Below are 42320 nucleotides of genomic sequence, written 5' to 3'. Positions count from 1 at the left end.
ACGCCTTCCGCAAGATGCGCAAATTTCTGATGACGACGAAGAAGCTGACCGAGGACGAAGCCATCTCGCTGATCTCGCTCGGCGTCGATTTCGGCGTCACCCAGGTGGTCGACGGCAATTGGGGCGTCCATGCGGTGATCCGCAAGGACATCTTCGCCGGCGGCGACAGCTGACCAAACGGCCTGGCGCGAAAGACAATCCGGAGCGCGATGATCCGCCGATCATTGCGCCCCGGCCAAGACGTTTCCAGCAAGCCTGCACTTGCAGGCTTGCAAGCCCGGATTGCCGCGCGGCAATCGCATCGCCTGCGACGCCGCTCCCACGCCACGCTAGACAGATGGCTTGGCTATGAGAGGCAACCCGAATGACCATCCAGCTCTACGGCTTCTGGCGCTCGAACGCGGCATTCCGCGTCCGGGTCGCGCTGGCGCTGAAGAACCTCGCTTTCGAGGAAATCGACATCGACATTCTCTCCGGACGCCAGTTCGATGCTGACTACGCCGAAGTGAACCCAGAGCATGTCGTGCCGACGCTGGTTCACGACGGCCGCCTCGTGTTCCAGTCCTTGGCGATCGTCGAATATCTCGATGAGATCAAGCCCGAGCCGCGGCTGTTGCCGGCCGGCGCCGCCGAGCGGGCCTATGCGCGGTCACTGGCCATGATCCTCGCTGCGGACGCGCATCCGCTGACCGTCCCGCGCGTCCGCAAATATCTCGGTCAGGCGCTCGACGCCGACAAGGCCGCCATCGAGTCCTGGTGCAGGCATTGGACCACCGAGGGGCTCTCGACCTACGAGCGCCTGCTGACGCGACGTCCGCCCGCCCCCTTCGCGCTTGGAACGACGCCGACAATCGCCGACATCAGCATCGCCGGCCAGGTGGCGCTGGCCGACGTCTACCGTATGGATCTCACAGCGTTTCCCGCGGTGGCGGCGCTCGCGAAGCGATGCTTCGCGGTGCCGGCCTTCGCCGATGCACATCCCTTTCAGCAACCGGGCTACAAGACTTCGGGCGAGGCTCGCTAGAGCGCAGCGCGATTGCGCGAGCGTCCTTCGAGCAACTGCCGACGCGCCGTCAGCCCCTGCCCCACGATATCGAAGAAGGCGCGGACGCGGGCGGTGTTGCGCAGATCGCGGTGGGTGATGAGCCAGAGTTCACGCGTGAGCGCGGCCTCCGGGACGGAGACGGTCTCGATGTCGGCTTCCTGATCGCCGAGATAGCAAGGCAGCAACGCCATCCCGATGCCAGCCTTCACCGCCATCATCTGGTTGATCAGGCTGCTGGAGCGATACACGATCTGATCGTTCGGCACGGTTTCGGTCAGCCAACTCGCCGCTGCCGCGACCGCCGAGCTGTCCCAGCCGATGAAGCTGTGGCCCTCGAACGGAACGCCACCCGGCTGGCCGCGATCAGCCAGATAACGCGGACTCGCGTAGAGCGCCCACGCCGTCTCCGCGATCTGCCGTCCGAACAAGTCGCTCTCAATCGGACGCGTTGCTCGGATCGCGATATCGGCCTCGCGTCGGAGCAGGTCGAGCTGGCGGTTGTCGACGAGCAGCTCGACCGTGATCCCCGCGTGCTTCGACCTGAACTCGGCCAGCAGATCGTTGAGGATGCGGTAGGCCAGGGATTCCGAGCAGGTGATCCGCAAATTGCCGGACAGCCGGGCATCCCGGCCGGCGACCTCGCGGTCGACCGCAAGCACTTCCGCCTCCATGCGCTCGGCGGCGAGCAACATCCGGTGTCCGGCGTCCGTCGGCGTATAGACGCCGCCATCCCGCTCGAAGAGCTGGACCTGAAACCTCGCCTCAAGCGCGTTCAGCCAGCGGAAAATCGTGGAGTGGTCGTTGCCGAGCTCCCGCGCAGCTCGCTTCAGCGAGCCGGCCCGGCTGATCGCAAGGATCAGCCGAAAGTCATTCCAGTCCATGCCGCGAATGCTCTCCGGAAGGCGTGGCGCATTTCGAGCGCACGCCTGCGCTGCCGGATATCGGGTGCGGGGGCCGGGGTCAACGCAATGACCCGCGTGGCAGGTATGATGGCATCAGCCGGTCGCCGGAGCGGCCTTCTCCGCGAGCCCATTCCACGGCCGGTCCGGCGAGGCGAGGCCGATCAGGCGACCCTGGATGAAGTCGCAGCCCCATTCGCGCAGCATCGCGGCGGCTTCCTCGTCCTGCACCCATTCGGCGACCGTCTTGATTTCAAGCCGGCGCGCGAGATCGATCAGGGTCTGCACGAAGGCGCGGTCGTCGGCCGAGCGCACGATGTTCTGCACGAAGGCGCCGTCGATCTTGACGATGTCGACGCCGAGCTTGCGCAAATTGCGGAACGAGGTGTAACCGGCACCGAAATCGTCGATCGCGATCCGGCTGCCGAAATTCTTCAGGCGCGTGACGAAGCCGCGGACGTCGTCGATATCCTGGATCGCGACCGTCTCGGTGATCTCGACGATCAAGCGCTCGCCGACGCCGGGATGCGCGCGCATCAGCGATTCGATGGTGGCCCACCAGTCCGGATCCATCGTGGTGTCGGGCGAGATGTTGAGGCTGAGCTGCACGCCGGGGGCGGCGGCGAGCTCGGCAATGGCAAGCTCCAGCACGCGATGATCGACCAGCCGGATCAGGCCGAGCCGCTCGGCGACCGGCACGATGTCGGGCGCCAGCAGCGCGCGGCCGTCGTCCTGCTCCATGCGGACCAGGCACTCGTAGAACGCAGGCTGCCGCAAGCGTGCATCGACCACCGGCTCGAAGCCGATCACGATGCGGCGCTCGTTCAGCGCGGTGACGATCTCGTCGGTGACGCGGATGTTGACGCGGCGCTGGGCATCGCGCTCGACATTCGGCTTCCACAGCGCGAACGATCCGGCGCGACGGTTCTTGGCAGCGTCCAGCGTCTCCTGGGCGCGATTGACCGCCTCCTCCGCCGACTTCGCATGGCGCGGGATAGTGACGGCGCCGATCGAGACCGTCACCGACACCGGGCCGGACTTGGTCGGCACCACCTCGTCGCGAACCGCGGCGAGGAAGCGCTCGGCAGCGACATTGGTATCGTCGACGGTGCAGTTGCGCAGGATCAGGCCGAACTTGTTGCCGGAGAAGCGGCCGAGCATGTCGCCGCTGCGCAGCCGCGCGCGAATCCGCTTCGCGACCTCGGCGATGACGGCATCGGCGACATCGAAGCCGAAGGCATCGTTGACGCGCGCCAGATGGTCGATGCCGATCAGCATGAAGGCGCAGGAGGAGCGGAAGCGCGCGCATTCCTCCATCGTCTCGGCGAGCGAGGCGACCAGATGGGTGCGGTTGAGCTCGTTGGTCAGCGGATCGTGCCGCGACAGTTTCAAGAGCTGCTCGTCGCGGGCGTGCCGCTCATTGTTGATGCGGACGACGCCCTGCACCAACGCCGGCCTGCCGTCGGCGCCGGCAAACCAGCAGCCGGTCTCCTCGATCCAGATCACTGGCGCCGAGGTGACGGCCCGCACGCCATATTCGATCCGGTAGGGAACGCCTTCGCCGCCCCGCGCCGTTCCGGTCTGGCCGAGCGCATCCGATCGAACCGAGCGCATCGGCTCGATCAGCTTGGCGAGCTCGGCGCCATTCGCCAGCGCAGCGGCCGGGATGTCAGGGAATACCGTCGCCGCATTTTCGCTCCAGGCAATCGCGTCGGTCGCCAGGTCCCAGGCGAATGTCGCTTGGCCGAGCGAGGCGAGGATGCTGGCAGCTGGCGGGACAGAGGGCATCGAACATGTCTCGATTTGGGACGGCGCCCGGTGATTCTACACGCTCTCAAGATAGTGGTTCCGGCGAATCCAACGCTAGGAGAAGTTGATAAATAATCTGGAAACCACGTTTTCGGGTGCCGTGGAACGAACTGGGGATGGCGGGCATGACCCTTGCCATGAGGGTGTTGCAGAGGGACGCGACGTCCCAAACTATGACGCTCCAACGGGTCGCAGGCGATGCGCGATATCGATCAATCGGAATTCGTGGACGGCGAGTTCACAGAGACCGCCGGGGTGACCAGCATGGCCCTGGTGCCGCTGGCCGTGACCACCCATTGGGCGCCCAAGATCCCGCTGCCCCATGCCGACCCGTCATTTATGGCCCATCTGATCGCCACCGCCGCCCATGAACCGCAGACGCGCGGGCTGTGGCGTGGGTCATTGGCCGATGCGCACAGCGCCTACGGCCCGCATGTCGACGAACGCCGCAGCGTGGCGCGACGGACCCGGCAAATCATCTAGACAGGATTAGTGGGCCTTGACCGGCCGGTTGCCGTGGCTGTCCTGCGGCACGCCGCGCCGCAACGACATGTGGGAGTGAATGCCGAGCCAGCGTCCGTCGGGCTGGCGCGCCAGGACGATCGTCGCACGCCCCGGCCGATCGAAGCGGCTGCCGTCCGGATTGAAGCCGGTACTGGTCCACGGCGTGATCACCGTCGCCGTGCCGCCGTCGGCACTGATCAGCACCTCCGTGTGCGCAAGATCGAACGCGAAATCCGCGGTGCGCGGCCAGACATTGTCCCATTGCATCTCGGTCCAGCGGGCGCGGCCGTGGATGAGTTCCTGATAGGTGCCGAACGAGATGATGTCCGAATGCCAGAACGGACGGGCGGCAGCATAATCGACCGCCCTGACGCAGGCGGCGAACCGCTCGAGCCAGTCAAAGATCGATTGCGTTGTCGTCGGATCGGCGATCGGAAGGGGCGTTTCTTCGCTCATGGCTCCCACCGAAAACGGCTCTAGCGCTGTGGCGTGTCCGGCGATGGCTGGCCGCCCGGCTGCAAATCGGGCGAGGCGACCGTGGGCTTTGGCGCGGACGGATCGAGCAGCACGGATTCCGCGACCGACGTCGCCGGCGGAACGGGTGCAGCCGGCGGCGGCGCAGCGGGCGCCGGTGCGGCGACAGGCGCGGGCTCGGGACGCGGCGCGGGCGCCACTGCCGGCGCGGGCTGCGGCGCCTCGGGCTGCGACTTGCCGACGCTCGGCGCAGGTGCCGCAACCACCGCACGGCGGCGGGTGCGCAGCGCAATTCCGGAAATGAAATCGACCAGCGCCAGCAGCGCGAGCAGGCAATAGGTCGAGTTGCCGAATTTCGGCCAGAGCACGAATTCGGCGGCGGCCGCGCCGAACACGATCAGCGACAGCAGATGATCGGTGAGGTATTTCGCGCCGGGGCGCGCGCCCTTGATGACCTCGAGCAGCAACAACAGCACGCCGGCGGCGAGCAGCATGTCGCTGAGCGTGATCTGCCACACTTCGCCCGACAGCAATGTCAGCCTGATCAGCGGGTCCGCGAAGGACACGCCGGGCATCAGGAAAGCGATGATGTTGTAGACCGCGAGCGGAACGAGCAGCAGCGGAAAACCAACCATCGGGGCTTGCGCCTTATTCAGGGAGAACCAGCAATGCGGCGATGCTCATTGGCTTCGCCGCGGACGCGCCCGTGTTGACCGCACTCGTTGGCCGAATTCAGGCGCAGTGCCATTTGATTGGCGCGGCAGCCCAAAGTCCGATCAGGACTCTTTCTTGGCCTTCAGGACCTGGCGGCCCTTGTACATGCCGGTCTTCAGGTCGAGGTGGTGCGGACGGCGCAGCTCGCCGGAGTCCTTGTCCTCGACGTAGGTCGGAGTCTTGATCGCATCGGCCGAACGGCGCATGCCACGGCGCGACGGCGAGGTTTTTCTTCTGGGAACGGCCATGACGGTGTCCTCTAGGGGTGTTGCGGAGGCATCGTCCGAAATGGGACGAGCGCACAGCGCTTCAAAGCGCCAGCTGCGATGCCGGTAAGGCCGCGCTTATAGAGGAAGGACCAGCGTAAAGCCAGAGCGTTTTCAAGCGAAGTGCGCACCGGTTCGCTTGAAGAAAACGCGTCAAATCAAAGAATCAAGAACTTCGGTTCTGATGGCATCAGAACCGAAGTTCGGGGGCCGGAGACAGCAAAATCCGCCCGAAACCGGCCTCAGGAGCCGCGATTTTCGCGCCAGCACCGCGTCACGGTGTTGGCTCGGGCCATATAGGTCCCGGACAGCCTGCGGACCCCCGGACCCGGGTTCCGGGCACTCCTTTTGACCGGATTCGGCAGGATCGCCGCCAAAAGCGCCGCCTCCCGGGGCGACAGCGCCCCGGCCGACCGGCCGAAGGCATATTGGGCGCCGGCCTCCGCGCCAAACTGCCCGGATGGGCCCATTTCCGCGATATTGAGGTAGATTTCCAGGATTCGCTGCTTCGGCAGCACGAAATCGATCCAGAGCGCCAGCGGCAGTTCCAGCCCCTTGCGGATCACGCTGCGGCCCGGCCACAGGAACAGGTTCTTGGCGACCTGCTGGGTGATGGTCGAGCCGCCGCGCGCCGCCTCGCCGTCTTCGGCATCGTTGACCGCCTCGCGCAGCGCCCCCCAATCAATGCCCCGGTGCTTGCAGAAATGGGCGTCTTCCGAGCCGACCACGGATCGCGGCAGATACGGGGACATGGCGTCGAAATCGATCCAGTGCCGCGTGACCGGGGCCCCCCGCAGGGTCCGCCACGCCATCAGGGCCGAAACGGGCTGGCCGGTGCGATAGAACGGCGTCACCAGATAGGGCAGCAACAGCAAGGCCAGCAAAAGCAGCAATAAAATTCGGACAATGCGCAAGACGGGGGTTTCCGGGGAGGGCGTCTCCAGAGAGGATTTGGGACCCGCCCGCCAGGATACGGCCGGCGCTACCCGACGTCTGCGGGATAATTCACGGTTTTTCCAGCACTTTTAAGGCGCGAATCCGTCGCCGGGTGGAATTGACGAAGCCGATGCCATCAACGATTGTCCGGCCGAAAATCGATCTGGAGCAATTCTTAATGACGACCGGTACTGCAGAGTTTTCCAAGCGGCTGGACCAGACCGCGGAGGATACCGAAGCCCTGCTCGCGAAACTGCTGTCGGATGCAACCGAAAGCGACGAGATCGTGCGCCCGAAGCGGCTGATCGAGGCGATGCGCTATTCGAGCCTCGGCGGCGGCAAGCGGTTGCGGCCGTTCCTCGCGGTCGAGAGCGCCGCGGTGTTCGGAATCTCGCGCGAATCCGCGCTGCTGGTGGGCGCCGCGCTAGAATGCATCCACTGCTACTCGCTGATCCACGACGATCTGCCGGCGATGGACAATTCCGATCTGCGCCGCGGCCGCCCGACCCTGCACAAGGCCTATGACGACGCCACCGCGATCCTCGCCGGCGACGCGCTGCTGACCATCGCCTTCGACATCATCACCCGCGATGCGATCCACAGGGATGCCCAGGTGCGCCTGCTGCTGACCCGTGCGCTGGCGCGCGCCTCCGGCATCGGCGGCATGGCCGGCGGCCAGATCCTCGACCTCGCCGGCGAAGGCCGCTTCGGGGACCGCGAGCCGGTCGACGTCGCGCGCGTGCAGCAGATGAAGACCGGCGCGCTGCTCCGCTTCGGCTGCATCGCCGGCGCGATCCTCGGCCAAGCATCGCAAAAGGAATACCAGGCGCTCGACGATTACGGCAAAGCGCTCGGCGAAGCCTTCCAGATCGCCGACGATCTGCTCGACGTCGAGGGTGACGCCGCTGCACTCGGCAAGCCGGCCGGCGCTGACGCCGCGCTCGGCAAGACCACCTTCGTCACCCAGCTCGGCATCGACGGCGCCAAGCAGCGCGTCCGTGATCTGCTGGCGCGCGCCGATGCCGCATTGTCGGTGTTCGGCGACCGCGGCGACGTGCTGCGCGCGGCGGCCCGCTTCGTCGCCGAGCGCAAGAACTAGCGGAAAGCAAAGCGCGAAATGAGCAAGGAGTTCGACGACCGCCTTGTTCGTTTCCGCAAGCTGCCGATGCCGGTCCGCGTCGTCGTGGGCCGGCCGCGCACCTTCACTTCGATCGTGGTCGGCATCATCGTTGCCCTGCTGGTGCCGGGCTCGCTACGCCTCGTCACGCGGCTGCTCGCCGGCTGGGACACCTTCGCCGCGCTCTATCTCGTGCTCGCCTATGTGATGATGCTGCGCTGTGGCGTCGCCCACATCAAGCGCAGCGCCATATTGCAGGACGATGGCCGCTTCCTGATCCTGCTGCTGACCGCGTTCGGCGCGCTGGCGAGCCTGCTCGCCATCGTATTCGAACTCGGCGCATCCAAGGGCAGCCCGGCAGGACTGGCGGTGGCCATCGTCACCATCACGCTGTCATGGGCCATGGTCCACACCGCGTTCGCGCTGCACTACGCCCACGAGTTCTACCGCGGCAAGACGCCCGGCGGGCTGCAATTTCCGAGCGGCGATGCACATGCCGACGCCGATTACTGGGACTTCGTCTACTTCTCGTTTGTGATCGGCATGACCGCGCAGGTCTCCGACGTCGGGATCACCGACAAGATCATCCGCCGCACCGCGACCGTGCACGGCATCATCTCGTTCGTGTTCAACACCGCGCTGCTGGCTTTGATGGTCAACATCGCGGCGAGCGCGATCTAGCCGCGCGATAGGACTGGGTCGCATAGCAGCCGCGATGGCGCTGCGCTCCCTCGCCCCGTTCTTACGGGGTCGAGACAAGCGAAGCTTGCTCTTGGAGGGTTGGAGTGAGGGGCTGTCTCCGCGTAACCAGTGACAGCTGCGCGGCGGAGAGCCCCCTCACCCGGATTGCATCTGGCGATGCAATCCGACCTCTCCCCGCGCGCGGGGCGAGGTGAAGGGGAGTCCGTCGCTTGCCTCGAGGCAAACGTAATGGCGCGCTAGTTGCAGACCTCGACGTTGCCGACATTGCCGCCGGGGCCGCCGCCGCCGCGGTATTCGAGGTGGCAGCCGTGCCTGACCGGACGGCACAGATAGGCATCGCACATGATCTGGCCGCTGCCGCCACCTTCCGCCCTCGCACGCTTCCGCGGGCGCGGAATTGCCGCTGATGGGACCTGCGGTTCGCCCTGCTCGCGCTCTGGACGGTACGCCCGCTCGCGCTCACGGCGCGACGGACGCTCGTCGCTGTCGCGCTTGGCAACCGGCTTCCGCTCGCGGCGCTTCTCGCATTCATTGTCGTCGTTGAGGAATGAGCCCTCGGCGCAGACGATCCTGGTGCAGCGATCGCCGTCGGCCTTGTAGCCGCGCTCGCAGACCAGCGGGCAGACCCGCGCCTGCTTCAGCTTGATCGCATCGAGCGTGTCGACGCTCGCGGTCTTGATCTCGAGCTTGGTGCCGGCGTAGCGGTTGAACAGCGACAGCGAGCGCTGCGAGGCCGCGTTCCAGTCGCCGTCGACGGCGCCGGTCAGGCAGCCGACACGGCGCAATTCGGTCTGCACCGATTTGACGACGTCGACCCCGGGCGACCCGGTCGCCAGCGCGGCCACGGCCGTGGTCTTGTCGGGCGGAGGCGCCGCTGGTTGCGTTGCCGTTTGATCGGCCGCCGGCTTGTCCGAAGCGGCCCGATCGGCGACCGCCGCATCCGCCTGCCGCTTCTGCTCGGCAGCCGCGGCCTGGTCCTGCGCGATCTGCTTGGCGCGTTCCGCGGCAAGACGCGCCGCTTCGGCAGCCTTGGCATCCGCCTCGGCCTTGGCCTGCTGGGCCTTCTGCGCGCCCTCGGCGGCAAGCCGCGCACGCTCCTGCTCGGCCAGACGCGCCTTCTCGGTCGCGACGACGCGCGCGTCCTCGGCGGTGAACTTCTCCAGCTGCAACCTGGCGAGGTTGGCGTAGTAGCCGCTCGGATATTGGGCGAGGAACGCGTTTATCGCGTTCCTGTTGCCGATCTGGAGCGCCAGCTCGTAGTCACGACGCGCCTCGGACTGCGGCGTCGGCGCCGGCGCCGTTGGCGCGGCCGCAGCCGCGGGCGCAGGCTTCTGCGGCGCCGGCACCAGCGGCACGTCCTCGCCGCCGAGCGAGCCATAGACGAACGGCTCCTGGCGATTGTTGGTGGTCTTCAGCACCTCGTCGCGGACATAGCCGAAGGCGCGGCGGACATCGAGGCCGGGCGTCGGCAGAAATTTCGACAGCGCAATCGTGAACGGGCTGTTCTTGCCGTCGCCGTCAGCCGCGGTGGAGCCGGCCTTCGCGGAGTAGGCGATCAGCACATTCGGATTGGTCGGCTCGACCTTGGCGAGCCCCTGCCCGATCCCCCGGGTCGCCAGCGTCCGCTTCATGGTCTTGGCAAACGGATTGTCGCGGCAGGCATCGAGGATCACCAGCCGCAGCTTCCGGGCCGGCTCGATCGCGACCAGGATGCGGTCGAGCGAAAACGCCTCGTCATAGACGTCGGTGTCACGCTCCAGCTTCGCATCGACCGGGATCAGGTAATTGGCGCCATCCACCTCGATGCCATGGCCGGCATAGTAGACCAGTGCGATATCGGCATCCCGGGCGAGGTCGGCGAATTCGCGCAGCGCGCGGCGGGTTTCCACCGCCGGCAGGTCCTTGCGGAAGTCGACGACGTCGAAGCCGGCGTTCTTCAGCGTTACGGCCATCACCGAGGCGTCGTTGACCGGGTTCGTCAGCGGCGCGGAGTTCCTGTAGGCGGAATTGCCGAGCACCAGCGCGACGCGCTTCTCGGCAAAGGCCGGCTGGCAAACGATCAGAAAGGCCGCGACGGCAAGCAGCAGTCGTTTCAGTTTCAAGAGCCCAGACCCGTTCATGGCGACACTCTGGCCATTTTCTAACACGCAGGCCCGATTACCAGAAGAAAGCGCCGCGCTTCATGAGATGCCTCACGATCCGCGCCGGCGTGGACCATGTCATCCTGACTGTTAGTCGAGGAAACCGACCGGTGGTTCGGATTTGGCGGGGCTCGAGATTTCGTGCACGATCGGGGCAACAAGAACAGAACCACGGAGGACGTCATGCAGGGCACCAGGGCACCGGTTCCATCCGCCCGATCCGGCACGACCGGCCGCTTGGCCCGAAACCTTCTCGCCCTCGCGCTGCTGGCCGGCTGCGCCGCGGGCTGCGGCCTGGTCGATGCCGTATTCGATGGTTTCAAGCACGCCAAGGCCGTGGAGAACGATCTCGTTGCGATGGTCGGGGTCAAACCGGCGGTCGCGTTCAACTGGCACAATGGCCGGCTCACGTCGGTCACCGTCACCTTCCCGAGCCTGCTGCAGGACAAGCCGTTGCAGGAACTGGCCGACGCCGCGCGCACGGCGGTCGGCAAGGAGTTCAAGCAGCGCGCCGACAACGTCGTGCTCGCCTTCTCGCTGGGGCCGTCCGAGACGTCAGCGGCGCAAGCGGACGAGACTCAGGGCAAGAACCTGCCCTGAGCGGACTTATTCCCCGCTTTGCGTCACATGCTCCTGACACTGCGGCAGGTCGTCCAGTATCTCGTGCCAGGGCGCCTTGGAGCCGACGAAGATATGCGCGGTCGGCCGGATCGTCGGCGCATCGCGCAGCGTGCCCATCGTGACATGGACATAGGCGCCGTTACGGAGGCGCGAATAGAGCAGCGACCCGCAGCGGCCGCAATGCGCGTCGTGGGTCGTGTCATCGCCGTAGACCAAAAGACCTTCGGCACCACTGGTAACCGTGAATTCTTCGCGCACGATTCCCGCAAACGGCTTGAACGCCGATCCCGTGGTGCGCCGGCAGTTCGAGCAGTGACAATTCAGCGCATAGCCAAACGCGTCGGCCACTTCGTAGCGCACATCGCGGCAGAAGCATTCACCGGTCAGGATACGATGCTTCGAGCTTGCGTGCGAATTTGCGTTGGAATTTTCGGATGCAGTCACAACTTGCTCCTCACGCGGAATTTTATCGCCGGCCATGGCGCAATCCGGCGGATCATGCCTAAATCCTAGCAGTCAAATCCTGCCGGGAGGACTAACCAATGAGCCAAGATCGATCCACCGTCGAAAACGTCGTGCAAACCTATTTCGACGGTCTCTATGAGAGCAATGCCGACAAGCTCGCCGAAGCCTTTCATCCGAGCGCCGATCTGCGCTGGGTGGAGAAGGGCGAGCTGAAGGTCCTGACTGTTCCTGATTGGCTCGCTTTGGTGCGCAAGCGCACGTCGGCGAAGGCCGAAGGCAAGCCGCGCGAGGACTTCATCGTCACCATCGACCGTTCCGACGACAACACCGCCTTCATCAAGGTGCGCTGCCAGCTGCCGCCGCGCTACTTCACCGACTATCTGGTGGCGATGAAGCTCGCCGATGGCTGGCAGATCGTCTCGAAATCCTACCGCTACGACCTCAAGGACTGACCCGCGGCCTCCCCGCTTCCCTGCGACGGCTTTGTGACACGCCTCCGCGGCCCGGCTCCGGCCGGACCGCATTGACTGGCGCTGGTTTCCGGGCGAATTGAGCCCATTATGGAAGCCAAATTTCAGATCTTTCTCACTTTGCTCGGCGTGCTGGCGGGAACCGCCCTGGTTGCACGGCGGACCGATATCGCGCCGGCGATCCTGCTGCTGCTGGTCGGCGTCGTGCTCGCCTTCGTGCCGGGCATGCCGTCGCTGGAACTGCCGCCCGAGCTCGTGCTCCTGGTGGTGCTGCCGCCGCTGATCTATTCGGCGAGCGTCGCGATGAGCTGGCGCGAGTTCAAGGCCAATCTGCGGCCGATCATCCTGCTCTCGGTCGGCTGCGTGATCTTCACCGCCTTCATGGTCGCGGCCGCGACCCACTACCTGATCGGCCTGCCCTGGAGCGTCGGCTTCCTGCTGGGCGCGATCGTGGCGCCGCCGGACGTGGTCGCGCCGCTGGCGATCGCGCGCAAGCTCGGCCTGCCCCGCCGCATCCTGGTGGTGCTCGAAGGCGAAGGGCTCGCCAATGACGCGACCGCACTGATCCTCTACCGCTTCGCCTTGGCTGCCATCACCACCGGCCTGTTCTCGCTGCCGAAGGCGACCGGCACCTTCTTCGTCATCGTCGCGGGCGAGATCGCGTTCGGCACCGCGGTGGGCTGGCTCAGCCTGCGCGCCCGCCGCCGCGCCAGGGATCCGCAGGTCGAGATCACGCTGTCGCTGATCACACCCTATCTCGCCTACTGGATCCCCGAGCATCTCGGCGGCAGCGGCGTGATCGCGACGGTCGCCTGCGGGCTCTATATGAGCTGGAACGGACCGCTGCTGATCTCGGCCGCGACCCGCTTGCAGGGCATCTTCTTCTGGGACCTGATCATCTATCTGATCGAGGGCCTGCTGTTCCTGCTGACCGGCTTCCAGATGCGCTCGCTGGTCGAGAAGTCGAAGTCGTTTCCTCTGCACGACATCCTCACCGCCACCGTGCTGGTCGCCGTCATCGTGATCGTCGCGCGCTTCCTCTGGGTGTTTCCCGGCACCTATCTGCCGCGCTGGATCAGCCGGCGCGTGCGCGACCGCGATCCCCTGCCGTCGTGGCGGGCGGTGTTCGTGGTGGCCTTCACCGGCGTGCGCGGTGCGGTCTCGCTCGCCGCAGCGCTTGCGCTGCCCCTGACGCTCCCGAGCGGGGACGCCTTCCCGTATCGCGACCTGATCCTGTTCGTCGCCTTCGGTGTGATCTTCGTGACGCTGGTCGGCCTCGGCCTCGGATTGCCGCCGGTGGTGCGCTGGCTCGGCCTCGCCCAGGACGGACGCAGCGAGCACATCGCCGAGCATGAGCAGGAAATTACGGCACGGCGCGAGGCGTTGAACGCCGCACTGAAATCGCTCGATGCCATCACCGACGACCGCGAGCTCTCCGACGAGGTCGTCAATCTGCTGCGGTCGCGGCACGAAATCCGCATCAACCAGCTGCCCGATACGCTCGACCCCGACCGACACGACGTCTCCGCCACCGGCACCGCGTTGACGCGGGAGCTGATCTCCTCCGAGCGCAAGTTCATCCACATGCTGCTGCGCGACGGCAAGATCACCGACGAGACGAGGCGCCGCATCGAGCGCGATCTTGACCTGGAGGAAGCGAGCCTTTCCAATCGCGAGTATCGCAGGATACCGTTGTAGCGCGGGATATCTCCACACGTCGTCCCGAGCAAGCGCAGCGCGACCCGGGACCCATAACCACTGATCGATGTTGTTGGATCAGGCTGTGGCCCCAGCGTGCTCCGACAATTTGCGCCGGTGGTTATGGGTCCCTGCTCCCGTGCGCAATTGCGCACTAGGCAGGGACGACGGCGGTGATCATTCCGCAGCCGCGTTCGCTCCCGGCCTACCGACGAACCCCACCGGATCGCCAAACCGCTCGATCATGACCGCGGTGAGGTCCTTGGTCTTGCTGGTGACGCAGGCGCCGGAGCGCACGGTGTAGCGATCCTGGTGCTGGGCATGCGGCGGCGCCTCGCCCTTTTGCAGTGCGAGGGCCGCCTCCATCACCAGCTTGCGGAAATGCATGATGCCGAGATCGGTCGGGCCGAGATGCTCGCGGGTGCGGTCGGCGATCGGGCCCTGGCTGTCCTGCACCGCGGCGTCCTGCTCGGAGACGCCCTTGATCCCGGTGTAGCTGTTGGTGCGCTGCAGCTTGCGGTCGATCAGGTAGTCGTTCGCCTTGTTGCGCAGCGGCACATAGTTCTCGTCGACCACGGCCATCACGCCATTGCCGTTGGCATAGCCGTCGCGCTCGGCGTCGGTGAGCGGCCGGTGTGGATTCCACGCATAGGTGTAGATCCAGCAATTGGTGTCGGTGACCGGTACGAAGGTCTGGCCGAACATGTTCTCGCCCGGCATCGAGCTCGGCGCGTAGCTGTGGAACGGCATCAGGAACTGGGCGATGCGCCAGTAGATGTTGTCAGAGCCGGTGAGCCGCCCGCCCGCCACCGTCAGCCCGGCCTCATGCGGATTGATCTTGATCACCGGCCGCGGATCCTCGGCGATCCAGCGCATGTGATCGGTCGCGACCCGCGTCAGCGGGTTGACGAAATGCTTCTTGATGTCGAGGATCTCGTTCTCCTCCTTGTCGAAGGAGAGATGGGCGAAGGTGAAATGCGCGGTGTCGATCGAGCCCTCCACCGCCTGCACCCAGTTGCAGTCCTGCCACTTCTTGGTGACGAAGCGATGCGAGGCCGGCAGCAGCGCCATCTCCAGCGCCGGCAATTCCGGCATCTGATCCGCGGGGCCCATATAGGCCCAGATCATCTCGCCCCATTCGCGCACCGGATAGGACTTGATGCGGATCAGGTCCTTGGCGTTGAGGTCGGGATAGGAGGTCGGCATGTCGACGCAGCGGCCGTCGATGTCGAACTTCCAGCCGTGATAGACGCAGCGGATGCCGCATTCCTCATTGCGGCCGAGCCAGAGATTGGCGCCGCGATGCGGGCAGTACTGGTCGATGACGCCGACCACGCCCCTGGAGTCGCGGAAGGCGAGCAGCTCCTCGCCCATGACAATGATCTTCTTCGGGTCGCCGTCCGGCTCCGGCAGCTCTTCGGACAGCAGCACCGGGATCCAGAACCGGCGCAGCAATTCGCCCATCCCCGTTCCAGCACCGGATTCGGTGAGGAATTTGTTGTCTTCGGCGCGGAGCATGGCGTTTCCCCGGGGTTGTTCTTGATTTTCCCGGAGCTTGGCGTAGCGGATGCGCGACGTCAATGCGATTGCCGGCAGCGCCGTCCGGCGAACCGGCGGATTGGCGGCGATTTCCTGCATCGACCGGTCCGCAGCCGCGCCAAGGCGTTCAACGCAAGCAGGCCGTGCAGCTCACGGCTTCACATAGGCCCACCCCTTCTCCTGCAGTTCCATCACGCGCACGACGCCGGACTTCACGACCTCCGCCTGCTTGATGATCGGTATCGACTTGTTCTCGGCCTTCTGCATCTTCTCCTGGGTGTTGCCGCAGGCCTTGAACGACACCTCGGGTATGCTGAGGGCCATTTCCTCGATGCGAGCTTTCACCGGCGAGGTATCCTCGCGGAGCATGTGCAGGCCCGGACCGAAGGTGACGACTTCGATCTTCACCTTTTCGCCGAGGCCTTTGTAGTATTCGGTCACGTTGGTTGCGTTGTTGAGCGTCAGGTTCATGGCGGCAGGATCATTGCTGTTCACCTGCAGGATCAGATGATGCTCCTTCCCCTTCGGCGCCGCCGGATCATGCATGCGCGCATATGCCGAACGCTCGCGCATTTCGGCCATGGCTCGCGCCTTTTTCGATTTCTGAACGTCACTTGTCCGGTAAGTTGCGGACTGCTCGCCCGGTACCCAGTACTTCCCACCTTGCTCGGCCCTCGCCAATGACGTGGCAGCCAGCACAGCGGCGGCACTCATCGCAACAAATTTCACGACAGATTGAAAACTGAACATCAGGCATCTCCATCTCGAAAAATCGGCGAACACATTTTCAATTGCTGGGCTTTGTCAATTGCTGGGCCTTGCGACAGCGAGCGGCCATTTGCAGATCGCGGCCATCCTCGCCCGCATCGCGTCCAGCCCCGCGAGCGAGAATTTTGCATCATGGGCAGCCCCGGTACCGGGTGAGAGGTGGACAACAAGGACCGCGTTATCGGGAAGCGACTGCAACAAGCGAACAGCATCGCCTGCGATGGCGACGCCGGAACCAACCGACGGCACAGTTGACGCGACCTGCGCCGGCTGGCCATCGTTGATGCGATAGGAAATCGCATAGCCGTCGCCGCGGCCCGAGATAGCGGGTCCCGCGAAGGACAATTCGGTCCGCCCGCCACGGCACCGGATCGACAGCTTCATCGACGATTCGACCGAATCGAATGTCGTCGCAGTGGCGATCGGTGAATAGTCGACGGGCGACGTCGTCTCGCTGATCGTCCAATTGTCGGCCCTCGACGTATCGCGGCGGGTCGGCGCGGCGGCGTGCGACAGCTTGTCGAGGCACTCCAGACGCGCTTCACGTTGCAGCTGGGAACAGGCGCGCAGCTGTGCCATGGGGTCTTCCATCCCTTGCGCCAGGGCAACGCCGTCGATGACGGTGATTGCGGCAGCAAGCGGGATGGCGAGCCTGGTCATTGCGATGCCCGTGTCGACTGACGATCGAGCCACGCCTGCGCGGCAGGAAAGCGCGCGAGGCCGGGCACAGTCGCCCCGAGGTTGATCGACTTCCACTTCGGGTCGAAGCCCGGTCCCTGCAGCGTGTCGATACGCGAGAACAGATGATCGACGAAGCGTGCAACACGCTCGAAGCGGTTGGTGTTGGCCGGCCAATTGAAGGCCACGAGAGCGGTCGGCACGGCGATCGTAGCAACGTGGTCACCCGGCTTGATCAGATTTGGATAATCGGCGGCATCGAGAGCCGCCGGCAGATAATAGTCCTCGAACTTGCTGTCATACGGCACGGACAGGAACTTGAAGCCCGATTCAAATCGGCCTTTCACAAATGCATCGACCGGCTTCGATGTAATGAAGACGACGGCTGCGATTTCGCCTTTCCGCATCTGCTCGAGTGCGATCTGGTGCGGAATGAACGTTTTCTCGACCTCGATGCCGAGGCGACTGAAGATCAGCGGACCTGAATAGGCTGCGGCCGTCCCCTGGTTGTTGAAGTTCACCTTCTTGCCGGCGAGGTCGCTCAGACTCCGAATCTCCGGCCGAACGAAGATATGCAGCTCGGACGGAAATAGATTCAGGACATAGGCGATCCGTCGCTGGATGTCCGGCACCTGGCTCTTGTATTCCTCGAGCGCGTCGGAATTGATGATCGCCGCGTCGATACCGCGCAAATACAGCAGCGAGTTCAGATTCTCCACAGCCCCTCGCGTCACCACCGGCAAAACGTGCAGATTGTCGCCGTCATCGGTCACACGGGCTATCTCCGCGGCCAAGCGGATCGGCGCGCCCTCGAGAAGGCCGCCTGCGAGCCCCACGGTCCAGGCATTCATCGCCAGAGATTCAGGCCTCGGCTGCGGCGCTTCGGCCCGGATCACGCGAGCCTTTTGAGGCTGACCAGACTGCGGCCGCGCATCCGCCGCGGGCGGCTGCGGCGCGAGGAGCAGCGACACCAGGGCCGCAAGTAGAAACAGCGGACGCAATCCGGTAGACCTTTTCATCGACCAGCTCCCTTGCACGACATCCCGTCGGCGCGTTCGCTCTTGCTGCAAAGATCATTCGACCAAAGCAGCGCCTTGAATCGCGCCTTGCCTCCTTGATTCACCGGCCTCAGCCTTCGCATAGAGATCGCGTGCCCTGGTCAGCAGGCCCCGCAGCAGTTCGATATCCCGCCGCGCTGTCGCGAGTTCGCGGGCGAGCGCCTCCGCGCTTTGCGGTTGTTCTGCCGCTGGACCGGCGTCACCCGCAGGGTTCGTCTTGGCTTGCGCAAGTTGCAGGGTATTGCCGGCGATGCCATGAGACTGCGCGTGCGCGCCGCCGCAAGCCGGCGTATCCGAAAGACACGTCAGCGCGAGGGTCGCTGCGAACCAAAGCGGATCCGCCCGCCGCATCGTCCCCGGAGCAAATCGCGCTTGATCCGATTTGGCGCGCGGGCCGGCACTTTCACAAGTTGAATTCCCGTCGACGCGAATGACGATGCTCTCATCTCTGCGCGCGTCCAGTATCACCTGCCGCATGGTGATATCGCCTATCATGATGCGGCATCATAGGGCTCAGCGGCTCACGGATACTATGACCCGCAAGGATTACCCCTGTTAACCGCATCGCTTTGGGCTTCAGCCGCGGCCGGCGCGCGATAGCATCAGGCCAGCGCTGTCCTCACACCGGCCGTTCACCCTTCACCGTGACACGGGTGCCGGAGCGGGTGTGCGGCCAGTAATCCCACATCGCGCGGTGCTGGGCGCAGCGGTTGTCCCAGAACGCGATGGCGTTCTCGGTCCAGCGGAAGCGGCACTGGAACAGCGGGTTCTCGGCATGCTGGTACAGGTAGGCCAGCATGGCATCGCTCTCGTCGCGCGGGATGCCGACGATGAAGCGGGTGAAGCCGCGATTGACGTAGAGCGATTTCTTCCCCGTCACCGGATGGGTGCGGACGATCGGATGCTCGGCGCGCGGATACTCCCGCTTGTCGGCGACGCCATAATTGGCATACAGGCCACGATAGGTCTGCTCGCCGTCATGCAGCGCGGTCAGCCCGTCGAGATAGGCCTTCATGCGGTCCGACAGCGCCTCATAGGCCGCATACATGTTGGCGAACAGCGTGTCGCCGCCGCGCGGCGGGCACTGCTTGATGTAGAGGATCGAGCCCATCGGCGGCTCGAGATCGCAGGACACGTCGGTGTGCCAGCCTTCGCCATTGGCGCGCGGTGAATCCTTGTCGGCATAGATCTTCATCAACGCCGGATCGCCCTCGTTGGGCGCAGCGGGGTGCACATGCAGCTCGCCGAACTTGCGGCCGAAGGCGAGGTGCTGGTCGGGGCTGATATGCTGGTCGCGGAAGAAGATGACGAGATTTTCGGCGAGTGCGCGATGGATCTCGTCCATCTGGCGGTTGGAGCGCGCATCGTCGCCAACCAATTTGCCGATATCGACGCCGGAGATTTCCGCACCGATGATCGGCGTCAGCTTCTCGACGCCGATGGTCTCATAGGGCTCGGATTGATCGGCGAGGTGGCGATAGCGCGGGCCTTGCTTGCCGGACAGCGAGCTCATGGGCGTTCTCCCGATGGTTCTTGTTTGGGAGCATGGTAGCCCGGATGCAGCGAAGCGCAATCCGCGCCGCAAACATACCCGTCGTCCCGGACAAGCGCAGCGAAGCGGAGCGCCGATCCGGGACCCATAACCACAGGATTGGGTTTTGCGAAGGCTCGTAACCCCAACTCGCGCCACAACCACGGCCTGTGGTTATGGGTCCCTGCTCCCGTGCGCAATTGCGCACTAGGCAGGGACGACGGGGGCACGATTGGAGTGAAACTACTCCGCGGCGCCCGCCGTCTCCGGCACCTTGGCGCCGGCGCCGTACTTCTGGTCGATATAGTCGATCACCAGTGCCTTGAAGTCGGCGGCGATGCCCGGACCGCGCAGGGTGCGGAACTTCTTGCCGTCGACGAACACGGGCGCAGCCGGCGCTTCGCCGGTGCCGGGCAGCGAGATGCCGATATTGGCATGCTTGGATTCGCCGGGGCCGTTGACGATGCAGCCCATGACCGCAACGTTGAGCTGTTCGACACCCGGATACTTGGTCTTCCAGGCCGGCATCTCGTCGCGGATGAAATCCTGGATCGAGCGCGCCAGCTCCTGGAACGTGGTCGAGGTGGTGCGGCCGCAACCCGGACAAGCCGCAACCAGCGGCACGAAGGTGCGGAAGCCCATGGTCTGCAGCAATTCCTGCGCGACCTGCACCTCCAGCGTGCGATCGCCGCCGGGCTCCGGCGTCAGCGAGATGCGGATGGTGTCGCCGATGCCCTGCTGCAGCAGGATGCCGAGCGCGGCCGAAGAGGCCACGATGCCCTTCGAGCCCATGCCGGCTTCGGTGAGGCCGAGATGGATCGCGTAATCCGAGCGGCGCACGACTTCCTGATAGACCGCGATCAGGTCCTGCACGGCGGAAACCTTCGCCGACAGAATGATCTTGTTCTTGGGCATGCCGAGCTCTTGGGCGCGGGCCGCCGACAGCAAAGCCGACTGCACCATCGCCTCGCGCGTCACCGCGCGGGCATCGCGCGGATTCGCAGACGCCGTGTTCTCGTCCATCAGCTTGGTGAGCAGCTCCTGGTCGAGCGAGCCCCAATTGGCGCCGATGCGCACCGGCTTGTTGTTCTTGTTCGCGATCTCGATGATGTCGGCGAACTGGGTGTCGCGCTTGTTCTTGAAGCCGACATTGCCCGGATTGATGCGGTACTTGTCGAGCGCCTCGGCGCAGGCCGGATACTCGGCGAGCAGCTTGTGGCCGATGTAATGGAAGTCGCCGATCAGCGGCGTGGTGATGCCGCGCTTGCGCAGGCCGTCACGGATGTGCGGCACCGCGGCTGCGGCTTCCTCGCGGTCGACGGTGATGCGCACCATCTCGGAGCCGGCGCGGGAGAGCGCGGCAACCTGGGCGATGGTGCCATCGATGTCGGCGGTGTCGGTGTTGGTCATCGACTGCACGACGATCGGTGCGCCGCCGCCGACGGCGACGTTGCCGACCATGACCTGCGTGGTGTGGTGCCGCGGCGCGGGGCCGGCGACGTCGTCTTGCGGCAAAATCTCGGGCTTGTTCATGGCGTCTCGAATATCAGGTTTTGGTGACATTCACCAAGGGGGCGATGGGCCGCGCGCGGGGCGGGCCAAACGGTGATGTTTCGAAGTGAATTCAACAGCTTATGGCGCCGATTGAGGCCAAAGGCAAGCCATGCAGCGGCGTCCTGCATGGTCAGCTATATTGGGCCGAATTGGGGTGAATCAAAGGGCAAAGTGACAGCTTTTCATGTGACTCGGCGCATCTTAGCATCCTGTTAAACGCGCACCGGGAGGGACCAGAAATGGCCGGCCATAGCGAGCTGATCACCACGGCGGAACTCGCCGAGATCCTGACCCGGCCCGAGCTGCGGCTGTTCGACTGCACCACCTATCTGGAGCCGGCCCCCGCCGGCAGCAACATTCCCTATGTTGTCGTCTCGGGCCGCCAGACGTTCGAGGCCGGGCATATTCCGGGCGCGAATTTCCTCGATTTGCAGGCCGAATTCTCCGATCCCCGCACCGAGCTGCGCTTCATGATGCCGCCGACAGCCCAGCTCGAGGCCGCGTTCGGCCGCCACGGCATCTCAGCCGGCAGCCGCGTGGTGCTCTATTCGATCGGGACCGCGATGTGGGCGACGCGGTTCTGGTGGATGCTGCGCTCGCTCGGCTTCGAGGGCGCCGCGGTGCTCGACGGCGGCATCGACAAATGGACCGCCGAGGGACGCGACATCGAGACCGGACTTGCCGGCGGCTATCCGCAGGCTGCGTTTCCGGCACGGCCGAAGGACGGCATGTTCGTCGGCAAGCATGACGTGCTCGCCGCGACCACGGAGAGCGACACCGTCATCGTCAACGCGCTCGGCCCGCAATTCTATAGGGGATTGGAGCCGAGCCGTTACGGCAGGGCCGGTCGCATCCCCGGCAGCGTCAGCGTGCCGGCGGCAAGCTTGATCGATCCGAAGGACAAGACGTTCGTGCCGCTCGAGGAGGCCGAAGCAACCTTCGCCGCCCAGGGCATCACCAAGGACAAGCGCGTCGTCGCCTATTGCGGAGGCGGCATCTCCGCGACCATCGACCTGTTCCAGCTGCATCGGCTCGGCTACGACAATCTCACGCTCTATGACGGCTCGATGGGCGAATGGGCGAAGGATGCGGAGCTGCCGATCGAGACGGGTTAGCGGGCGGCGCACCTCTCTCTCCACGTCGTCCTGGCGAAAGCCGGGACCCAAAACCACCGCATTTGGCGATGAACGGGATTGTAGCCCCAGTGGCGCGCAACAAGTGAGATTTGGGGTAATGGGTCCCGGCTTTCGCCAGGACGACACCGAATATGTGGGGCTGCCAGAGTGAGCGCGTTCAAGCCGGCTTCTTGACGATCTCAAATCCTCGAGCCGCCAATTCCTTCAAGATGCTCCTTGCCAAATGGGAGCACTCATCCGGCTTGATCCAGCACGAGCTCCGCCAGTCCGGATCATCCTCTCTGGAATATGCGGTGAACGCGGACCGGATTCCGGCTTCGATTGCATCGGTGGCATCGATTGGCATGAGTTGCCTCCACGGCATCCCTCGCATGGGAGGGTTCACGGAATATCGGTGCCAGTGTTGATGTAAGTCAATACCGGAGCAAGAAGCTTCATCTTGCGACGGTCGACACCGGTGATGCGATCGCGCTGCGGCGCCGTCGCAGCAACCCTCACGCCGGAACGTTCGGATCCGGCGTCACCTTCGGGTCGGGCTTGTTGACGAGATAGAGGCCTGCGATCACGAACAGCGCGGCGACGCCGAACACCGCCGTCAGCGTGTCGTGCATGATGAAATAGGCCGCGACCACGCCGAACAGCGGCGTGACGAAGGTGAAGGCCGACAGCCTGCTCGCCGAATAGGTCTTCACCATCGCAAACCAGATCACGAAGGTGCAGCCCACCACCCAGACCGCCTGATAGGCGAGCAGCGAGATCGACAGCGCGCTCGGCATGTGCGTGATCTGCTCGCCCGCGATCCAGGAGGCGAAGCCGAGGATCGGAACCGACACCGCGGCCTGATAGCCGAGCGCCTTTTCCGGCGCGGCCTTGCGCAGATTGGTGCCCTTGGCGACCAGCGTGGTCGCGGCCCACAGCACGCCGCCGCCGACCACCAGGAGATCGCCGAGCAGCACCTTGGCATCGACATTCGGCTGCGGCACGCCGATCGCGAGCGCAACGCCGGCAAAGCTCAGCGCGAGCCCGCTCCACTGCACGGTCGAGAGACGCTCGCCGAGGAACTGGTGCGAGCCGAGCGCGACGAAGAACGGCGCGGTGTAGAGGAAGACCGAGGCGCGCGAGGCCGAGGTGAAGACGAGCCCGGTGAAGATCAGCACGAACTCGACCCCGAACATCAATCCAGCGACGAGGCCGGGCACGAGCGTGCCGTCGCGTTCGAAGAATTTCACGCCGCGCGCCCAGCCGACGATCAGCATCACCGGCAGCGCGCCGGCGGAGCGGATCATCGCCTGCAACATCGGCGGCACGTCGGGCAGCGCGAGCTTCACCGCAAGCTGGTTGAAGCCCCAGCTCACGCACAGCATCAGCATCACGGCAATGGCGCCGGGCGGCAGCCCGTGACCGACGCTGACGGGCCTCGTGATGCTGGCGGAGATCGCTTGGGTCGGCATGTTTCCTCGCGGGCCGGCTTGGTGCCGTGTTGTTGTTAGGCGGACTACGTCGTCCCTGCGAAAGCAGGGACCCATACGCCGCGGCCGGTGTCGTGGACGAGACTTGTCGTTCCAGCGTCGTTTAACAATTGAGGACGGTGGTTATGGGTCCCTGCTTTCGCAGGGACGACACCGCGGTGAGGACTTTGGCCGCGCTCAATCATTTCTGGCAGTGCGCGCAGGTGCCGGCGATCTCGACCACGGAGAGCTTTGGGATGAACCCCGAGGCCCGCGCCGCGGCGGTCAGGCTTTGCGCGACGGGTGCGGCGGGGATCTCGCCGACCGAGCCGCAATGATCGCAGATCAAAAACGCCACCATCGAGGTCTCGTCATGGTCGTGCGCGCAGGCCAGGAAGGCGTTGCGGCTCTCGATGCGGTGGACGAGGCCGTTCTCCATCAGGAAGTCGAGCGCGCGATAGACGGTAATCGGTGCCGGTCGCGGCATCGTCTTGGCCAGCTCGTCGATCACCTCATAGGCGCCGAGCGGACGATGGCTCGACAGCAGCGCCTGCAGCACCTGACGGCGGATCGGGGTGAATTTCTGGCCACGGCGCGCGCAAACCTGCTCGGCATGCGCCATCGCGTCCGCGGCACAGCGGCCGTGATCGTGGTCGGGGGCAGGAAATGTCGGCTTGGCCAGGCTCATTGCCTCGATATGTAGCATTTTCGCGCTCGTTCCCATAGCCCGGCCCAAATCCAATTACCGCGCCCAGGCGCTCGCCGCCTTGCAGCCATGCCTGCAATGCGGGGCAGCCTCCCGTTAACCCGGCATGCAGAATTAGTAAGCAAGCTTATTATATCGCAAGCTTATGGAGGTTGGATCGATGCGCGGTTCCGTGGACACGGATTTCTTGTTTACGCTGGGCGAAGTGTTCCGGCTGATCCGGGTCTATGCCGACAAGGAGGCCGCACGTTACGGCATCACCCGCGCGCAATGGGCCGTGCTGTCCAAGGTGGAACGTCAGGAAGGGCTGAAGCAGACCGAGCTCGCCGAGTTGCTCGAGGTGCAACCCATCACGCTGACGCGGCTGATCGACAAGCTCTGCGACAATGGCTGGATCGAACGCCGTAGCGACGAGAACGACCGCCGGGTCAACCGTCTTTACCTGAAGAAGGCCGCACGCCCGCTGCTCGGGAAGCTTGCAGGCCTCCGCTCCGAACTTACTGCGACCGCGCTCGAGGGCATCAGCCCCGCTGACGCGCATCGCCTGCTCACTCAATTGGAATCGATCAAGGAAAACGTTCGCAATGCCATCCAAAGCCCAGCCGGCGAGCCCTCCCGAAAGGAACAGCGCTATGGCTGAACCCGTCCTCAAGCTGGCTCCCGAGCAGAAGAGCAATCCGGGTGTATCAGCGCCGGCAGGCAAGGCCAGCCGCGCGCCGCGCCGTCGCCTGATGGCAGGCCTGCGGCGCTATCGCCGCACGCTGCTGCTCGTCGTGCTGCCGACCGTGGCTGCGATCGGCGGCATCGTGTTCTATCTCAATGGCGGCCGTTATGTCGGCACCGACGACGCCTATGTCGGCGCGCAGAAGGTGCTGATCACGCCGGAAATCTCCGGCAAGATCGACAAGATTGTCGTGAAGGAAGGCCAGCACGTCAGGAAGGGCGACGAGCTGTTCGAGATCGACCCGGTGCCGTTCCGCCTTGCGGTCGACCAGGCCAGGGCGGCGCTCGACCAGACCAGGACCGCCTATGACAATCTGGTCGACAACATCAAGATCAACACCAGGATGCTCGAATTCGCCCAGCAGAGCATCGAATTGAAGAAGCGCGACGTCGATCGCAAGTCGACGCTCGCCAAGCAGAATTTCGGCTCGCAGCTCGACCTCGACAACGCGGCGAACGCGCAAGTGACCGCCGAGAGCCTGGCGCAATACATCAAGCAGCAGATCTCCAAGGACAAGACGCAGCTGCTCGGCGATGTCGAGCTGCCGATCGAGCGGTTCCCGCCCTACGCCCAGGCCAAGGCCAAGCTCGACGACGCCCAGCGCAATCTCGATCACACCGTGCTGCGCGCGCCGATGGACGGCGTCGCGACCCAGGTCGACCAGATCCAGCTCGGCCGCTTCGTCACCGCGGGCGCGCCGGTGTTCTCGGTGATCGACGTCGACCATCCCTGGGTCGATGCCAATCCGAAGGAAAGCGACTTCACCTATGTCGCGGTCGGCCAGCCGGTGGCGCTCGACGTCGACGCGTTCCCGAACCACGAGTTCAAGGGCAAGGTCGGCTCGCTCTCGCCCGGCACCGGCGCGCAGTTCGCGATCTTGCCGCCGCAGAACGCCACCGGCAACTTCGTGAAGGTGGTGCAGCGCGTACCCGTTCGCATCTACTTCGACGAGAACGACCCGTTCGTGAAGAAGCTGAAGGCCGGCATGAGTGTCTACGCGACGATCGACACCAACCACCGCCGCACGCTGGCCGGCCTGCTCGGGCTGGGCTCAGCCTCCGCGCATCCGGACCACGAGTAGGATGAGCGGTCGATCATCGACCGCAGAGACAATGCGCTCCCTCTCCCGCTTTAAGGGGGAAGTGACTTCATCGCTCGAACAGGACTGAACTGAATGAATGCACCGTCACCATCCGCCGTTCCCGGCATGCGCCGGAACATGGTGACGATCTGCGCGATGACCGCGACGATCATGCAGGCGCTCGACACCACGATCGCCAACGTCGCGCTGCCCTATATGCAGGGCTCGCTGTCGGCCTCGCAGGACCAGATCAACTGGGTGCTGACCTCCTACATCGTCGCAGCTGCGATCATGACCGCGCCGGTGGGCTGGATCGCCAACCGCTTCGGCCGCAAGCGGATATTCATCATCTGCTCGGCCGGCTTCACCATCGCCTCGGTGTTCTGCGGCCTCGCGCAGGACATCAACCAGATGGTGCTGTTCCGCCTGTTGCAGGGCGTGTTCGGCGCCGCGCTGGTGCCGCTGTCGCAGGCCGTGATGCTCGACTCCTACGCGCTGCACGAGCGCGCCAAGGCGATGTCGATCTGGGGCATGGGCGTGATGATGGGTCCGATCATGGGACCATCATTGGGGGCCTGGCTGACCGAGACCTATTCCTGGCACTGGGTGTTCTTCGTCAATCTGCCATTCGGGTTCTTCACCGTGCTCGGCCTGATCATCTTCATGGACGAGACCAAGCAGGACCTCAATCTGCGCTTCGACTGGTTCGGCTTCGGCGCGCTCGCGATCGCGATCGGCTCGCTACAGCTCGCGCTCGACCGCGGCGAGCAGCTCGGCTGGCTGGAATCCAACGAGATCATGATCGAATTCATCGTCTCGGCCGTCGGCTTCTACTATTTCTTCGCCCATTCGCTGACCACCAGCCGGCCGTTCATCCAGTTCGCGCTGTTCAAGGACAGGAATTTCCTCGGCGGCTGCGTGTTCATGACCGTGATGGGCCTCGTGCTGTATTCGACCATGGCGCTGTCATCACCCTATCTGCAAAACGTGGTCGGCTATCCGATCATTACCGCAGGCCTCCTGCTGGCGAGCCGCGGCTTCGGCACCTTCGTCGCGATGATGCTGGTCGGCCGCCTGATGCGCTATATCGAGGCGCGCACGCTGATCATCTCGGGCCTCGGGCTGACCGCGGCGTCGCTGTTCCGGATGACCGGCTGGACCGACATGACGCAGGCGAACGAGATCATCGTCGTCAGCGTGATCCAGGGCTTTGGCTTCGGCCTCGTGTTCGTGCCGCTGTCGACGGTGGCGTTCCTGACGCTGCCCAACCATCTGCGCACCGACGGCACCTCGATGCTGACGCTGTTCCGCAACGTCGCAAGCTCGATCGGCATCTCGATCGTGATCGCGCAGCTCACGGAAGGCGGGCGGCGGATCTACGCAAAGCTGTCGGAGCAGATCAACCCGTTCAACCACGCGCTGCAAATGCCCGACGTATCCGGCATGATCAACCTCAACACCGACGCCGGCCGCGCCATGGCCGACCGGATGGTGGCGGCGCAGTCGCAGATCATCGCGTTCTCGCATGACTATCAGCTGGTGATGCTGTTCATCCTGGTCTCGATCCCGCTCGCGCTGATGATCGGCTCGACCAAGGCCGCACTTCGCGCGCAATCGGCGCCGCCGGATCATGCCGCGGTGATGGAGTAGGCTGCGGCGTCGCTGCGCTCCGAGCATGCTGCCGGACAACTCTTTCGATGTCATCGCCCGGCTTGACCGGGCGATCCAGTACGCCGCGGCTTATCGGCTCAAGCACCGCGGCCTCTGGAATACTGGGTCGCCCGGTCAAGCCGGGCGACGACAGCGTTGATGTGGCCGACATCGACCAAAGCGCAAGACGCCGCACCCGCAAGCCGCGTTGACATTCCGTCGCCTGCTCCCAATACTCCGCGAAAAGCAAGAAATACCCGTCGCAAATGACGGTTTCAGGGGAGGACGCGATGCCGACTTCACGCAGGACGCTGCTGAAGACTTCAGCGGCTGCCGCCGCTGCTTTCAGCTTCGATTGGACACGCGCGCAGGCGCAGGCCGAGACGGTCCGGATCGGTGTGATCTACGACCTGACCGGACCGTTTGCCGCCGGCGGCTCGGTCGCCTCCTCGATCGGCACCCAGATCGCGATCGATCTCGTCAACGAGAAGGGCGGCGTCGGCGGCAAATACAAGATTGCGCCGGTCAACGTCGATTCCCAGAGCAAGCCTGATGTCGCGATCAACGAGGCCAATCGCCTAATCGACCAGGAGAAGGTCGACATCCTCAACGGCGTGTTCGCGAGCTCGCATGCGGTCCCGCTCGCCGCCAAGGTCGAGCAGCAGAAGCGGATCCTGTGGATCACGACCGCGGTCTCGACCGCCGTGTTCAAGGACAAGAATCTGCAATACGTGTTCCGCGCGCAGATCCATTCCGATCAATACGGCCAGGCCTTCGGCGGCTTCCTCGGCGAGCACGCCAAGGCCAGGCTCGGCATGGAGCCGAAGGACGTCAAGGTCGCGCTGATCCACGAGGACGGCCCCTACGGCGTCGGCGTCGCCGCCGCCGACGAGATGTTCGCGAAGGAAGCCGGGTTGCAGGTCGTGCTCAAGGAAGGCTATTCGGCCTCCGCGCCCGACCTGTCGGTGCTGGTGACCAAGCTGAAGCGCGCCAAGGCCGACATCATCTCGCATGCTGGCTACAATCCCGACATCACGCTGTTCCTGCGCCAGGCGCGCGAGAGCGGCCTGAAGTTCAAGATGCTGTTCGGCGCCGGCGCCGGCTACAGCCAGCTCGACAAGCTGCGGACGACGTTCGGCGCCGACATCGACAATTTCTGCAACATCGACCCGGTGCCGGCGCAGCTGCTCGATCCCGCCAAGCTGGCGCCGGGGGTCGGCGACCTCACCAAGACCATGGTCGCGCGCTTCCGCGAGAAGACCAGCGCGACCGAGGTGCCGCCGCATTGCTCGATGGGCTTCAACCAGACCTGGGTCCTGCTCAACAACGTGCTGCCGGTCGCCAAGGAGAAATATGGCGGCTTCGATCCCGAAGCCATCCGCAAGGCCGCGCTCGACGTCGACATCCCGCCGGGCGGCACCATCCAGGGCTATGGCGTGAAATTCTATCCGCCGGGCACACCGATGTCCGGCCAGAACGAACGCTCGACGCCGGTGGTGATGCAGAACGCCGGCGAGCGCATCACCGTGGTGTGGCCGACCAACATTCGTACACAAGACCCGGTGTTCCCGCTGCCGAAAGGATCGGTGTACGGGGCTTAGCCGACTGCTACGGCTGATCGGGAACCATCCCCGTCATCCTGAGGTGCGAGCGGAGCGAGCCTCGAAGGATGCGCGGCCCCGCTGTTGGCCGTTCATCCTTCGAGGCTCGCCGAAGAGGCTCGCACCTCAGGATGACGGGTCTGGAACAGACGCGTCTAACACAAGGACGATTGCGCCGTAGTCTGTGCGCCTAGCCGATCACGCAACGAATTTTCTACAGCACCACCCGCCGCCCCTCATCCGCCGCCCAATAGCCGGCGTAATTCACCCTGGTCGTCTCATACGCCAGCGCGAGGTCGGCGAGCGGCTGCCGGCCGGTCGCGACACACTCCATGAAATCCTGGATCTCCTGCAAGTAGCCGCGGGTCCATTCCTCCTCGAGGCAGACATATTGCCAGCCGGTTTTGCGATCGACCTTCTCGGTGATGTAGACGCTCGCGAGCTTCTCCTCTGATGTCTGGTAACTCGTCAGATGCGTGTTCGGCGTGATGTTGGCGAACAATGAGCCACCGCTTGTGTAGGTCTCGATCAGGTTGCGGACGCCACCCATGATCATGTCGCCGGAGAACACCGTCGCCTTGGTACCGTCGGAGAAAGTTGCGGTCAGCGTGCCCCAATCCTCGACATCGACCGGATTGGCCTTGATGTAGCCGCGCTCCTCCGGCTTGAGGCCGGCGGTGACGTTGCCGACGTCGCAGGTGACGCTCGCGACATTGATGGTCTCGCCGCGGGCCTTGGCCTCGACCTGCTTGAGATAGAGCACGGCCGACAGCGGATGGCAGCCCATCCGGATCAGCGAGCCGCCGCCGGTCATCGCCCATTGCGCGGCGTGCGCGGCATGCGAGCCGGAATGGCTCTCCTCGCCCTTCATGAACAGGATCTTGTCGCCTGTCGCGCGGACGATCTCCGCGGTCTTGGTCACCGCTGGCGCATAGATCCAGTCCTCGGCATACATGAAGAGTTTGCCGGTTTTCGCGATCGCGGCGCGCGTCGTCTCCATCTCCTCCATCACGCGCTGGTACATCAGCGCTTTCGGGACATGCCTGCCGATCGGCGCCTTGTCGCCGGGCCGCCCGAAATAGCCGCTGAAGGGCTTCTCGCAGATCACATGCTTGCCGGCCTGCATGGCGTCGACGATCATCGTGGCGTGAAGGTTCGGCGGCGTGCAGATGTCGATCACGTCGAGTTCGCGGTCGGCGATCAGCTCGGCGAAGCTACGATAGGCGTTCGGGATTGCGTGCTTGCGCGCGAACTCGACCACATGATCGCCGCGCGCCGCGACCGCCCTCACCTCGACATCGACGCCGTAGACCCGCCGGTAGGCAACCATATGCAGCTCAGACACGAAGCCGCAGCCGGCCAGACCGATCCTGATTTTCGCCATGGAGGATGCCTCTGAAGTCGCGGGGACAGGGGCACCTATCATAACGGAGCGGCGTGCCCGGTCGATGCACCCAGTGGCAGAAAAGCGTCGCCGCCGGGTGGATCATTGCGCGAGCTTGGCGACGCCCATCTTGGAGAGCAGGGTCAGATTGTCCTCGATGTGCCAATTGTCGGTGACGCGGCCGCCGGCGACCTTGAGCAGATCGGTGGCGATGAAATCGATCGCCTGGCCGCCGCCCTTGGTCGCGCCGAAGCTGCCGGTGAAATGCCCGCGGAACTGCATGTGCACGGTGACGTAATCGTCGGCCACGATCATCTTGACCACTTCAACCGAGAGGTCCGGCACGGCGGCCCGGAAATTCTTCGAGGCGAAGGCCGGCCCTTGCGGTCCCTGCGGGCGGCCGGCCGGCAGGGTGTGATCGACGAAATTATCCGCTATCGCGGCCTTCAGCACGGCCTCGTCGCCGCTGTTCCAGAACTGGTAGAACGCCTTCGCCGCGGCAACGGTCGCATCACGCTCGGCCGCCGGAACGGTTGTGGCGACGACGAGATCGCCGATCTTCACCGCGTCGGCGCGTGCGGGCGCTGCGAGCAGTACGCCGATGGCAAAGGCTGTGGCGGCCAGGACATTACGCATTGTCGTTGCTCCTCGTTGCGGCCGCGCGCTCGCGGAACACCAGTTCGAGCAGGATGCCCGTTGGCGAGCGGACAAACAACCGGCGCTCGCCGAGCTCCGGCAGGTCCATGGTGGAATAGGGAATGGCAAGCGCTTCGATCTTGCGGCGGTAGGCGTCGTAGCCCTCGAGGCGAAAGCCGACATGGTCGATGGTTTCGCCGCGCGGATCGTTACGCACGCCCTCGCCGGGGATCAGATGCACCACCGGCTCGCCGTCGGCATAGAGCCAATAGCCGGGGAACGCGAAGCCGGGGCGATAGCCCGGCTTCACATCGAGGAGATTCTCGAGGAAGGCACGGGTGCCTTCCAGATCGCTGGTGCGCAGGGTGACGTGGTCGAGCATCGATGCCTCCCGCGATCAGGCCGTCGGCCCGGGCAGGCCGGTCACGCCGGGCGCGCCGCGCTGGATCACCGGCGTGTTGGCGCGGTTGGCCAGCGCGTAACGGGCGATCTCGTCCTTGCGCGCGAACCAGACATCGCCCTTGCTCTTGGCGTAAGACAGGAAGCGATCGAGCACCCGCGCCCGGCCGGCATGGCCGGAGATGCGATCGTGCAGGCTGATCACCATCATCCGCCGCCGCTTCGCGCCCTCTTCATAGAGCTGGTCGAACTCGTCCTTCAGCGCCTGCTCATAGGCCGCCGGATTCCAGCCCTGGAACGGGAACGAGACGATGTCATTCATGTGCATCGTGTAGGGCACGGTGACGAAATCCTTGCCGCGCACCGGCACGATGAACGGCTCGTCATGGCTCGGCTCATCGATGTGATAGAGGAAGCCGAGATCCTGCAGTGTCTCCAGGATGTGGACCGAGTTGCGCATCCAGTACGCGTTCCAGCCGATCGGCGTTTGCCCCGTGATCTTCTGAATCGTCTCGACGCTGTCGGCGATGAAGCGCTTCTCCTGATCCTTCGGCAGCTGATACGAGTTGCTCCAGATCCGGCCATGCGCGGCCGCCTCGTGGCCACGGCGCACGATCTCCCTTGCAATGTCGGGCGAGGTTTCGACCGCCTTGCCGATCATGAAGGACGAGAGCTTGATGTCGTGCTTGTCCATCAGATCGAGCAGGCGCGGGATGCCTTCGTAATGGCCGTAGGCGAAGAACGCGTTGGTCGGCAGATCGGGGACCCCCTTCTCGATCGGATCGGGAATGACGCCGCCGGCGCCGGAGATCGGTTGACCGCCGCCCTCGAACATCAGCGACAGGCTGACCGCGAGACGCGCACCGTTGGGCCAGAAGCCGCCGGTGTCGGACGAGGTCTGGGTATGGGAAGCGGCGTTGGCGCGCTGGGTTGTGGCACTGAGCCCCGCGGCCGCGAGCGCGCCGGCGGCGGTGACGGCCTGGAGGGTCTCGCGGCGGCTCAGATGGGTGAAGGAAGAGTGGGCCATGGCTGATCTCCTTGTTGATGGAGATCAACCTAGCTACTTTCCGATTTGAGTATTATCATGCCGATATTGGAGATATTATCTACTTATTGGAAACAATCCGTGCTGGACGATATCACCGAGCTTCGGACCTTCGCCAAGATCGTCACGACGGGCAGCCTGTCCGCAGCCGGTCGCGAGATGGGCATCGCGCTCAGCGTCGTCAGCAAGCGGCTTGCGACACTGGAGAGGCGGACCGACACCAGCCTGATCGTGCGCAGCACCCGCCATCTCGCGCTCACCGATGAGGGACAAAGGCTGTTCGACCGGGCGCAACGCATCCTTGCCGAGGTCGATGAAGCGGAGGCCGCGCTGGCGCACGGCCGCGTCGAGCCACAGGGCGTGCTGCGGGTCAGCGCGACGGTCGCGCTCGGCCGCGCCCATGTCAGCCCGGTCTGCCGCGATCTCGCGCTGACCTATCCGAAGATGTCGGTCGAACTGATGCTGACGGACCGCCTCGTCGAACTGATCGACGAGCGCATCGACGTCGTGATCCGCATCGGCATGCCGCGCGACTCCGACCTGATCATGCGCAAGCTGATCGACAATCACCGCATCATCGCGGCCTCACCGGGCTATGTCACGCGACGCGGCGCCCCCGCCTCGCCCGAGGATCTCACGCAGCATGATTGCCTGCTCTACAACAGGGGTGCGCAGGCGCGGTGGCGGCTGGTGCACGGCGATGGTCGCGCCGCCGAGATCGAGGTGTCGTCGCGGCTGCGCTGCGACAATGGCGAAGTCGCGCATGACTGGGCCGTCGACGGCGCCGGCCTGATCATGAAGAGTTGGGTCGATGTCGCGCCCGATCTCGCATCCGGACGCCTGGTGCAGGTGCTGCCGGAGTGGCGCAGCGATCCCGCGCCGGTCTGCGCATTGTTCGCGCAAGGGCGCCAGATGCCGACGCGGGTGCGGCTGTTCCTCGACGCCATCTCGAAGCGGATGGCCGCGTTTCAGGTGGCCGGCGGCGCGTAGCGCGCGGCCATCACGGCGTCGAACGCATTTGCCATCGCGTCATGCGGCGGCGTCAGTCCGGTGAACAGCTTGAACGCGTCGGCCGACGCGTTGATTGCGAGGTCGCGTCCGGTCAGCACGTTTGCGCCCCTGGCCTTGGCTGTGGTCAGCAGCGGCGTCCATAGCGGGGTGTAGGCGGCGTCGGCGACCCACATCGAGGAATGCAGCAGCGCGTCCGGAACCGGTGTCTCGCGGCTCGGCAACATGCCGACCGGGGTTGCGTTGACGAGGCCGGCGGCGGCTTCCACCGCGATCTCGACGCTGGCGGCGTGAACCGCGTGGCGGTCCTGCAACTGACCGGCAAGTTGCGCGGCCTTTGCCGCATCCGCATCGAAGATGCGCAATTCGCCGACGCCGAAACCGGCGAGCGCGAAGGCGATCGCCTTGCCGACACCGCCGGCCCCGATCAGCGCGATCGGCCCGCGCGGCGAAGCGGCAAGCAGCGGTTCGATCGCGCGCGCGAAGCCGGTCGCATCGGTATTGTGCCCGACCAGCCGCGCGCCATCGACGACGATGGTATTGACGGCGCCGATCGCACGCGCATCCGGCGCGAGGTCATCGATGAGATCGATGACCGCTTCCTTGTAGGGAAAGGTGACGTTGACGCCGGCAAAGCCGAGCCGCCTGACGCCGTCCAGCATTGCGCGCAGGTCGTCGCGCCCGGCACCCTTAACTTCGATGAGCTGGTAGTGACAATGGACGCCGAGCGCAGCAGCGGCCTGCTCGTGCATCGCAGGCGCCGCTGAATGCGCGATCGGATATCCAATCAGACCGGTCAGGAAACGGTCGCGCATTGTCCCTCACATCGGCAGTGCTCAGCTCATGCGGTCGAGCCGAGCATAGCTATCTTCCATGCCGTGCTCCATGCCGGTCGCGAGCATCGCGGCGCGCGTCTCCGCATTCGGCAGCGTCATCCGCATGGTCATCAATGTACCGCTGCCGTCGGGCGCGAACCGCGTCTCGACATGATTGTCCGGCGTCGGATCGGGCAGATGCATGCGCTCGACATGCACGATGCGGCTGAACGGGTCGAGCTCGACATATTCGCCGGTCAGATGAAAGCCGCCGCCCTTGCCGTCGGTCCATTCGTAACGGATCTTGCCGCCGGGCCTGAGCTCGCTGATGCAGACCGGCATGGTCCAGCCTTCGGGACCGAGCAGCCACTTCTGGAGCAGCTCCGGCTCGGTATGCGCGCGATACACCGCTTCGGGCGACGCGACGAAGCGCCTAGTGACAACGATGTAGCGGTCGCCTTCGGTCTTCAGCGTCAACTTGCTCATGGGGATACCCTTCACTTCTCAGGCTTCATGGCGGCCAGCACTCCGTCCAGCCGGTCGTAATTGGTTTCCAGCGCGCGGCGCAGCATGCCGAGCCACTGATCGATCTCGGCGACGGCCGACGGTGCGAGCCGGCACGGCCGCTTGGTGCCCTCGATCCGCCGCACGATCAGGCCGGCACCCTCGAGCACCTTGAGATGGCGGGAGATCGCGGGCTGGGTCATGTCGAACGGCTCGACCAGCTCCATCACGGTCGCCTCGCCCAAAGCGAGACGCGCAAGGATCGCCCGACGGGTCGGGTCGGCGAGCGCGGAGAAGGCAGCATCGAGGTTGGCCATGCTTGATCTCATATCGTTTATATAACTTATATGTTATATAACCAACCACGCATGGTCAAGCAAAATCCGCTGCGGCGAAGGCGCGCAGCGGATTTTGGTGGTCCCTCGATGCTGGATTTGCGCGCGGCTTACGGCGCGCGGCGGCTAGACGTCGAAGAACACCGTCTCGTTGTCGCCCTGCAGATGGACGTCGAACGTGTAGGCGTTGCCCGAGCCAGCCTTCTTCGCGATCAACGTGGCGCGGCGATCGGCCGGCACCAGCGCGAGCACGGAATCTCTGGCGTTGCCGGCTTCGTCGTCGAAATAGATCCGGGTGTAGAGATGCAGCAGCATGCCGCGCGCGAACACCGCGAGCACGATGTGCGGCGCCTGCGGCTTGCCGTCGGCGTCCGGCACCACGCCGGGCTTGATGGTGTCGAAGGCGTAGGCGCCGCTCTTGTCGGTGCCGCAGCGGCCAAAACCCTTGAAGCTCGAGTTCGGCAACGCGCGCTGGTCCTGCGGATCGGAGAAGCGGCCCTGGCTGTCTACCTGCCAAATCTCCAGCATGCAATCCGGGATCACGGCGCCGTCGCCGTCATAGACCTTGCCCTCGACGCGGATGCGTTCACCCGAGACGTCAGGCGTCAAGAGGTTGTTGGTGAAGGCATCGTTCCATTCATACTCGCCGTTCGGCGTCAGGCCGTACTTGAAATAGGGGCCGACGGTCTGCGAGGGCGTGATTCCATCAGGACGCGGGTTCGACACTTACTTGGTCTCCATCGGCGTGGCGTTGCGCCCGCGCAGCACGATATCGAAGCGGTAGCACAGCGCCCATTCCGGCTTGGTGTTGTCGAGATCGAACGACGAGATCATCCGCGCGCGCGCTTTCTCGTCGGTCACCGAATTGAAGATCGGATCGAACGGAAACAAGGGATCGCCCGGGAAATACATCTGCGTCACCAGGCGCGAGATGAACGAATGCCCGAACACCGAGAAGTGGATGTGTGCGGGCCGCCAGGCGTTGTGGTGATTGCCCCAGGGATAGGCGCCGGGCTTGATGGTGATGAACTTGTAGTAGCCCTTGTCATCGCTCTGCGTCCGGCCTGCGCCGGTAAAGTTCGGATCGAGCGGAGCCGGATGCTGGTCGACGACATGGATGTAGCGGCCGCAGGCATTGGCCTGCCACAGCTCGACCAGCGTGTTCGGCACGCCGCGGCCATCCTCGTCGAGCACATGGCCATGCACGATGATGCGTTCGCCGAGCGGCTCGCCCTTGGCCTGGATCGTGAGATCGTTGTCGTGCGCGCGCACGGTCTCATGACCATAGACCGGCCCGGTCAATTCCGAGAGCGTGTGCCGCATCGGGATCAGCGGCTTTTGCGGCGAGCGCTTCACGGTGGAGCGATAGTCCGGCGACAACCGCGCCGGATGGGCCGCAAGCGATTGCAGCGGGTACAACAAGGTCATGGCGAATTCCTCCGCGGCCCACGCGCCCGGCGGGCTCACATCAGATCATTATAGTGCATAACCAAATTGGGAAAGGGCTGTTTTCAGCCCTTCCAAGTCATTGGCTTAATTGATCTTTTCTATCGCGACCGCAACGCCCTGGCCGACGCCGACACACATAGTTGCCAAGGCAAGCTTCCCACCCCGCTTCTCCATGCCGTGCACGGCGGTCAGAACCAGCCGCGCGCCGCTCATGCCGAGCGGATGGCCGAGCGCAATCGCGCCGCCATGCGGATTGACGAAATCGGCGTCTTCCTTGACGCCGAGCTGGCGCAGGCAGGCGATGCCCTGCGAGGCGAAGGCCTCGTTGAGCTCGATCAGATCGAAGTCCGACACCTTGATGCCGAGACGCTCGACCAGCTTCTTCGTCGCCGGCACCGGGCCGATGCCCATGATGCGCGGCGGCACCGCGGCCGAGGCGAGGCCGAGGATTTTTGCACGCGGGGTCAGGCCGTGCTTCTTCACCGCGGCTTCGGAGGCGAGGATCATCGCGGCGGCGCCGTCATTGACGCCCGAAGCGTTGCCCGCGGTCACCGTGCCCGGATTGCGCACGATCGGCTTCAGCTTGGCGAGACCTTCGAGCGTGGTTTCGGGCCGCGGATGCTCGTCCTTGTCGACGGTGATGGGACCGGCCTTGCCGCCGTGCACCTGGATCGGGATGATCTCTTCGGCGAAATAGCCCGACGCGATCGCCGCACCGGCGCGCTGCTGCGAGCGGATCGCCATCGCGTCCTGATCGGCGCGCGACACCTGGAATTCCTCGGCGACATTCTCGCCGGTCTCCGGCATCGCGTCGACGCCGTACTGCGCCTTCATCAGCGGGTTGATGAAGCGCCAGCCGATCGTGGTGTCGTAGATCTCGGACGAGCGCGAGAAGGCTTCCGCGGCCTTGCCCATCACGAACGGCGCACGCGTCATCGATTCGACACCGCCCGCGATCGCGAAATCGATTTCGCCGGCACGGATGGCGCGGCCCGCAGCGCCGACCGCATCGAGGCCGGAGGCGCAGAGCCGGTTCAGGGTCTGGCCGGGAACCGACTCCGGCATGCCGGCGAGCAACAGCGCCATGCGCGCGACGTTGCGGTTGTCTTCGCCGGCCTGGTTGGCGCAGCCGAAAAAGACCTCGTCGACCTCGTTCCAATTGATCGTCGGGTGCTTGGCCATCAGCGCCTTGATCGGGGCGGCGGCGAGATCGTCGGCGCGCACCTTGGCGAGCGAACCGCCGAAACGGCCGATCGGGGTCCGGACGGCATCGCAAATGAACACATCACGCATTGAATCTCTCCCTGAATGCCGCGACTTAGGCGCTGGATCGGCTGGAACTTGAGGGGAGTTTTAGGAGCGTGCCCGCAGCAGGTCAATTGACGCCGCTGCGCGCCCCGCACGCGTTACCGTGAGGGCTGACATAATGGCACCGTGGACAGGGTGGAAAACCCCGCCTTCGCGGATAGGACCGCACGACGAAATTTTGTAGTTTCCGCCCCCTCATGACCATTCAGCAGCCCATCCCCGTTCCGCCCGAGCCCGCTCCTGCCGCCGAGGCGCCGTCGCGCGTCACGCCGATGATGGAGCAGTATCTGGAGATCAAGGCCGCCCACCCCGGCCTGTTGCTGTTCTACCGGATGGGCGATTTCTACGAGCTGTTCTTCGAGGACGCCGAGATTGCCTCGAAGACGCTCGGCATCGTGCTGACCAAGCGCGGCAAGCATCAGGGCATGGACATCCCGATGTGCGGCGTGCCGGTCGAGCGCTCCGAGGATTATCTGCATCGCCTGATCGGCGCCGGCCACCGCGTCGCGGTGTGCGAGCAGACGGAGAACCCCGCCGAGGCCAAGGCCCGCGGCAACAAGAGCGTGGTCCGCCGCGGCGTGGTGCGGCTGGTGACGCCGGGCACGCTGACCGAAGACACGCTGCTCGACGCCCGCACCAACAATTATTTGATCGCGATCGCACGCGCGCGCGGATCGGCCGGCGCGGATCGTCTTGGTCTTGCCTGGATCGACATCTCGACCTCCGAATTCATGGTGACGGAATGCGCGACCGCGGAGCTCGCGGCGACGCTGGCGCGCATCAATCCGAACGAGGCCATCGTCACCGACGCGCTCTACAGCGACCACGAGCTGGCGCCGACCTTGCGCGAGCTGCCGTCGGTGACGCCGCTGACCCGCGACGTGTTCGACAGCGCCACCGCCGAGCGGCGGCTGTGCGACTACTTTGCCGTCGCGACGATGGACGGTCTCTCGGCAATGTCGCGGCTGGAGGCGACTGCCGCAGCCGCCGCCGTCACCTATATCGACCGCACTCAAGTGGGCAAACGTCCGCCGCTGTCGCCGCCGGCGCGCGAGGCCGCCGGCACCACGATGGCGATCGATCCGGCGACCCGCGCCAACCTGGAACTGACGCGCACGCTCGCCGGCGAACGCCGCGGCTCGCTGCTCGATGCGATCGACTGCACCGTCACCGCGGCGGGCTCGCGCCTCCTGGCGCAGCGCCTTGCCGCGCCGCTCACAGATGTCGCTGTCATCGCGCGGCGGCTCGATGCGGTCTCGGCCTTCGTTGCGGACTCCGCGGCGCGCGAGGACATCCGCACCGTGCTGCGCGCGGCGCCCGACATGTCGCGTGCGCTGGCGCGGCTCTCGGTCGGCCGCGGCGGCCCACGCGATCTCGCGAGCCTGCGCGACGGCATCATGGCCGCCGACCAGGTGCTGGAGCTGCTGGCGCAGCTTGCCGATCCGCCGGCCGAGGTTTCGACGGTGATGGCGGCGCTACAGCGCCCCTCGCGCGATCTGGCGCAGGAATTTTCCCGCGCGCTTTCCGAGCAACTGCCGCTGATCAAGCGCGACGGCGGCTTCGTGCGCGAGGGCTATGAAGCCGCGCTCGACGAGAGCCGCAATCTGCGCGATGCCTCGCGTCTCGTCGTTGCCGCGATGCAGGCGCGCTATGCCGAGGACACCGGCATCAAGACGCTGAAGATCCGGCACAACAACGTGCTCGGCTATTTCGTCGAGGTCACCGCGCAGCACGGCGACAAGCTGTTCGCGCCGCCGCTGAACGCGACCTTCATCCATCGCCAGACGCTGGCCGGACAGGTCCGCTTCACCACGTCGGAGCTCGGCGAGATCGAGGCCAAGATCGCCAATGCCGGCGAGCGAGCGCTCAATCTCGAGCTCGAGATCTTCGAGCGCTTGAGCGCGATGGCGCTCGCGGCGAGCGACGATCTGCGCAACGCCGCACATGCCTTTGCGATGCTCGACGTCGCGACCTCGCTGGCGAAACTTGCGATCGACGACAATTACGTGCGGCCCGATGTCGACGGCTCGCTCGGCTTTGCGATCGAGGGCGGGCGGCATCCTGTGGTCGAGCAGGCGCTGAGGCGCGATGGCCAGCCGTTCATCGCCAATGCCTGCGATTTGTCGCCGGCGCCGGCACAGAAATCCGGCCAGCTCTGGCTGATCACCGGTCCGAACATGGCCGGTAAATCGACCTTCCTGCGCCAGAACGCGCTGATCGCGCTGCTGGCGCAGATCGGCTCCTACGTGCCGGCCTCGCGGGCGCGGCTCGGCATCGTCGACCGGCTGTTCTCGCGCGTCGGCGCAGCTGATGATCTGGCGCGGGGACGCTCGACCTTCATGGTCGAGATGGTCGAGACCGCGGTGATCTTGAATCAAGCGAGCGAGCGGTCGCTGGTCATCCTTGACGAGATCGGCCGCGGCACTGCGACCTTCGACGGCCTTTCGATCGCCTGGGCCGCGATCGAGCATCTGCATGAGAGCAACCGCTGCCGCACGCTGTTTGCCACCCACTATCATGAGCTGACGGCTCTCTCGGCCAAGCTGCCGCGGATGTTCAACGCCACGGTGCGGGTCAAGGAATGGCAGGGCGATGTCGTGTTCCTGCACGAGGTACTGCCGGGCTCCGCCGACCGCTCCTACGGCATCCAGGTCGCAAAGCTCGCCGGCCTGCCGCCCGCCGTGATCACGCGCGCCAAATCGGTGCTGGCCAAGCTCGAAGCCCAGGACCGCGGCCAGACCGCGCGCGCGCTCGCCGATGACCTGCCGCTGTTCGCCGTCCCCTCCCGCGCCGCCGCCGAGGACAAGCCGCCGAGCGAGGCGGAGTTGCTGGTCGAGGCATTGAAGGCGCTGCATCCCGACGAGATGTCGCCGCGCGAGGCGCTGGATGCGCTGTATGCGCTGCGGGCGAAGCTGCCGAAGCAATAGTTCTGTAGCCGGGATGCAGCGAAGCGAAATCCGGGAACGCCGTCGCCGATTGCACGACCGGCCCCGGATTGCGTTGCGCTGCATCCGGGCTACAAAACTCTCCACCGTCATTGCGAGCGAAGCGAAGCAATCCATCGCTCCACGGACGCGGAACCATGGATTGCTTCGTCGCTGCGCTCCTCGCAATGACGGACGTCAGGCTTTGTGCGCTAACCGCTTCCTCCGCCCGATCTGCCACAGCACCAAATTCCACGCGATGCAGGTGGCGAGCGCGCAGCTCAGGCCTACGGCCGAGCCGAATTGCGCGACGGCGACATGCAGCACGGCAATCCCTAGGCCGAAGCCGAGCAGGCCCCAGGCGCTGTTGGCGAGCACGGCGGCTGTTGCAGGGCCGCCGATCCGCGGATGCAGGATCAGCATCATCGAGGAGAACACGATCGGAAACAGCGCGATCACGCCGGTCACGCGCGGACCGACCCAGGTCGATGCGGTGACCACGGTGCCGACCAGGCTCGCGACCAGCGCGGCACGCAGCGGAATGTCGTACCAGCGCCGCGCGATCAGCGGCATTTTCGCAACGTGCCGATAGGGCTTCAGCAGCGGGATGCAGATCGCAAACGCAATCGCATTGAGGATCAGACCGCCGGCCAACGTCCAGGCGAACTGACGGATGATGGTGCCGAGCACGAGCCACAACGCGATCGCGCTTCCCGCGCTGATCCACATGCTGAAGCGCTGCGCCAGCACCGCGTAGGTGAGGCCCATGAAGATGGTCGCCGCATTGACCGGCAGGCTCGACAGCGCGCCCTCAGCAATGAAGGCCGCGTCATGGTCGAGCGCGAGGAAGGTGTAGGACGGCCCGGCCGAAATCGGCAAGGTGGCGATCAGCGCACCGATCACCGGCCCCGACCGCTCCGTTATGATGGATGCTGAGACCACGAACGCGGCCGCAACCGCCATGCGCAGCACGAGGAGCAGGATGAAGTGGAGTTCGGGGGACATTTTTCCGTCGTCCCGGCGAAGGCCGGGACCCATATGTGGACGGCCCCCGTGGCACAAGAGCTTTCTGGTGAGATCGGATCGCTTGCATCCATATGTCCGGCCTGTTGAGTGCGATCGGGTAGACCGCTGGCCAAGATGGTTTGCGCGATGCGAGTTCCAAACAACCTGGCGAC

General features: G+C 65.0%; 42 protein-coding genes and 1 pseudogene. 15 read left to right on the top strand and 28 right to left on the bottom strand.

The annotated features are described in order from the left end of the window. Together FNJ47_RS51235 and maiA are read left to right on the top strand one after the other, a co-directional pair. Nucleotides 1–173 (top strand): annotated as a pseudogene (locus FNJ47_RS51235) (acetamidase/formamidase family protein); the annotation flags it as partial. A gap of 191 nt (nt 174–364) precedes the next feature. Further along, entirely contained in the window at nt 365–1024 is a 660-nt protein-coding gene (gene maiA, locus FNJ47_RS15350; RefSeq protein ID WP_163154421.1) for a maleylacetoacetate isomerase, read from the top strand. On the opposite strand, the gene FNJ47_RS15345 is transcribed toward maiA, so the two are convergent. Next, nucleotides 1021–1926, bottom strand: a complete 906-nt coding sequence (locus FNJ47_RS15345; RefSeq protein WP_163154419.1) for a LysR family transcriptional regulator — start codon at nt 1924–1926, stop codon at nt 1021–1023. The genes maiA and FNJ47_RS15345 overlap by 4 nt on opposite strands. Nucleotides 1927–2040: 114 nt before the next feature. Beyond that, nucleotides 2041–3732: a bifunctional diguanylate cyclase/phosphodiesterase gene (locus tag FNJ47_RS15340; RefSeq protein WP_163154417.1), complete on the bottom strand. Its 1692-nt coding sequence runs from the start codon at nt 3730–3732 to the stop codon at nt 2041–2043. 219 nt (nt 3733–3951) lie between these two features. On the opposite strand from FNJ47_RS15340, the gene FNJ47_RS15335 reads away from it, so the two are divergent. Next, nucleotides 3952–4236, top strand: a complete 285-nt coding sequence (locus FNJ47_RS15335) for a hypothetical protein (RefSeq protein ID WP_163154415.1) — start codon at nt 3952–3954, stop codon at nt 4234–4236. Between the two features lie 6 nt (nt 4237–4242). On the opposite strand, the gene FNJ47_RS15330 is transcribed toward FNJ47_RS15335, so the two are convergent. The 4 genes from FNJ47_RS15330 to mtgA form a co-directional block, all read right to left on the bottom strand. Next, nucleotides 4243–4713: a YybH family protein gene (locus tag FNJ47_RS15330; protein ID WP_163154413.1), complete on the bottom strand. Its 471-nt coding sequence runs from the start codon at nt 4711–4713 to the stop codon at nt 4243–4245. 20 nt (nt 4714–4733) lie between these two features. After that, a complete protein-coding gene (locus tag FNJ47_RS15325; RefSeq protein ID WP_163154411.1) occupies nt 4734–5366 on the bottom strand; it encodes a hypothetical protein in 633 nt (210 codons plus the stop codon). A 141-nt stretch (nt 5367–5507) separates the two neighbouring features. Next, the gene (rpmF, locus tag FNJ47_RS15320) at nt 5508–5693 is read right to left on the bottom strand and encodes a 50S ribosomal protein L32 (protein WP_021077536.1); all 186 of its coding nucleotides are present in this window, start codon (nt 5691–5693) and stop codon (nt 5508–5510) included. A gap of 260 nt (nt 5694–5953) precedes the next feature. After that, nucleotides 5954–6625, bottom strand: coding sequence for a monofunctional biosynthetic peptidoglycan transglycosylase (mtgA, locus tag FNJ47_RS15315; RefSeq protein WP_163154409.1), 672 nt, complete (start codon nt 6623–6625; stop codon nt 5954–5956). Nucleotides 6626–6825: 200 nt separating this feature from the next. On the opposite strand from mtgA, the gene FNJ47_RS15310 reads away from it, so the two are divergent. Next, nucleotides 6826–7746 carry a polyprenyl synthetase family protein gene (locus FNJ47_RS15310; protein WP_163154407.1) on the top strand — a complete coding sequence of 307 codons (921 nt, stop codon included), beginning with the start codon at nt 6826–6828 and terminating at the stop codon, nt 7744–7746. An 18-nt stretch (nt 7747–7764) separates the two neighbouring features. Continuing rightward, nucleotides 7765–8445 carry a DUF1345 domain-containing protein gene (locus tag FNJ47_RS15305; protein WP_163154405.1) on the top strand — a complete coding sequence of 227 codons (681 nt, stop codon included), beginning with the start codon at nt 7765–7767 and terminating at the stop codon, nt 8443–8445. 257 nt (nt 8446–8702) lie between these two features. On the opposite strand, the gene FNJ47_RS15300 is transcribed toward FNJ47_RS15305, so the two are convergent. After that, complete coding sequence (locus FNJ47_RS15300; protein WP_163154403.1) at nt 8703–10586, bottom strand: caspase family protein; 1884 nt, start codon at nt 10584–10586, stop codon at nt 8703–8705. A 204-nt stretch (nt 10587–10790) separates the two neighbouring features. Here FNJ47_RS15300 and FNJ47_RS15295 point away from each other — a divergent pair, with 204 nt between their 5' ends. Then, nucleotides 10791–11207 (top strand): hypothetical protein, encoded by a 417-nt coding sequence (locus FNJ47_RS15295; RefSeq protein ID WP_235999896.1) that lies wholly within the window; start codon nt 10791–10793, stop codon nt 11205–11207. A gap of 6 nt (nt 11208–11213) precedes the next feature. Here the strand turns inward: FNJ47_RS15295 and FNJ47_RS15290 are convergent, their stop codons facing one another. Further along, complete coding sequence (locus FNJ47_RS15290; protein ID WP_163154401.1) at nt 11214–11708, bottom strand: GFA family protein; 495 nt, start codon at nt 11706–11708, stop codon at nt 11214–11216. A gap of 62 nt (nt 11709–11770) precedes the next feature. On the opposite strand from FNJ47_RS15290, the gene FNJ47_RS15285 reads away from it, so the two are divergent. Then, on the top strand, nt 11771–12145 hold the full coding sequence (locus FNJ47_RS15285) for a nuclear transport factor 2 family protein (protein ID WP_021077543.1): 375 nt from the start codon (nt 11771–11773) through the stop codon (nt 12143–12145). A 108-nt stretch (nt 12146–12253) separates the two neighbouring features. Next, nucleotides 12254–13861, top strand: coding sequence for a Na+/H+ antiporter (locus FNJ47_RS15280; RefSeq protein ID WP_163154399.1), 1608 nt, complete (start codon nt 12254–12256; stop codon nt 13859–13861). 177 nt (nt 13862–14038) lie between these two features. On the opposite strand, the gene FNJ47_RS15275 is transcribed toward FNJ47_RS15280, so the two are convergent. The 7 genes from FNJ47_RS15275 to ispG all read right to left on the bottom strand — a co-directional run bounded on the left by FNJ47_RS15275 (nt 14039) and on the right by ispG (nt 20968). Further along, complete coding sequence (locus tag FNJ47_RS15275) at nt 14039–15499, bottom strand: Rieske 2Fe-2S domain-containing protein (protein ID WP_235999895.1); 1461 nt, start codon at nt 15497–15499, stop codon at nt 14039–14041. A 51-nt stretch (nt 15500–15550) separates the two neighbouring features. Beyond that, nucleotides 15551–16081: a DsrE family protein gene (locus FNJ47_RS15270; RefSeq protein WP_430649383.1), complete on the bottom strand. Its 531-nt coding sequence runs from the start codon at nt 16079–16081 to the stop codon at nt 15551–15553. A 123-nt stretch (nt 16082–16204) separates the two neighbouring features. Further along, entirely contained in the window at nt 16205–16828 is a 624-nt protein-coding gene (locus FNJ47_RS15265) for a hypothetical protein (protein WP_163154395.1), read from the bottom strand. Next, complete coding sequence (locus FNJ47_RS15260; RefSeq protein ID WP_163154393.1) at nt 16825–17865, bottom strand: TAXI family TRAP transporter solute-binding subunit; 1041 nt, start codon at nt 17863–17865, stop codon at nt 16825–16827. The genes FNJ47_RS15265 and FNJ47_RS15260 overlap by 4 nt, the downstream gene beginning before the upstream one ends. A gap of 54 nt (nt 17866–17919) precedes the next feature. Then, nucleotides 17920–18399, bottom strand: a complete 480-nt coding sequence (locus FNJ47_RS15255) for a hypothetical protein (RefSeq protein ID WP_163154391.1) — start codon at nt 18397–18399, stop codon at nt 17920–17922. 124 nt (nt 18400–18523) lie between these two features. Beyond that, entirely contained in the window at nt 18524–19417 is an 894-nt protein-coding gene (locus FNJ47_RS15250; RefSeq protein WP_163154389.1) for a TauD/TfdA dioxygenase family protein, read from the bottom strand. Between the two features lie 261 nt (nt 19418–19678). Further along, the gene (ispG, locus tag FNJ47_RS15245; RefSeq protein WP_163154387.1) at nt 19679–20968 is read right to left on the bottom strand and encodes a flavodoxin-dependent (E)-4-hydroxy-3-methylbut-2-enyl-diphosphate synthase; all 1290 of its coding nucleotides are present in this window, start codon (nt 20966–20968) and stop codon (nt 19679–19681) included. 260 nt (nt 20969–21228) lie between these two features. On the opposite strand from ispG, the gene FNJ47_RS15240 reads away from it, so the two are divergent. Then, nucleotides 21229–22104, top strand: coding sequence for a sulfurtransferase (locus FNJ47_RS15240; protein ID WP_163154385.1), 876 nt, complete (start codon nt 21229–21231; stop codon nt 22102–22104). Between the two features lie 515 nt (nt 22105–22619). On the opposite strand, the gene FNJ47_RS15230 is transcribed toward FNJ47_RS15240, so the two are convergent. Beyond that, complete coding sequence (locus tag FNJ47_RS15230; RefSeq protein WP_165445698.1) at nt 22620–23576, bottom strand: DMT family transporter; 957 nt, start codon at nt 23574–23576, stop codon at nt 22620–22622. A gap of 199 nt (nt 23577–23775) precedes the next feature. Continuing rightward, the gene (locus FNJ47_RS15225) at nt 23776–24261 is read right to left on the bottom strand and encodes a Fur family transcriptional regulator (protein ID WP_028338147.1); all 486 of its coding nucleotides are present in this window, start codon (nt 24259–24261) and stop codon (nt 23776–23778) included. A 178-nt stretch (nt 24262–24439) separates the two neighbouring features. On the opposite strand from FNJ47_RS15225, the gene FNJ47_RS15220 reads away from it, so the two are divergent. The 4 genes from FNJ47_RS15220 (at nt 24440) to FNJ47_RS15205 (ending at nt 29335) form a co-directional block, all read left to right on the top strand. Continuing rightward, entirely contained in the window at nt 24440–24919 is a 480-nt protein-coding gene (locus FNJ47_RS15220; RefSeq protein WP_163154381.1) for a MarR family winged helix-turn-helix transcriptional regulator, read from the top strand. After that, nucleotides 24912–26084: an HlyD family secretion protein gene (locus FNJ47_RS15215; RefSeq protein WP_163154379.1), complete on the top strand. Its 1173-nt coding sequence runs from the start codon at nt 24912–24914 to the stop codon at nt 26082–26084. Before FNJ47_RS15220 ends, FNJ47_RS15215 begins: the two co-directional genes overlap by 8 nt. A gap of 93 nt (nt 26085–26177) precedes the next feature. Then, a complete protein-coding gene (locus FNJ47_RS15210) occupies nt 26178–27734 on the top strand; it encodes an MDR family MFS transporter (protein ID WP_163154377.1) in 1557 nt (518 codons plus the stop codon). A 290-nt stretch (nt 27735–28024) separates the two neighbouring features. Continuing rightward, nucleotides 28025–29335 (top strand): ABC transporter substrate-binding protein, encoded by a 1311-nt coding sequence (locus FNJ47_RS15205; protein WP_163154376.1) that lies wholly within the window; start codon nt 28025–28027, stop codon nt 29333–29335. A 214-nt stretch (nt 29336–29549) separates the two neighbouring features. Here the strand turns inward: FNJ47_RS15205 and FNJ47_RS15200 are convergent, their stop codons facing one another. The 4 genes from FNJ47_RS15200 to FNJ47_RS15185 all read right to left on the bottom strand — a co-directional run bounded on the left by FNJ47_RS15200 (nt 29550) and on the right by FNJ47_RS15185 (nt 32781). Further along, nucleotides 29550–30719 (bottom strand): Gfo/Idh/MocA family protein, encoded by a 1170-nt coding sequence (locus tag FNJ47_RS15200; RefSeq protein ID WP_163154374.1) that lies wholly within the window; start codon nt 30717–30719, stop codon nt 29550–29552. Between the two features lie 102 nt (nt 30720–30821). Next, nucleotides 30822–31355, bottom strand: coding sequence for an ester cyclase (locus tag FNJ47_RS15195; protein WP_163154372.1), 534 nt, complete (start codon nt 31353–31355; stop codon nt 30822–30824). Then, a complete protein-coding gene (locus FNJ47_RS15190) occupies nt 31348–31737 on the bottom strand; it encodes a VOC family protein (protein ID WP_163154370.1) in 390 nt (129 codons plus the stop codon). The genes FNJ47_RS15195 and FNJ47_RS15190 overlap by 8 nt, the downstream gene beginning before the upstream one ends. A gap of 15 nt (nt 31738–31752) precedes the next feature. Beyond that, nucleotides 31753–32781 (bottom strand): polysaccharide deacetylase family protein, encoded by a 1029-nt coding sequence (locus FNJ47_RS15185; RefSeq protein WP_163154368.1) that lies wholly within the window; start codon nt 32779–32781, stop codon nt 31753–31755. A gap of 99 nt (nt 32782–32880) precedes the next feature. On the opposite strand from FNJ47_RS15185, the gene FNJ47_RS15180 reads away from it, so the two are divergent. Then, nucleotides 32881–33789 carry a LysR substrate-binding domain-containing protein gene (locus FNJ47_RS15180; RefSeq protein WP_163154359.1) on the top strand — a complete coding sequence of 303 codons (909 nt, stop codon included), beginning with the start codon at nt 32881–32883 and terminating at the stop codon, nt 33787–33789. Here the strand turns inward: FNJ47_RS15180 and FNJ47_RS15175 are convergent. The 6 genes from FNJ47_RS15175 to pcaF all read right to left on the bottom strand — a co-directional run bounded on the left by FNJ47_RS15175 (nt 33768) and on the right by pcaF (nt 38203). Next, nucleotides 33768–34622 (bottom strand): shikimate dehydrogenase, encoded by an 855-nt coding sequence (locus FNJ47_RS15175; protein WP_163154357.1) that lies wholly within the window; start codon nt 34620–34622, stop codon nt 33768–33770. The two genes, FNJ47_RS15180 and FNJ47_RS15175, sit on opposite strands and share 22 nt — an antisense overlap. Before the next feature lie 21 nt (nt 34623–34643). Beyond that, complete coding sequence (locus FNJ47_RS15170) at nt 34644–35108, bottom strand: SRPBCC domain-containing protein (protein WP_163154354.1); 465 nt, start codon at nt 35106–35108, stop codon at nt 34644–34646. Nucleotides 35109–35119: 11 nt separating this feature from the next. Continuing rightward, on the bottom strand, nt 35120–35443 hold the full coding sequence (locus tag FNJ47_RS15165; protein ID WP_163154352.1) for an ArsR/SmtB family transcription factor: 324 nt from the start codon (nt 35441–35443) through the stop codon (nt 35120–35122). 144 nt (nt 35444–35587) lie between these two features. Further along, the gene (gene pcaG / locus FNJ47_RS15160) at nt 35588–36187 is read right to left on the bottom strand and encodes a protocatechuate 3,4-dioxygenase subunit alpha (RefSeq protein WP_163154350.1); all 600 of its coding nucleotides are present in this window, start codon (nt 36185–36187) and stop codon (nt 35588–35590) included. Next, entirely contained in the window at nt 36188–36889 is a 702-nt protein-coding gene (gene pcaH, locus FNJ47_RS15155; RefSeq protein WP_163154348.1) for a protocatechuate 3,4-dioxygenase subunit beta, read from the bottom strand. It lies immediately after the preceding gene. A gap of 105 nt (nt 36890–36994) precedes the next feature. Next, nucleotides 36995–38203 carry a 3-oxoadipyl-CoA thiolase gene (gene pcaF / locus FNJ47_RS15150; RefSeq protein WP_163154346.1) on the bottom strand — a complete coding sequence of 403 codons (1209 nt, stop codon included), beginning with the start codon at nt 38201–38203 and terminating at the stop codon, nt 36995–36997. 212 nt (nt 38204–38415) lie between these two features. Between pcaF and mutS the strand changes: the two genes are divergently transcribed. Then, the gene (gene mutS, locus FNJ47_RS15145) at nt 38416–41145 is read left to right on the top strand and encodes a DNA mismatch repair protein MutS (protein WP_163154345.1); all 2730 of its coding nucleotides are present in this window, start codon (nt 38416–38418) and stop codon (nt 41143–41145) included. A gap of 195 nt (nt 41146–41340) precedes the next feature. Here the strand turns inward: mutS and FNJ47_RS15140 are convergent, their stop codons facing one another. Beyond that, nucleotides 41341–42147, bottom strand: a complete 807-nt coding sequence (locus tag FNJ47_RS15140) for a hypothetical protein (RefSeq protein WP_163154343.1) — start codon at nt 42145–42147, stop codon at nt 41341–41343. Nucleotides 42148–42320: the final 173 nt, after the last annotated feature.

The sequence above is a fragment of the Bradyrhizobium uaiense genome (genome assembly GCF_010811875.1).
Lineage (GTDB): Bacteria > Pseudomonadota > Alphaproteobacteria > Rhizobiales > Xanthobacteraceae > Bradyrhizobium > Bradyrhizobium uaiense.
The sequence above is the reverse complement of the archived record's forward strand: the minus strand, read 5'-3'. Positions and strand labels throughout refer to the sequence as shown.

What these genes read in the sequence shown, in the direction of transcription:
- mutS (WP_163154345.1), top strand. Translation starts at nt 38,416, where the DNA reads ATGACCATTCAGCAGCCCATCCCCGTTCCGCCCGAGCCCGCTCCTGCC.
- rpmF (WP_021077536.1), bottom strand. Translation starts at nt 5,693, where the DNA reads ATGGCCGTTCCCAGAAGAAAAACCTCGCCGTCGCGCCGTGGCATGCGC.
- FNJ47_RS15205 (WP_163154376.1), top strand. Translation starts at nt 28,025, where the DNA reads ATGCCGACTTCACGCAGGACGCTGCTGAAGACTTCAGCGGCTGCCGCC.
- FNJ47_RS15255 (WP_163154391.1), bottom strand. Translation starts at nt 18,399, where the DNA reads ATGATAGGCGATATCACCATGCGGCAGGTGATACTGGACGCGCGCAGA.
- FNJ47_RS15195 (WP_163154372.1), bottom strand. Translation starts at nt 31,355, where the DNA reads ATGCGTAATGTCCTGGCCGCCACAGCCTTTGCCATCGGCGTACTGCTC.
- FNJ47_RS15280 (WP_163154399.1), top strand. Translation starts at nt 12,254, where the DNA reads ATGGAAGCCAAATTTCAGATCTTTCTCACTTTGCTCGGCGTGCTGGCG.
- FNJ47_RS15260 (WP_163154393.1), bottom strand. Translation starts at nt 17,865, where the DNA reads ATGAAAAGGTCTACCGGATTGCGTCCGCTGTTTCTACTTGCGGCCCTG.
- FNJ47_RS15305 (WP_163154405.1), top strand. Translation starts at nt 7,765, where the DNA reads ATGAGCAAGGAGTTCGACGACCGCCTTGTTCGTTTCCGCAAGCTGCCG.
- pcaF (WP_163154346.1), bottom strand. Translation starts at nt 38,203, where the DNA reads ATGCGTGATGTGTTCATTTGCGATGCCGTCCGGACCCCGATCGGCCGT.
- FNJ47_RS15345 (WP_163154419.1), bottom strand. Translation starts at nt 1,926, where the DNA reads ATGGACTGGAATGACTTTCGGCTGATCCTTGCGATCAGCCGGGCCGGC.
- FNJ47_RS15140 (WP_163154343.1), bottom strand. Translation starts at nt 42,147, where the DNA reads ATGTCCCCCGAACTCCACTTCATCCTGCTCCTCGTGCTGCGCATGGCG.
- FNJ47_RS15285 (WP_021077543.1), top strand. Translation starts at nt 11,771, where the DNA reads ATGAGCCAAGATCGATCCACCGTCGAAAACGTCGTGCAAACCTATTTC.
- FNJ47_RS15215 (WP_163154379.1), top strand. Translation starts at nt 24,912, where the DNA reads ATGGCTGAACCCGTCCTCAAGCTGGCTCCCGAGCAGAAGAGCAATCCG.
- FNJ47_RS15325 (WP_163154411.1), bottom strand. Translation starts at nt 5,366, where the DNA reads ATGGTTGGTTTTCCGCTGCTGCTCGTTCCGCTCGCGGTCTACAACATC.
- FNJ47_RS15220 (WP_163154381.1), top strand. Translation starts at nt 24,440, where the DNA reads ATGCGCGGTTCCGTGGACACGGATTTCTTGTTTACGCTGGGCGAAGTG.
- FNJ47_RS15185 (WP_163154368.1), bottom strand. Translation starts at nt 32,781, where the DNA reads ATGGCCCACTCTTCCTTCACCCATCTGAGCCGCCGCGAGACCCTCCAG.
- FNJ47_RS15165 (WP_163154352.1), bottom strand. Translation starts at nt 35,443, where the DNA reads ATGGCCAACCTCGATGCTGCCTTCTCCGCGCTCGCCGACCCGACCCGT.
- FNJ47_RS15295 (WP_235999896.1), top strand. Translation starts at nt 10,791, where the DNA reads ATGCAGGGCACCAGGGCACCGGTTCCATCCGCCCGATCCGGCACGACC.
- FNJ47_RS15200 (WP_163154374.1), bottom strand. Translation starts at nt 30,719, where the DNA reads ATGGCGAAAATCAGGATCGGTCTGGCCGGCTGCGGCTTCGTGTCTGAG.
- FNJ47_RS15170 (WP_163154354.1), bottom strand. Translation starts at nt 35,108, where the DNA reads ATGAGCAAGTTGACGCTGAAGACCGAAGGCGACCGCTACATCGTTGTC.
- FNJ47_RS15275 (WP_235999895.1), bottom strand. Translation starts at nt 15,499, where the DNA reads ATGCAGGAAATCGCCGCCAATCCGCCGGTTCGCCGGACGGCGCTGCCG.
- FNJ47_RS15175 (WP_163154357.1), bottom strand. Translation starts at nt 34,622, where the DNA reads ATGCGCGACCGTTTCCTGACCGGTCTGATTGGATATCCGATCGCGCAT.
- FNJ47_RS15240 (WP_163154385.1), top strand. Translation starts at nt 21,229, where the DNA reads ATGGCCGGCCATAGCGAGCTGATCACCACGGCGGAACTCGCCGAGATC.
- FNJ47_RS15225 (WP_028338147.1), bottom strand. Translation starts at nt 24,261, where the DNA reads ATGAGCCTGGCCAAGCCGACATTTCCTGCCCCCGACCACGATCACGGC.
- ispG (WP_163154387.1), bottom strand. Translation starts at nt 20,968, where the DNA reads ATGAACAAGCCCGAGATTTTGCCGCAAGACGACGTCGCCGGCCCCGCG.
- FNJ47_RS15190 (WP_163154370.1), bottom strand. Translation starts at nt 31,737, where the DNA reads ATGCTCGACCACGTCACCCTGCGCACCAGCGATCTGGAAGGCACCCGT.
- FNJ47_RS15290 (WP_163154401.1), bottom strand. Translation starts at nt 11,708, where the DNA reads ATGGCCGGCGATAAAATTCCGCGTGAGGAGCAAGTTGTGACTGCATCC.
- FNJ47_RS15340 (WP_163154417.1), bottom strand. Translation starts at nt 3,732, where the DNA reads ATGCCCTCTGTCCCGCCAGCTGCCAGCATCCTCGCCTCGCTCGGCCAA.
- FNJ47_RS15310 (WP_163154407.1), top strand. Translation starts at nt 6,826, where the DNA reads ATGACGACCGGTACTGCAGAGTTTTCCAAGCGGCTGGACCAGACCGCG.
- pcaH (WP_163154348.1), bottom strand. Translation starts at nt 36,889, where the DNA reads ATGACCTTGTTGTACCCGCTGCAATCGCTTGCGGCCCATCCGGCGCGG.
- FNJ47_RS15265 (WP_163154395.1), bottom strand. Translation starts at nt 16,828, where the DNA reads ATGACCAGGCTCGCCATCCCGCTTGCTGCCGCAATCACCGTCATCGAC.
- FNJ47_RS15210 (WP_163154377.1), top strand. Translation starts at nt 26,178, where the DNA reads ATGAATGCACCGTCACCATCCGCCGTTCCCGGCATGCGCCGGAACATG.
- FNJ47_RS15230 (WP_165445698.1), bottom strand. Translation starts at nt 23,576, where the DNA reads ATGCCGACCCAAGCGATCTCCGCCAGCATCACGAGGCCCGTCAGCGTC.
- maiA (WP_163154421.1), top strand. Translation starts at nt 365, where the DNA reads ATGACCATCCAGCTCTACGGCTTCTGGCGCTCGAACGCGGCATTCCGC.
- FNJ47_RS15330 (WP_163154413.1), bottom strand. Translation starts at nt 4,713, where the DNA reads ATGAGCGAAGAAACGCCCCTTCCGATCGCCGATCCGACGACAACGCAA.
- FNJ47_RS15300 (WP_163154403.1), bottom strand. Translation starts at nt 10,586, where the DNA reads ATGAACGGGTCTGGGCTCTTGAAACTGAAACGACTGCTGCTTGCCGTC.
- FNJ47_RS15250 (WP_163154389.1), bottom strand. Translation starts at nt 19,417, where the DNA reads ATGAGCTCGCTGTCCGGCAAGCAAGGCCCGCGCTATCGCCACCTCGCC.
- FNJ47_RS15335 (WP_163154415.1), top strand. Translation starts at nt 3,952, where the DNA reads ATGCGCGATATCGATCAATCGGAATTCGTGGACGGCGAGTTCACAGAG.